Raw genomic sequence first — 40,602 nt, 5'->3', positions numbered from 1 at the left:
AGATCGTCGCGTGTCAGGCAAGCCGCACGGCACCTTTCCTGGCGAACATCCTGAAACCAGAGCGCTAAGTCCCCCCTAATCAACCCAACAACAAGTTTATGCGCTACCAAGTTAGTTTCTGGTAACCTTTCACCTAGTTTCATATTGGTCTTGCCGCTTCGGCGGTCCGACAGGATGGCCCACACCGCAATGGCGGACCGTGGGCGGCCCCGCCTTTTTGCAGTTAAGGCCCATGTCTGATAAACAAGTGGTTATGTAAAACTACTAGGAGGCAGTGACCCAAACAAGGGGTTGCCGCTATATTAGTGGCGTGCAATTTATCTCAAAATACCCTCGTTTGTGAGACAACGTAGTGTTGAAATGTTTCTACCGTCTTTGGCAGCTGTTGACTTACGAGCGGTGGTTTGTGAACGAACTTATTGAATTAAAATTAGACCGTTATCTTTAGTACCTATGAAAGGGTTGAGAAAGGTATAGATTTCTAATCGAGCTCGGTACGCTGTCTCGTCCTAAATTCCGTTGACCGTTTTGGTGATTGTTACTGCTTTTAATGACCTGTCTGATCCTGAAAATAAGTTGCCAGTTTGTCTCGTCCTAAATTCCGTTAACTTTTTTAATAAATGTTATTTTTTGTGGCCAATGACTTGAAAATGAAATGCTTAATCCTGATTAAGCCGTGATAATTATTACGGCTTTTAAAAATTGAGATTGTGAAACAGAAATAGCCGGATCGTGTGATTGTTGACAAAATTAGTGCCGCTAGTCTGCTGTTGAAACAAGTTCATATAGCCCAACTGCGCCGTAAACGTTTTGCTGAAGGGGTAGGCCAGTCCCACAAAAAACCGGTTTTGGTCAAAATAATTATAGGTAATGTGCCTGCCGGCATTGATGTGAATTTCATCCTGAACCACGAAGTTGGGAACACCGGGTTTGGGGGTATCACCTTTCAACGGCACCTGCACCGTAATCATGTACCGAAAACGGTAATTGAAAGAGTACCCATCGGCCAATTCGTTGCCCAGCGTTTTGCGGACGTTTCGTTCTTCGGCTCTGATCCATTGATTAAGGTGCAGGCGTTTGAAATGACCTTGCCAATTAATTTGTTGCCAGAAACGGTGTTCCGGTCTAACCAATGGATCGGCGCCATTCGTCGGCGGGAGCGCCGGGTAAAGACGGGCATGCGCATATCCGACCGTAAGTCTGACCTGATCGGACACGTAATATGTAAGGCCGGGACGCACGATCAGCGTACTCCAGCGGTCCAGAAAATCATCGGTACGGCGGGCGTGGAGATCCAGCCAGATTCCCCAGCGATTGCTCAAACGGGTTTGGTTAAAGTAACCCAGCCAGGCTTGCTGCTGGGTCCGAACTTGTTTGGTGGGTAAGATTTGCGCCGTAAGGTCATGCTGGGTGGCTAGGGCGAACAGCAGCAGGAAAGTAAAAGTACGGATCATAAAAGTGAAGAGAAAATTCCCGCCCGAAGCAACAGGCCCACGATGGCCGCGGCTGCAATCAGACCCAATTCCGATAGTTTCTTAAATCGATACAGTATTAGGGTGGCCGTTATGGCAATGACGATCGCTGGAAAATCCACCAGTTGCCGCCGGGCCAGAACCACCACAGCACCCGCGATAGCGCCAACAGCCGCGATGGTAATTCCATCGACAAAAGCCTTCAAACCGGGGTGTTTTCCATACCGTTTGAAGTAAGGGGCTGGCAGGATGGTCAGCAGGTAACAGGGTAAAAACGTGGCGGCTGCCGCTACACAGGCACCGGGGAACCCGGCTACCAGATAGCCGATAAAAGCGACGGTAATCACCACCGGTCCGGGTGTGATCATGGCCACAGCGACAGCATCCAAAAATTGCTGTTCCGTCAGCCAGCCGTATTCTTTGACAACACCACCATACAGAAAGGGCACGATGGCCAGCCCACTGCCAAAAACGAAGCTACCGGCTTTGGCAAAGAACAGCGCCAGCTTCCACAGAATGGAGTCGGTCGATATCGCCAAAACCTGGGTGAGAAACGGCCAGCCGGCCTGGTCTACTTTTGAATCCAACCGAACGGGTGGCGTTTTAATAAGCCAGTAGACGCCACCTGATCCGACGACCAGCCACAGTAATTCGGACTCCGTCAGGATTGTGGCAACTGCCGAGATGGCGAACAGCAGCCATCCCAGCCAGTCTTTCCCAATCGTTTTGGTGGTGAGCTTGTAAGTTCCAATCGTAATGATACCAATGACCGCGGCCCCAATGCCGTAGAAAATAGCCTGCATCCACGGCAATCCGTCAAACAGCACGTAAGCCCAGCCTAACCCTAAAACCATCAGGAAGGAAGGCAACACGAAGGTGAAACCGGCCAGGGTGGCCCCCCAAATGCCGTAATGAACATACCCCAGGTAAATTGCTAATTGAGCTGCCAGCGGCCCCGGAGCCAATTGAGCGAGTGCCATGCCTTCCCGGTAATCTTCTTCGGTGATCCATTGTCGATTTAACACCAGATCCCGGTGCATGGCACTGACTAAGGCGGGTGGACCGCCAAAGCCAAAGGTTCCCAGGCGCAGGAAGTAGCGCACCAAATCTGCTTTGGTGTAAGTTGGAGCAAGGTTTTGCATCACAAGATGATGGAATTACTTTTTAGGTTCCCAAGTATGTTTTTCCTTCTGTAGTTTGCTTACCCACGCGTAGAGGGCATCATACCACCGGGTTGGGGTTTGTGAAACCGTAACTGGCCGGGTGGATTGCGGACTGGAGGATGTGCTGATCATCCATAATAACCCGGTAATCCCCATGAACAGAAGGGTCCTCATGATCGTAAAGTTTAGGATTGAATCGAATTAGTGCCGCATCTCATCGGTCTTTTTTCCACCTTTCCCCAGTTGATCCAGAGCCGCTCGAAAACCTTTTGCCAATTCTGTGGCCGGACCGCGCCCGTAATAATGCAGGAAAATGGTCCGGGGCTGTTCCCCCAGCATGTGGTGATGCAAAGCAACCACTTCCAGTTTGTGTTGCCGCAGCGTTCGAACAACCGAATTAACCTCGCCCTCCAACATGGCAATGTCTCCGGCAATATGGGCGTTCGCGGCCTTTCCGGCAAAAGAAGCCCAGGAGTTCAGACCGATAGCTGCCGTCATTTCCGCACCCATTGCGATAATTTTTACATCATCACGCCCCACCGTGTATTTATAGGTGGGCCCATTGACGACTCCCGTATATTTCACAAGTGCATCGAGAGCGGGCAGATCGAAGAGGACTTTTCCGGTTAATGGCGTAGTACCATTTTGCGCTACGGGCGTAGGTTGATTCGCCGGAAACAATTTGGTGTTGCCAATCGCCTGTGCATATTTTTTGGCTAAATCCGCCACCGTTCCGACCCCGTGCAGGTGCATATAAAAGATGCGCGGTTGTTCGTAAAAAAAGTGGTTGTGAATGGCCGAAATTTCCAATCCGGCTGCGTGCGTGGCATCGATGAGTGGATTGACTTCGGTTTCCAGCAGAACCGTATCGCTCATCATGACCGTCTGCTGACCGTCCACCGTTTTCTTAAAGGATACCCAGCCGCCAAATCCAAAAGAGATGGGTACGGCTTCCCCTTTGACCGTGACTTTCAAATCATTGCGGGGCAAAGGCACAGTGTAAACCGCCTGCGCTTCGTTATACGTACCCTTCTTGCCCAACGCCGTTGCAATAGCTTCCTGTTCATTCACACTCAAAGGTTGGGTGTTTCCTAAAACTCCATTGGGGTTTAGATCCTGGGAACCGCACAAGGGCACAACCCCCGCGATAATGGTATTTTGAATAAACTGTCTCCGTTTCATAGCAGGGTTCGTGCAAACTGAAAGTATTTTTCTACCAATTGGTATTGAAAAAATAGATCGGACAGAGGTGGTAGCCGGGTGCAATTTTACGTCGTTCCCTGAACGAAAAATAGAACAGAACTAACCTTTTGTCTATTCTTTACTTTTTTGGCAAACTTATTCGAAAATCGGAAGGATTTTGCCTTGTATGTTTTTTAAAGATGCGGGTAAAATGACTTTGATCGGAAAACCCCGTCAGGTAGGCAATTTCCACCAGACTATGTTTGGAGGTTCGCAGCATGTCCATAGCTTTTTCATCGCGAAGCTTGCGGATGTATTCCCCGAAGGAATGATTGTCGAAGTATTTGCACCGGGCCACCCAAGCCAATCCGGCAGAGTGCTTTTCTTGCAGGGATCCAGCCAATTCCGCGCCCTGGGTCGCGCGTCTGTCATTTTCCTGGCTATCTCCGGCGTTACTACGTCGCTGTCCAGGATATTTTACTACCGGGCCATCAAGCTCGGCCCTGTCTCCCAAGTGGCCCTGATCGACAATGGAAGCATCGTGATTGCGCTGCTGCTTTCGGTATGGCTGCTGAAAGAACCCCTGACCCTGAAAACGATGGAAGGAGCCTTTCTTATTCGGCTAGGGCTGGGGTCATTGCCTGGAAATAAAAAACTGTTTCATAAGGCAGAGAAGTCACAAGCCTATGTCCGTATGATGTGATCAGAAAAATAGTTCGGCAAGATTTAGCTTTCGTGCTCCCATTCATAAAAAGCCCATTGAGGAGACGAAGATGCGGTATTTGTTGTCAGCTAAAGTACTGATTGATTCCAATTTTCTGAACCAATATCCTGACCATTGATGAAACCTTTTTTTCTGTTGAAAAATGATAGGTTCAGAAAAGTATGAATTGTTGATCAATTCCATTTTCTTATGTGTCTCGTTTTTGAATTGTGATATTTAAACTGCACAGCTATTCAAGGACGAGACACCAGATGGCTGCCTGAAAAAAATCTCCAGTATACTATTGCAAGTCCATTTCAGGTTGTATCATTCTGTCCGGATTGACGGACAACTTTGAATTACCGATTCATTGCATTTCGAGCAAACAAACTTGAGACTCGGTTTAACAAACCACCGTCTTTAAATCTAGCCTCCTAATCCAACCCGATCAGCGGTTGGTGTTTCCGGCAGTTCTCAGTAGCTTAGGCGGTAGAAAAAGCTCACCGTACATGAAAATCGTCTCGATTCAGAATCAGAACATCGTCACCGGTGATTTTGGCCGGGTTACCGGTAACTTGATCCTGCAATTGCTGCAACTCCACATCCACAACGAAACCGGTACTTCCTACAAGGAAGGCTGGCAGGATTACAGCATCCCGTTTGCTACATCCGGTTTTGACGGCCACCTGAATTTTAAGTTCGTCGAGGAAACCGATGACCGGCTGATCTTTCGCTACCGGGGTAGGGCCTAGGTCTGTTACGCTGGCCAGAAGGCAGCCCAGGCACCGGTACGGTGACCCCGGCGAAGAACGGCGGCAACACTTCGTTTAATTTCCAGTTATTCTACTGACTAAACCACTCATACGATGTGCTACACCGTTAACGCCAAAACTCCGCTCGCGGAACTGGTTGAGCAAGTCCGGGCCGCTCAGGCCCCCGACGACTACACCCCGCCCAGCCGCGTATCCGGTTTTGCGCATCCGCTGCTGCCGGTCATCACCGAAGACGATCCCAAAACCATCCAGCTCTTTAAGTGGGGTCTGATCCCGGCCTGGGCCAAAGAAGAAAAAGCCGCCGAACTGGCGAAAATGACACTAAACGCCCGCGAGGATACCATCTTTGAAAAACCGTCCTTCAAAGACAGCATCGTGAACCACCGCTGCCTGCTGCTCATCGACGGTTTCTACGAATGGCGGCACGAGGGTAAAGCGAAAATCCCGTACTACATCACCCTGACGGACCAAAAACCGTTGGCCTTGGGCTGTATCTATTCGGTCTGGAAAAATCAGCCCACGTTCTCGATTGTCACCACGGCGGCCAACCCGACCATGGAATACATCCACAACACCAAAAAACGCATGCCGCTGATGCTCAGTCACCAGGAGCAGCGTCGCTGGATCGACCCGGAGCTGACCAAAGCCGAGATCAAAGAGCTCATGCAGCCGCTCGACGAATCGCTGATGAATACGGAAGTCATCGAAAAATAATCCGTTCGTTCGTGTGACTTTTCGGGTCGTTCATCATCTCAATAGTAATGATGATGCTATTTTCGTCCACAGCTCCGTTTTTATCCAGTCGAAACGATCAACCCGCAGATTCACGCCAGCGTACCGATCCAGCCGGCCCCCCTCCGCTCCTTAAGGAATAAGAACCCGCGATACGGTAAACGGCAAAACGGGCGGTGTTGGCCCCATCCGCCGGTTGAGCTGGCCGTTGACAACCAGAAAATACGGCCCCGCTTTCGCCATCGTGGTATTGAACAGCAGCTTGTCGCCAAAACCCGTCCCGACGGTTCCCTGCAAATAATCGCTGCTGAGCGTGACCGGGAAAATCTGGTTCAAAGCGTTGCGGGAAACATAGAGCGTGTTTTGCTCCAGCCACAGCCCATCGCCCGCCGTTACCGGCGTGGATAACTGAATTTCCGCAATGCTTTGGTCGGCGATCCCGATCCGGTATAATTTGCCCACCGGCGAAATAACCAGAATCAGGTACCGGCCGTCCTCAGTCATCTCGATGCCGTTGGCGTTGACGCCGGTGGGGGCGTACGGAATCTGGGCGTTGGTGAACGTCAACCACCGCTCGATCTCGCCCGGCTGGCTGGCGGATACGCTGGTCCGGTAGACCTGCTGATTCCACGAATCGGTGAAATACACGTACTGGTCGTCCAGAATGCAGTCATTGATAAAACCGGTTGCCGAAAAAGCCGTCAAATCCCAGTTTTTGAGCAGGGAGCCATCCGGATTCAGCACCTGGATTTTGTTCTGGGTTCCCCCGCAGACCCACAGGCGGCCTTTGGCATCCAGTTTCAGGCCATTGCAGGTCGGGCGCCCCTGGGCAGAACCGGACGCAAACAGACTGGTGTTTCCGGTCTGGACGTCAACTTTCAGAATATCGCCGTTGCCAATGCTGCCGGTGTAAAAGACGCCCTGGTGGGCATCGTAGGCAATGCCTTCCGGGAAAAACGTATCGCCGGGAATGGGGTAGCTTTCCAGTTTAACAGCAATGGGGGCGATGATGTGATCATTCAGGCAGGCGCTACAGAGTACCAAAAGCAGAAGGACCAGCGTAAAGGAGCGATTCATAGGATGTTGGGTTAGCGATCAGACAGACTACCCCGCTAACTACCAAAAGGCGCGAACTGTTGCTGAAAAGTATCTGCCGGTCGGGGTCAGTTCAGAAACAAACCGCTTCCGCCACCGCGCGGATCGGGCTTGAAGGGCAGTTTCACCATCGTCCGCACTTCCAGCGAGGGACAGCCAAAATCAACCACCACTTTCCCTTCCATCCGGTACATCCCCCCACCCCGGTACGGGTATTTCTCCAGACTCTGGGGGAAATGCGTCGTGTCAAAATACTCGCCTTCCCGATCCAGAAAATACCCGAACACCATCCGCTGGCCGGTTTTGGTGCGAATGGCTTTCGCCGTCAGCAGGTAACCGGTGATGACGACGATGCGCCCCGCGTGTTCGCTCAGCGTCCGGGCGGTCACGCCATCAACCGCATCGGGCAACAGCTCAAACGGCGAGCGCAGCGGAAACCCCAGCAGTTCCAGTTCATCGTAGCGGTCTTCGGTCTCATCCTGCCAGAGGGGCGGCAACTGCCAGGTCATTTCCTCCAGCTCGAAAATCTCCGGCACCGCTTCGTGCTGCACGAAACTGTTCACCAGCGCGTGGGCGTGCCACAGCAGTTCCTTTTTGCTGCGGCCCAACGACCGAAAGACGCCGGTGCGGATCAGCAGGATCACTTGTTCTAGCCCGGCGGGAACGCGCCGGGTAAAATCCTCCAGGCTCTCGAAGGGCTGAATACTGCGCTGTTTCACCAGTTCCTGCACCACATTTTTCTCCAGGCCCTTGATCAGAATGAACCCCAGCCAGATCGTGTTGCCCTCGATGCGCGCCCGATACTGACTCTGGTGGAGATCGGGTGCTTCGATCAGGGCCCCGGACCGCCGGGCTTCGTGCACATAGAACTCGGTTCGGTAAAAACCGCCGAAATTGTTGAGCACCCCCGTCATGAACTCCAGCGGGAAATAGGTTTTCAAATACAGGCTCTGGTAGCTTTCCACGGCAAACGAAGCCGAGTGCGCTTTGCTGAAGCTGTAGCCTGCAAACGACGCAATCTGCCGCCAGACTTCGCCCGCGATGGCATCGGGATACCCCCGCTCCCGGCAGTTGGCAAAGAATTTCGCCTGGATGCGTTCAAACTCTTTTTTCGACCGCGACTTGCCACTCATCCCCCGGCGCAGCACATCGGCTTCCGCCAGATCCAGCCCGGCGAAGAAGTGGGCGACTTTCAGCACGTCCTCCTGGTAAATCATCACCCCGTAGGTGTCGGCCATGATCTGTTGCATCAGCGGGTGAACCGCCACGTAGTCCGACGGATTGTGGTGCCGCCGAATGAATTCCGCCATCATGCCACTGGAGGCCACCCCCGGCCGGATGATCGACGAAGCCGCCACCAGCGTCGGATAATCAGCGCACTGCAGCTTCCAGATCAGTTGCCGCATCGCCGGACTCTCGATGTAAAAACAGCCCATCGTCTCGTGGCGCAGGAGCTGCCTGCGGATTTTGGGGTCCTTCACAAACTCCTGCACCCGGTGAATATCGACGCTGATCTGCCGGTTTTCCCGTACCAGATCCACCGCGTCCTTGATGTGGCCCAGCCCGCGCTGTGACAACACGTCCCACTTGGCAAACCCGATGTCCTCGGCCACGTACATGTCCCACTGGCAGAGCGGGTAGCCCTTCGGCGGTAGCAGCAACGCCGTATAGTGGTAGAGGGGCAATTCCGAAATCAGAATGCCCCCCGCGTGAACCGATAAATAATTCGGAAAATCTTCCAGCAGGGGCGCGTACCGGACAATGTACTTCGTGTAGTCCCCGCCGACCACCGCCGTGGGATCTTTTACCAGCGCATCGATCTCCGCCTTGGGCAAGCCGAAGACTTTGCCCAGTTCCCGGTAGGCGGCCCGGTCGCGGAAGGTCACGTAGGTGGCCATCAGACAGACGTGCTCCCGACCCCACTTCTTGAAGATGTAATCCGTTGTCCTGATCCCATTAAAGTGAGCCAGTGAAAAGTAGGGTAAAAAACTTAACTTTCACTAGTCATCGAAAAGGGAATGAAGGCAACACGATTTACAGAATCGCAGATTGTGGCGATTCTCAATCGGACCGCCGACGCGGCAACAAGACAGCGGCCAGACGGTTACCCGGATCACCCGAGAGCATGGTATCAGTGAGGCTACCTTTTACAATTGGCGAGCCCAATACGGGGGTATGCAGGTCTCCGAAGTGAAGCGCCTTAAAGAGTTAGAGGACGAAAATCGTCGGCTCAAGAAGATGTTCGCGGAGCTAAGTTTGCAAAACGAAATCATCAAGGAAGCCCTCTCAAAAAAGTGACGGTCGGCCGCTGCCGTGAGGCCCGCCCAGCGTCGAGAGCTAGTCAGGTGGATGATCAATCAGAAACGGATTAGTCAACGCAAAGCCTGTTGCTGGGTGGGCCTCAGCCGCAACGCACTCGTTGAGCCAGCCGCCATTAAAGATAAGGACGAAGCCCTGGCCAGCCGGATTGAGCAATTGGCTCGACGGTATAAGCAGTGGGGCGTTTTGAAGATTTATCGGCGGTTACGTAAGCAAGGCGAGCTGGTAAATCATAAGAAAGTCAGACGCTTGTATAGAACGTTAGGCTTACGGCGAAAAACTAAAAAGCGCTTACCGGATGCAGTCCGTAAACCGCTGCCCAAAGCAACGGCTTGTAATCAGTGCTGGTCATTGGACTTTACGTCTGATAACTTAACCGGTGGGCGCAAGTTTCGCACCTTGAACGTGGTTGACGATTACAACAGAGAAGCCCTGGGTATTGAAATTGACTACTCCTTACCTGCGCGCCGAGTCATCCGCTTATTAGATCAACTAATAGAAAGATACGGCAACCCAGAGCGGTTACGAAGTGATAATGGGCCCGAGTTCATTAGTCAGTCCCTGCAGGATTGGTGTCGAGATAAGGCCATCGACTTATGTTGGATCGAACCGGGCAAACCAACCCAAAATGCGTATATTGAGCGCTTCAATGGGACGTTTCGCCGGGAGGTTTTAGACGCCCATATTTTTACGAGTATTCGACAGGTACGCCAAGTGGTGGATGAGTGGCTGGTGGAGTACAACACGGAGCGGCCCCATCAGGCTTTGCAGTTTATGACGCCACTTGAGTACCGACAGGCGGCATAAATTCCAGTCAAAACTGGCTCACAAAACGGGGTAAGGACATGATTGTTCCTAAAAGCATATGGTTAAAATTCACTGTTCAGGATTAAGTATCCGATTCATCAACCGTACAATTCTTACAGTCACTTTCATGCTGGCTCGACCGGCATGTGCATTACGCAACTTGAAACAGGAGTAATAGATGTATTAATAAAACCGCAAACGATGCAGATTTCACCATTGCTATTGAATGTAAAGATCATGCGAAAGCAATTGCTGGTTTAGAAGTAGGATCTTCAGTAATGATGGACAAAATGAAATTTCCACCAGCTATCCTAAGTGAAAGTGCATTTCTGGCTTCTGTTTAATTCAGATATTTATCAGACTTATGTTGATATAAAGCGAACTTGGTAGAATATGCTTAAGTAAATTTTGATTTATATTAAATGCAGGTTCCAACTTTTGATCATAAATTAGGGTCTTCACTTCATTCTATTATTAGCCATCTATTTACTAAATTTATTCCCTATGAAATTTCCATTTACCCGATTTGCAATTCCTGCAACATTGTTATTTCTGTTCGGTTCTTGTTCGGTGCAGGATCATTTGAAACCAGCATTTTCACCCAATCCCTACGATAACGTTCTGCTGACGAATGACGACGACCTTGCTATCGTTGCAGTTGAGGCCAATTCAACTTTAAAGGTAGGCGATGTTCATCCTGGGAAACTTGGTTTTGGAACTGTCTATGGCAAAGTAGCCGAAATTATTGAACTTGAGGGCAAAAAATACGCTTTGGCTCAGGGAGGAGATGGCTGGATAGATTACGGCTATGATGCACAGAGACGAGTTAACCTGTATCGAAGTAAGTATGCTTTTACGAAAGGAGCGGACCTGTATAAGTACGCTTATTCCCCCGGAAAAATCATTCAAACTTACGAAAATGAAGGCTTAATTGCTCCACATACATCCACGATTGACCTGAACGAATACGGTCTTATTCCAGAAAATAATGTAACGTATAATCAGGACGGATATGTAATCGAGCGTCGCGGTAACAACGATGACTACACAAAATACACGATTTTGGATGGAAATGTGGTTAAAACGGAAACGAAGGACGGCACTGGAGAATACATCACTACGAATGAATTTGATTTGACGAAACTCAGCGTTCCTTATCCGCTTTCATTCAAAGGAAAAAAGGATCGGAACTTATTACTAAAGTCAACGATGACCTATACCAAGATAGAGTCTCAATTTTCAGACTATAGAACCCTCTCGAAAGAATACCGCTACGTATTTGATCAAGCCGGCAAAGTGGCCCTCCAACTTACAATCACGACCCAGGCAAACGGAAAAATTATGCTGGATGGACAGGTTTATAAATACAAGTGAGCGCCAAAATAGTTCATTTTCTACTATCCAGAGCCTTTTACGAAACGTGTAAAAGGCTCTGGACTTTTTTGTAAGCTTCCCTCTAATGAAGACATTGTAGGATTAATCTCGGAACTTCAGCGCTTAGCGGCACTGACTTCCTCAAAAAGCCGCATCGCCATCAGCCCGTTTCCAACCGCACCACCGGCACGGATCGCGGCTGCAATGAACACGGTTTCGGCAATTTCTTCGCGCGTGGCACCGGCTTCAACGGCATTTTGAATGTGGGATTCAATGCAATACGCACACTGGGTGGTCAGCGCAACGGCAACCGACATCAGTTCCCGGTACTTGACGGGAATGACGCCATCGCTGCGTTCCGCCGTGTATTTCAGGTTTAAAAAGGCGGCAGACTCTTTGGGAGCAGACGAAAGAAGCATGTTCGTATAGGCACGGTCTTTCGGGGTTTGGTATTCGGCCATAGGGGTTTAGGGAATAGTAGTATTCACAGTAAAAAGGACAAAAATAGCTTGATTGCGTGAAGACAAGGTAAATAAAACAAACGAATTCTCATATAAATTACCTATACTTCCAGCTACCCGGTGATTCTTACCGCGATCGTCCCCGGACCAATCCAACGGCGAGCAACATGACCAGTGATACCACCACTCCTTTCATCACCGACTTGCCTCGGTCTGACGGTTTAGAAACAGTCGCCTTTTCCTCACGGCCGCGTTCGGCCGGCGTGTGCAGGTAAACATCGGTATGAGCAGGTGAAGCAGTTATTGTTACCGAATACGGCTTGGAATCTAACTCCATCGAATGCACATAGGCATAGTCCAGTACTTTAAGTCCCGGTATCAGCAAAATGAGTAACATGAGTATTTTCATACCCATAAGACGGAACGCTTCTCAGAAAGTCACACCAACCGGCTGATTTTCATTCGGGTAGCTCAGTGCATGCACTCATTCCGTCAGCGGGGCGGTGCGAATCGTGTCCCGAAACCGCTCAATCCGGCCGAGGTCGATCTGGTTCAGTCCCCATTTCGCCAGGACATCGGGCTTGCCTTTCAGCTCGTTTATAAGCCGGGTTAGCGTCGTCTGAATAATCTCGATTTCTTTAGGAGTTGTTTCAATCGTTACTTTCATCGTTTCGTTGATTAGTCGATCAAAAATGGTCAAAAATATTGCCAGTATACGCAGAAAACCGCCCTGGAATTTTCCGTTTCCGTAGATTGTTACCGAACATTAGTTTACGGTATGACTCCCACACATGTCGAGGCAGTATGAAAACCGGCATCTCGTCTTTTGTAGATGTCTTGTAGGAAGATATAGCCCCCCATTACCTAGCTCCTGAATCCTAAAACCCGGCACCGTGAAAAAACGAACCTTTCTCAAACTCTCTTCCTCTTTATTGGCAACACCCTCACTTTCAACCCTGGCAAACTGGATGGCCGATGAAAAACTTAAGAACTGGGCGGGTAATTTGCACTACAGCACCACCCGGCTCGATCAGGCTAAATCGCTGCAGCAGGTGCAGAAACTGGTCAAAAGCTTCGAGAAAATGAAGGTGCTGGGCACGCGCCACTGCTTCAACGGCATCGCCGACAGCACCACCCAGTTTGTCTCGCTGGTGGAAATGAGCCAGGTGCTTTCGCTCGATGCAAAAGCCAAAACCGTCACCGTCGATGCCAACATGAAATACGGCGATCTGGCTACCTATCTGGATGCCAAAGGATTTGCTTTGCATAACCTCGCTTCGCTGCCGCATATCTCCATTGCCGGAGCCTGCGCCACGGCAACGCACGGTTCGGGAATCAAGAATGGCAATTTGTCGACGGCGGTGGCAGCCATGGAACTGGTCCTGGCGAATGGCGAGGTTCGAACGTTATCTCGGGCGAAAGACGGCGAAGCATTTCGGGCGGCCGTGGTGCATCTGGGCGGGCTGGGGGTGGTCACCAAAATCACCCTCGACATCCAGCCGACGTTCCAGATGCGACAATACGTTTACGAGAATTTGCCGATGACGCAGTTAAAAGATCATTTTGACACCATCGAAGCGAGTGCTTACAGCGTGAGTCTGTTTACGGACTGGCAAAAAAACCGGGTCAACGAAGTCTGGCTGAAAGAGTGCGTCGAAAAAGGAAAACCAGCAGCCGCCAAACCGGAGTTTTACGGAGCCACACTGGCGACGAAAAACCTCCACCCCATTGCCGAATTATCCGCCGTCAACTGCACTGCACAGATGGGCGTGGCCGGTCCCTGGTATGAGCGACTCCCCCACTTCCGGATGGGATTCACCCCCAGCAGCGGCAAGGAGTTGCAATCGGAATATTTTGTTCCCGCCCGGAATGCTGTCGAAGCCATTCTGGCGGTCGAGCGGCTGCGCGACCACATCAGCCCGCACCTGATGATTTCGGAAATCCGCACCATCGACGCGGATTCGTTCTGGATGAGTCCGTGTTATAAACAGGCTTCCGTAGCCATTCACTTTACCTGGAAGCAGGATTGGGCATCGGTCAAAAAAGTATTACCGATAATTGAAAAAGAGCTGTCTCCTTTCAAAGCGCGTCCCCATTGGGGAAAACTCTTCACCCTCGCTCCTGCCACCCTGCAATCCCGGTACGAAAAGCTCCCCGAATTTAAAAAACTCATGGCCGACTACGACCCGAAAGGAAAATTCCGCAATGCGTTTCTGGATATGAATCTGTTTGGGAGATGAATGTATGGTTTACGATGGCTGACGCATTGGCCCCTAAATCCCCTAAAGGGGACTTGGACGTAGCTTAATCCAGATGCGAAAAGTCCGGCAGCGGCCGACCGTCCTTTAGGGGATTTAGGGGCCAATGCGTCAGCCACCGTAAACCGAATACCGTAAACCGTATACCGATCACGCTGCGGCCGGATCATTCACGGTCCATTTCCGCGAAACCGCCCAGAGGCCGAGGAAGGTAATTAAGCCGTTGAGAACCAGTCGTTCGAAGCCGAATTTGTAGCCATTGAACCACTCGACTGAATGGTTGTTGATGAACAACGTCAACAGTGGAGACGCAACACAGATCAGAGGGACCAGCCCATCGCGCACGGGGCGGTTGGTGAATAATCCGAAGGCATACAACCCCAGCAAAGGGCCGTAGGTGTAGCCCGCCAGATCGAAAACCGCCGTCACCACATCCTGGCTGTTCAGGCGGTTGAAGATGATGATAACCACAAAAAACAGCACGGAAAAACCGATGTGAACCCAGTGCTTGATGCGCGCCCGCTCGATTTCCGGACGGCCTTCCACGTTCATGAAGTCGATGCAAAACGATGTGGTCAGGGCGGTCAGGGCGGAGTCAGAACTGGCGTAGGTGGCGGCTGTAATGCCCAGTAGAAACGTAATGCCAACCACCATTCCGAAATGATTGAGGGCCAGCAACGGGTAGAGGTCATCGGTTTTGGCCGGAATGGCAATGCCTTTGGTTGTGGCATAAATGTACAGCAACGCACCCAACGACAGGAACAGAAAAACGACGACGGAGAACGTTCCGGTAAACCAGTACATGTTTTTCTGAGCCTCTCCGATGTTCTTGCAGGTCAGGTTTTTCTGCATCAGGTCCTGGTCCAGCCCGGTCATGACAATGGCGATGAAAATTCCGGAAATAAATTGCTTGAAGAAGTTTTTCGGATCGTTGGCGTCCCAGAAAAAGATTTGGGAATAATCACTCTTCGCAATTGTCGACACCATTTCGCCGAAGCCCATCCCCAGATCGCTCGAAATCAGGATGATCGTCAGAATCACCGCCGTGACCAGAAACGTGGTCTGGAGCGTGTCCGTGACGATGATGGTTTTTACGCCCCCTTTGAACGTGTAGAGCCAGATCAGCAAAATGGTGATGGCCACCGACACTTCGAACGGAATCCCGAAGCTGTCGAAGATGGCAATCTGCAACACCCCGGCCGCAATGTAGAGCCGGATGGCCGACCCAACCGTCCGGGCCAGCAGAAAGAAACCCGCCCCGGTTTTGTACGACCAGAAACCAAACCGTTTTTCCAGGTACCCGTAAATCGAAATCAGGTTCATCCGGTAATACAACGGCATCAACACCGTCGCGATGATGTAGTATCCGACAACGTTCCCCAGGATTACCTGAAAGTACGAAAACGCCTTGCTGCCAACCGCGCCCGGCACCGAAATGAAGGTGACCCCGGAGAGGGATGTACCGATCATGGCGAAGGCGACTAAATACCAGGGGGTCTGGCGGTTAGCGGTAAAGAAGGTATTGGTATCGGCTCCTCGGGAAGTATACCAGGAAACCGTGATCAACATGGCAAAATAAGCAATCAGAATCGTTAACGCGATGTTGGGATTCATACCGTGTGGGGCAACTTTTTAAGTAAACAATGGGTTATTATTCTGGAGGTTTTGTTATTCCACGGATGAATAAAGCGTGGCAAAAGCGGCCAAATTTTCGTAAATTTGCTAAACAAACAAGAAAATTCGTGTAATGCAACCGTTCGAAGAAAATGACGTCGAGGTATTGGAAGAAGTTGTTGATACCGACCTGTATAATCTGGTGGTCTTCAATGACGATGTGAATACATTCGATCACGTCATTGACACGCTGATCGATGTCTGCGACCACACGGCCGAACAGGCTGAGCAGTGCACCATCATCATCCATCACAAAGGAAAATGCCGGGTCAAAAATGGCTCGTGGGAAGAACTGGTCCCCAAACGAAACGAAATCTGCCGGAGAGGCATTTCCGCTGAAGTCCTTAAATAGTTAAGAGTTAAGAATTATGAGTGAAGAGTTTGGGCGCCCGCACTGGCGCCCAAAATTCCTCCCTCCTAACTCTTAACTCCTCACTCATAACTCTTAACTAACCTTGGAGTTTCCTTCCAAATTAATAGAAGACGCGGTCAACGAAGTGTCCAAATTGCCGGGAATTGGTAAAAAAACTGCACTCCGGCTGGTTTTGCACTTGTTGAAGCGGGATGAAGAACAAACGAAAAGTCTGGCGGAAACCCTGATCGCCATGCGGTCGAAGGTGAAGCACTGCCGAAAGTGCCACAACCTCTCGGACCACGACCTGTGCGGTATTTGCGCCAGCCACAAACGCGACCGTTCGCTGATCTGCGTTGTGGAAGATACCCGCGATGTGCTCGCCATCGAAAACACGGCGCAATACAAAGGCATGTACCACGTGCTGGGCGGCATCATCTCGCCCGTCGAGGGCGTTGGCCCCAGCGACTTAAAAATCGAATCGCTGATCGACCGGCTCCGGCATCCCGACAGCGACGCGGTCAAAGAAATCATTCTGGCCCTCAGCCCAACGATGGAGGGCGACACGACGGCTTTTTACCTCCAGAAAAAACTCAAAGGATTTTCCGTTAAAATCTCCACGATTGCCCGCGGAGTTCCGATTGGCGGTGACCTCGAGTACGCCGATGAAGTAACCCTGGGCCGGAGTATTCTGAGCCGGATTACGTACGAGTAAAAACGGCCACTTTTTTCTTTACCGGTTTTACGGTTTTCAGGTAATCATAAATTGCCCCCAAATCCTGCTCCGACATCCCGGCATACATCGACCACGGCATAACGCTGGCATACCCATCCCCCACGTCGGGTGCTTTGAAGGTAGCCGGGTCGTAGGTTTTAAACCGGGCGATGAAAGCGGCTTTCGTCCAGGTTCCGATGCCGGTTTCCGGATCAGGGGTGATGTTGGCCGTCCGAAGAACACCATTCGTCAGTTTGATTTCTGTCCCCCCCGCAAAAGCGGCTTTTTTCGTTACCCCGCCCATCCCCCGGCGCGTGTGGCAGTCGGCACAGCCCGCCATCGTAACCAGATATTTTCCGTATTCCACCCCGGTTTTTTCTACGGGCATTGTCTGAAACCGGGCTTTGTGGGGCATCATTCTCATCGCCAGTTTGATCGGTGCAGCCGGTTTTGATTCGGGTACGGTATTTTGCACCGGCTCCAGCGTCCGCAAATAAGCCAGAATTGACCGGGCATCGCTTTCGTCCATTTTCCCGTAATTGGTGTAGGGCATCAACGGAAACAGCGGTTTTCCGTTTTTCGAAACGCCCGCCGTCATCGCCAGCAACAGTTCCATATCGCTCCAGTTTTTCAGCGCAAACGGCGTGATGTTTTTGGCATAATATGTCCCCGGCAATCCGTAATTTTTGCCAAATTCGGCTCCCCCGCCCCCGAGCGTTCCCGGCACAACCGGCCCCGTTAGCCGGGCATAATCCCGTTTGGAATGGCAATCCAGACAAACGGCCACGTGATTGGTGAGATAACGACCACGCTCGATCTGGGCGGATGAAGTGGGAAGTGCGACAGTACGAAGGCGACCGGTGGCCGGCGAATAGGCTTTGGGCTTCACGCAGCAACTAATGGCAACCGAAAAGGCCGCCAGGAGCAGGAACGAAAAACGATTCATCTCAGGAGTTGTTTACTGGAACGCAATACTACGAAACTTCCCCTTTTTCATTGGCATCGGATTCTGACTCTTGAGCGAACGGAAACCGAATTCCGTGCCGTTTGTTACAAAAAAGTCGCTTTCTTTGCGAATCATGAAAACATTGCCGTTTCGGGCGTGTTTTCCAACAAACCGGGTATCTCACCTCAAACCATTTGGATATGAATCGCAGTGAGTTTTTGAAAGTAGCATTTGGAAGCGTCCTTACCCTGAAAGCCCTCCAGTCGTCGGCCTTTGCCGGCTCGTTCCAGGCCGAAGGGCCCTTCAAACTGGCTCCGCTCCCCTTCGACTCGGGTGCGCTGGAACCGCACATCGACAAGCAAACGATGGAAATACACCACGGCAAACACCATAAAGCGTATGTCGATAACCTGAACAAAGCCGTCGCTGGCTCCCCGATGGCATCTATGTCCATTGACGAACTGGTAAAAAAAGTGGACAGCAGCACCCCTGCGGCCATCCGGAACAACGGGGGAGGTCACTGGAATCACACGTTTTTCTGGAACATTCTCGGTGCTACTGGCGGCAAACAGCCTTCCGGCAATCTGTCCGAAGCCATCACCAAAAAGTATGGTTCCTTCGATAAGCTCAAGGAAGAGTGGGGCAAAGCCGCAACGGGCCGCTTCGGTTCCGGCTGGGTGTGGCTGATCGTCAACGGTCAAAGCATCGACATCGTTTCTACTCCCAATCAGGACAATCCGCTGATGGCCCTGGCCGAGAAAAAAGGCACACCCATTCTGGCCCTCGACGTCTGGGAACATGCCTACTACCTGAAATACCAAAACCGCCGTCCCGATTACGTTGCCGCGTTCTGGAACGTGGTTAACTGGGCGAAAGTCAACGAGTTGTATAATGCAGCCATGAAAGCTTAAGGTAGTAAAAAAGACATCTGAGCCTACCGGTTTTTAGCGTGTGTACAGTATACATTCCTAAAAACCGGTAGGCTCAAATGCCTTTTTTACTACCTTTGCGCCTTGACTAAACGGAGGACATCAACAACATGAGCGACATTCTGTATGACCAAATTCCGTCGTTGGATCTGGCCGATTTCAAGGCCGGAGATCCGGAACGGAAGGCCAAATTTGTCCGGGATTTGGGAGCGGCTTTTAACAACATCGGTTTTGTTTCCATCCGAAACCACGGATTGACCGACGATCTGACGGACAATCTGTACAGTTCGGTCAAAGCGTTTTTTTCGGCCGACGAGGAGACCAAGAAGAAATATGAATTTCCGGAGCTGCACGGCCAGCGCGGATACGTAGGGAAGAATAAAGAAACGGCGAAAGGCTTTAAAGTAGCCGATCTGAAGGAATTCTACCACGTCGGACAACCGGAGCCGATCAACGGGATGCCGGAAAATGTCTTTCCGGACGAATTTCCCGATTTCAAAAAAAATACCGTCGTCACCTATCAAACCCTCGAAAATGCAGGCCGAACGCTGCTGCGGGCCATTGCCCTGTATCTCGAACTACCGGAAGACTATTTCGAGGATAAAGTGGACCACGGCGACAGCATTCTGCGCGCCATTCATTATTTCCCGCTGAACCCCGATCTCGTGCAGGAAGGTGCCGTTCGGGCCGCTGCGCACGGCGACATCAACCTCATTACGCTCCTGATGGGAGCCAGCGCCGAGGGCCTGGAAGTGTTGCGTCGCGACGGCAAATGGATTCCGATCACCGCCCTCCCCGATCAGGTCATTGTCAACGTCGGCGACATGCTCGACCGGCTGACGAACCACAAACTGAAATCGACCATCCACCGCGTGGTGAATCCGCCCCGCGAAAAAATGAACAGCCCCCGGTATTCGATTCCGTTTTTCATGCACCCCCGGGGCGACATGGATCTAAGCTCGCTGGAAAGCTGCATTTCGACCGAAAACCCCAGGATTTACGAAGACATGACCGCCGGTGCTTTCCTGGATGAGCGTTTACGCGAACTAGGTTTGAAGAAGAGTTAAATTCTGGTATCTTTCGTTCAAGTTACCCGCTTGTTTTTGTCGTACCGTGACCAGCTCTTTGCCGGTGTTCTTCCGGATCACGGTACGACAGAATAACGATCTTCCCGTATGGCCTCTTACCTTTCAACCCTTTCTCCCATCGCTCCGGTAAGGCGCATCCGGTACATTATATTTCTGAAAGACGTTCTGATTCTGGCCTGTACGACCTTTGGTGGCCCCCAGATCCACCTGGCCATGATGCTCGACCGGTTTGTGGCGAAACGTCGCTACCTCACCGAAGCCGAACTGATGGAGCTGAATGCGCTCTGCCAGGTGTTGCCCGGCCCGACGTCCACGCAAACTGTTACGGCCCTCGGGTTCAAAATTGGCGGCCCCAACCTGGCGTACCTGACCCTGATCGTCTGGGCATTTCCGGGTGTGATGATCATGACGCTGGTGGCCATTGGCATTTATTACGTTCAACAAAACTCCATCTCACTGAATTTTACCCGGTTTATTCAGCCCATGGCTGTCGGTTTTCTGATCGTGGCTGGCTACCGGATTGCCAAAAAGGTGATTCTCAATCAGATGGGTATGGTTTTAGCCATTATCTCGGCTCTCACGGCCTATGCCTTTCCGTCGCCCTATATTACACCCATTGTTCTGGTAGCCGGCGGTTTTGCCACGGCTTTTGCCTACAAAAAGCACGAGAAGATGGAAAAAGCGCCGTTTAAAATCCAGTGGGCCAACTTCTTCCTCTGGATCGGGGTTCTGCTGGCTGCGGCTACGCTGGGGGCCATCACCAAATCACTCCCCCTGCGGCTGTTCGAAAACTTTTACCGCAACGGCAGTCTGGTATTTGGCGGAGGGCAGGTCCTGACGCCCATGCTCTACAATGAGTTCGTCGAGTTCAAGCACTACCTGAGTCGGCAGGAATTTCTGTCGGGTTTGGCGATTGTCCAGGTTACACCGGGGCCGGTTTTTTCGTTTGCTTCCTACATCGGAGTGCTGTCCATGCGGGATGCCGGACTGAGCGGTCAACTGCTGGGCGGTTTTGCGGCCACCGCCGGTATTTTCCTGCCCGGCACGTTCCTGATCTTCTTCGTTTACCGGTTCTGGAATCAATTGAAACGCTACCGCGCCGTCCGGGCTTCGCTGGAAGGAATCAATGCCGCCAGCACGGGACTCACGGCATCGGCGGCCATCTCCCTTTTTCAACCCATGGCCGAAAACGGACTGTCGGTTGTCGTGGTGGTGGTCACGATTTTGTTGCTCGAATACACCAGGATACCACCCTACGTGCTGATCATTGCGGGTCTATTCATGGGTTTTCTGGTTTAGACCACCGGCTTCCGGCCACCTTGTACCCATCTCCGGTCTCTTTCTCAAAAGTAGCAGCCATTGACCCATTTGTGACAGCCTTTTCGGGCATTGAAGCCGACCTTTGATCTATCCGAACCGGATAACCAAACCAAAACTTCACACGCCATGAAAACGCTTATCAAATCCCTGCTCGTCGCCTTTACCCTGACGTTGATTACCGTCTCTGCTTCTCTGGCTGAAGCCCACAAGCCCATCGGTCGGCCCAAAAACGTAGCCTCTTTTAAAAGTAGTATTTATACCACCCGTGAAGGAAAAGTTCAAATTGCTTTAAACAAAGAAAGCGGTGGCTCCGTGATGGTTCGGCTCACCAACAAGGCCGGTGCCGAATTTTTCGTCCAGCAATTTGGCAAACGCCACCAGGCTTCCCGGCTGCGGCTGGACGTCAGTGCCCTGCCCGACGGAATCTACCAGATCGCCATCACCAATGGTGTCGAAACCACGACCTACGGAATGACCCTCGGCACCCAACAACAAGCGGGTCCGGTTTCCCGCCTGGTGGCTTTTAACTAAAGCGCATCGCCCCAACCGACACTACGAATGACTGATTATATCCACCCGGAACGGCTGACTCTGTATAGGGTTGGCCGTTTTTCTGCATTGTTAATCCCATACATCCAATTTGAAAAGTGGAAACGACACGTTGCATCCGAAACCGACAGACTGTTGGCCCAGTCGTGATTGAGTTCCGAGAAAAAACAACTCCTACAGGACCATCACTTCCAGTTGTCATACTGCATATACCGGGCCGTCTCCTCGGCGACGGCTTTACCCAATAACCGCCCGACGACGTACAGCGACATATCAATACCGGCTGAAATTCCCGCCGAGGTAATGATTTTTCCGTTGTCGACATACCGTTCAGAAAGGCGCAGTTCAGTGCTTGGAGCGGCTTTTTGCATGCCATCAACTGCCAGGAAATGCGTCGTCGCGGCCAAACCGTCGAGTAGCCCAGCTTTGCCGAGGATGAAAGATCCGGTACAAACCGACAGAACGAGCTCGGCGTTTGCAGCCGCCCGACGAACCCAGTTCAGCACCGCCGGGTTGTCCATTTCCCGCCTGGAGCCGTAAGGTGTACCGTCTGCGTGCTGACCACCTCCGCCCGGCACAATAATGATATCGGCTTTCGGATGATCATTGAGCAGATAGGTTGGATTTAGGCTGAGACCATTGCGGGCATACACCGGTCCGCGTTCAGCCACCGTAACGACCCGGAAGGGTTTGGGATTGTCGTGCCGACCGGCCACCCCGAAGACTTCGAAGGGCCCGGCAAAATCAAGCACCTCAATTTCGTTGAAAAGAAGAATAGCAACCGTGCGCATGAGCAGAAAAAAGCGTTCAGGTAAAATTAGAGTTCCGGCAGGATGGTTCCAAATGTCCGAAAGCGATACATCCCTGCATTTACCGGCTGATCCTGACATCTGGCTAGTATACAGGTTACTAATCCAATCCGGCAAAACCCTTCCAGGAACAAACCGGTTACTTACAAAAGAGCGCAACAACCCCGGCTATTGAGTACATTACGGGGACTCGCTTCTGAAACATAAAAACAAGCGGTTATGAACGAGATAAATGGAAGGAAAGCAGCCCGAATATTATTAGGCAGTAGTTTGCTCTTTGCCGGCATCAGCCATCTCACCTTTGCCCGGAAAGAGTTTAAGGCACAGGTTCCGGATTGGGTACCCTTAAAAAAAGACGATACGGTGCTGTATTCCGGTCTGGCCGAAATCGCGTTGGGAAGCAGCCTGGTATTCACGGGCGAAAAGCACGAACAAACTGTCGGAAAAGCAGCGGCTACTTTTTTTACGGCAATTTTCCCCGGCAACATTTCGCAGTACGCCAATAAACGCAGTGCTTTTGGTCTGGATACGGATAAAAAGCGGTTTTTACGGTTATTTTTCCAGCCTGTACTGGTTTATTGGGCTTTGAAAAGCACCAATAACCTTTAATTTCAAATGATAAATGCAAAATGAGGAATGTTAAATGTAAAAGTGCCGGGTTAGCGATACTTTTACATTTTATATTCCTCATTTTACATTTATCATTACCCACTATAGCCCCCCTTATTCTCACGGATCAATGAAGACCAAAATACTTCTGGTGGATGATGAAGCCGATCTGGAAACCCTCTTTCGGCAACGTTTTCGCCAGACCATACAGAATGGAACCTACGAGTTTGTGTTTGCCCGGGACGGCCGTCAGGCACTGCTGATTTTGGAACAGCAACCCGACATCGACCTGATTCTGACCGATCTCAATATGCCCGGCATGGACGGTCTAACACTGTTAACCCGTCTCCAGGAGATCAATACGCTGGTGCCCGCGGTCATCCTCACGGCCTACGGCGACATGACCAAAATCCGAACTGCCATGAACCGGGGCGCCTTCGACTTTCTAACCAAACCCATTGATTTCGAAGACCTTACAACGACCATCGAAAAGAGTAGCCGGTACATTCATCAGTTGCGCGAGACCCACGAATCGAAGGCTGTGGACGCGATGAAAACGCGGTTTTTTACCAATATCACCCACGAATTGCGCACCCCGCTTTCGTTGATCATTTCTCCGGTCGACAAACTGCTGGAAACCGGTGATTTGCCGGATCACCTTCACCCGCCCCTGGTCACCGTCCGCCGGAACGCCCGGCAAATTCTGCGGCTCATCAACCAGTTGATGACGCTCAACCAGCTCGAAGCCCGGCAAATGGACCTGGTCGAACAAGTAGGAGATTTACCCGGTTTCGTGAGCCAACTAGTGGACTTGTTTCGCCCCTCGACGGACGTCAAGAACCTGACGCTGGTCTATGAAACGGATTTGCCCGCTGGTAATTACCGCTTCGATGCGGGCAAGTGGGAAACGATTCTGTTCAACCTTCTGACCAATGCCATTCGGTTTACGTCCGTTGGTGGCATCACGGTTTCACTCCACCAAACGCCAGCCGGAGCGCGTCTGGCCGTACGGGATACCGGCATTGGCATAACCGCCCATAAATTGCCGCACGTCTTTGACCGGTATTATCAGGGTGACAACCAGCGCATTCGGGCCAACGACACCACCGGAGTTAGTCTGGCATTAGTCCGCGAACTCACCTTGCGGCTAGGCGGCACCATCCAGGTCGAGAGCCAGATTGAAGGGGGGGCTGACCCGTCAGGAACGGTTTTTAAGCTCGAATTGCCCATTCACCGTACGAATGGCGAGGAGGGAATTCCACCGGTGGAAGCTCCCTCCGTAGCGATCGACCTGCCCGCCCGCGCCGGAGAGTCAGTCAGTAAAAATCCAACCGGCATCGCCGATCTTCCTCCCCTGGTCTTAGTAGTCGAGGACAATGCCGAACTGCGGGAATTTATGGTGGCCGAACTGGCTACGACCTACCGGGTTCGGTCGGCAGCCAATGGCTACGAAGGCTGGATTCTAGCAAAGGAAGAGCTCCCCGCCATCATTATCACGGATTTGATGATGCCCCGCCTGGACGGCCACGGCTTGATTGAGAAATTAAAGGCTGATCCGGCGACTGACCACATTGCCATTGTATTGCTCTCGTCTAGTGCCGATGAAACGCACCGCCTTCGGGGGCTGACGCTGGGTGCGAACGACTACCTCACCAAGCCTTTTCACCTGGGCGAACTCCGGCTGCGGCTGCGTAATTTGCTCATTCACCAGCAGCGGTTGCAGGAATATTACCGCCAGCAACTCGCCCAACCCGACAGCGCCACCCCACTCCTGAGCGTTGGGGACGAGTTTTTGCGCCGGTTATACACCCTCATCGAACAGCATCTGGATGATTCGACGCTGAGTGTTGAATGGTTGGCCGACGAACTGGCGATGAGTCGAAAAGCCCTGTATTTGAAGGTTCACAACCTGACCCATCTGTCGCCGGTGGAGCTGATCCGGCAATACCGCCTTCGCAAAGCCATTGATTTGCTGCGTCTGGGACACAGTGCGGCCGAAACCGCTTATCTGGTGGGTTTTGAAACACCCTCTTATTTTACCAAAGTCTTTCGGGAGTTTTACCACCAGACCCCAACTTCGTACCGCAAAGGCTGACGGTTTTCAATGCAGTTAAATATACTGAAACTTTAGTTATTGATACCCACGTGCCTGTAAGTGAAACAGTTCAGCATACCGACCCGCTTTCGCCAATAGCTCCGTGTGGCTACCGATTTCCAGCAACTGGCCGTTTTCCAGCACCAGAATTCGGTCGGCCATTCGGACGGTCGAAAAACGGTGGGAGATGATCACTGCCGTCTTGCCTTCCGTCAGACGGGCAAACCGCTGAAAGACTTCGTACTCGGCGCGGGCATCCAATGCTGCCGTGGGTTCATCCAGAATCAAGACCTCGGCATCCCGCATATAGGCCCGACCCAATGCGACTTTTTGCCACTCGCCCCCCGACAGTTCCACGCCTTTTCCGAAACTGCGGCCCAGTTGTTGTTCATAACCGCCTGGTAATTTGGCAATCACGGTGTCAGCCAGGCTGCGTTGCGCGGAGTTTTCGATCCGGGGCTGGTTGGTTCGTTCGTCAATATCGCCCACGGCAATGTTGACACCCGCCGACATTTTGAAGCGGACGTAATCCTGAAAAATCACGCTGATGTTCCGGCGAAGGTCGAGCAGATCATAGTCACGCAGGTCGTGCCCGTCGAGCAGAATCCGCCCCTCGGCCGGATCGTAAAGCCGCGCCAGGAGTTTCACCAGTGTCGTTTTCCCGGCGCCATTTTCGCCCACCAGTGCCAGTTTTTCGCCGGGTGTCAAGGTAAAACTCAGGTTGCGAAGTGCCCAGCGATCCGAATTAGTATACTTAAAACCAACGTTCTCAAACACAAACCCTTTCTGAATTTTCGACGGAAACGCCAGCGGTTTTTCCGTGGAATGAATGAGCGGTTTTATTTCAAAAAAATCAAAGAGATCCTGCAAATACACGGCTTCCTGCGTCAAACTACTGAATTGCAACAAGATACCCTCCATCGACCCACGAAGCTGCCGGAACGAACCCGCCAGAAACGTCAGGTCACCAATGGAAATACCGCCATTCACCGCACGCGCCACAATCCAGATGTAGGCACTGTAATACCCTACGGTTCCGATGATGGTTAGCCCCGTTCCCCAGCCCGCCCGCCGTATGGACAGATCCCGGTTTTTCAGGTAATACTGTCCCGAAAGACTCCGAAACCGGTCGATCAGGAAGTTCGACAAACCAAAGATTTTGACCTCTTTCGCCGTTTCGTCACTCGCTCCCACAAAACGCAGGTAGTCGAGCTCGCGCCGTTCGGGCGTCCAGCTTCGTGAGAGCGAGTAGCTTTTCTGGTTAAAATAATTGTCGCCAATAAAAGCCGGAATAACCGCCAGGAGCAGCAAAACCAACAGCCACGGATTATAAACTGCCAGGCCTGCCGCCAGAAAACCCACCGAAATCAGTTCCTGCACCTGCCCAAAAACGCCGGAAAGCAGGAAAGAACGACCCGTGGTTTGTCGCCGGGCGCGTTCGAGTTTATCGTAAAAAGTAGCATCTTCAAACTGTTCCAGATCGAGCGTTGCCGCGTGTTCCATGAGCCGGACAGACGTTCGGTTGGTGACCAGATCGCCCAGCAAACCGTCGAGCAGGCTGGTCAGCCGCCCCAATGCCGTCGAAAGAACGGCCAGACCAAACTCAGCTCCGACCAACGTCCAGAGCCATTCAGCATCGTCACCGGTTTGGCCCGACAACCGAATCACTTCGTCAATAATGAGTTTTCCAATGTATAATGTCAAAGCGGGCATAGCCGCCCGAACCAGTCGAACGGCCGCGTTGCCCAAAAACAGGGCGGGTGACGCCTGCCAGATCATGCGAAAAAAGGCCGGCAAATTACGGAGTGCCGCAAAACGGTCTTTCCAGGAAAGTTCAGCCTGTCCCTTTTCGCTCTGAATGCGACCGGGAAAGTCTGGAGTGGGTGTTTTTGCCATAGTAAACATACATTACCCGAACCAAATTGGTTCTTCATACAGCCGGAGTGAGTACCTTACGTTTTTTTTCGGCCTTCTGGCAGTCCGTATCACTAAAACGCATGTCAAACTACCCCAGCTAACGATGAACAGAAAAGGATTTGTAGCCGTATTTGAACACTTCGCAACCGCAGTCACGAAAGCTACGGGCAGTTCAACCGCCTTTCTTCTCGCCTTATTAACCATTATTGTCTGGCTCATTACCGGGCCACTTTTTGATTATTCCGATACCTGGCAACTGGTGATCAATACCGGCACTACGATCATTACCTTTCTGATGGTATTTCTGATCCAGAAGTCGCAGAACAAGGATTCGATGGCCATACAACTCAAATTGAATGAACTGATTGCCTCACACCACAAAGCCAGCAACCGGCTGCTCAATATTGAAGATTTGTCGGAAGATGAACTGGTTACCCTGCATCGTTTTTACGGAGTTCTGGTTGAAAAAGCGAAAAAAGAGAACAAGGTAACGGAATCGCATTCGGTGGAAGAAGCGGAGGAATTACACCAGGAAAAAATGCAGAATCAGGGAAAGAACAAGACTGGAAAGAAAAACACGTAGCCTTGACTTACAACAACTTATAATTTCGATATTCGCCTATTCGCCAACCGGTCAGGTTTTCGACGGTTTTCAGGAAGCGGTTTTTAAACGAGAGTTTCTTTTGCCGAATGTCGAAATCGAACTGCCAGTTCATTCGCTCGATCCGAGCCTGCATGACTGCCGGGTGCGTGCCATCAAACAAGGCCAGGGAGTCTACCCCCCGGTAGTCAAATCCTTTGAGTTCTTTGCGGGATTGGGCCATGTGCTCGTCATTGTGCCAGTATCGCCCGAAGTTGCTAAGCTTGTCAGCTTGCCGGTCTGGCGGTTTTACCCAGCCGTAGTGATACACCGTGGCATCCAGAAGTTTTACGTTGAGCTTCCGGTTGTCGCGGGTCCGAAAACCCTGCGCATCCCGGTAAGCCACCACGTTGCCGTTGTTGCGAATGATGCGCACCTCCCGGCGATACCACCGGCGCGAGTCCCCCACATACCGATACGAACCGTAGAAATGCTGGTAGTTGAGCAATAACCCTTCCACCTGCGCATCCTCTTTGTACGTTTTCATCGCTTCCCGGATGGCTGGCAGGTATTTTTCATGCACCACTTCGTCGCCCTGAATGTAAAATGCCCAGTCAGCATCCGGGGCAATCGCGGCCAGTGCCTTGTCGGTTTCGACGGCCAGCACACGTCCGCCTTCACGCAGCGAATCGTCCCACACGGTTTCAATGATCCGAATTTTATCCGATTGGATTGATTGAATCAGGCGCAGCGTCTGGTCCTCGGAACGACCGACTGCAATCACAAACTCGTCGCACAGCGGGAGAATGGACTGAATGGCTTCCACAATCGGATAATCATATTGCAGGGCGTTGCGGATGAAACTAAAACCGGAAACCTTCATAGCCATCCGCTTACTGGTATCTGAATTTAGTTGGACTTGGTGTAAACCGGAAGAGCACTTCGTGAACGCTTTTCTGAATGTAAAAGGGGTTTTCAACCTGCTTGCTGCTCAGCGAATAGCCAACCCGAATGCTCTTCGATAGTTCATATTCGGCCAGAGCCACAAAATAGTTCATGGTCGTGATCAGAGTGCTGTTGTTAGCCCGGTAGGAAACGCCCAATCCCAGTTTTTCTTCAATCCAGACTCTGGCATTGAGGTCAATTCCGAGGGGATAGCCGGTTTGTTGGGTAAGTAGAATGGAAGGCAGAAAATCGACGCCTTCGCTAGCAGCGATGCGTCCACCGAAGTTAATGAACAAGGGGCGCTGATAGCGAATGGACGCATTCTGACCTGTACCCAACGTAATGGGTCGGTTCACCAGCTCGGGCATCGACACGCCGGCCCAAAACCGTTCGGCTTCGTAATACACCCCAACACCAACGCTCGGCATGGCTTTGTTGATTCCGGTGCTGCTGGCCGGATCGTAAATGGGAATGACGTTGATTCCGCCCGAAGCGCCAAAAGACAGTTTCGCCATGGACGGCAACGTGATTCGATAGGCCAGACTACCATAAAAACCGGTGGCTGAATAAAGCCCCATCCGATCATTCAACGCCTGAAACCCAATGGCCACTTTGCCACCCGACAGCGCGCCGTCGGCTCCGAACGACTGCGTAATTCGGTTGAAACCCTGTCCCTGGAGTCCAAACCACTTCCGACGAAAAATGGCCGACATGGTCAGACTTTCCCGGCTCCCGGCATAGGCGGGGTTGATCGTCAACGGGTTACTCAGGTATTGCGCGTAAAGAACTTCGCGTTGTGCCAGAACCGCCTGGCTTCCGGCCGTGACAAAGGCGATGAGGGTGGCTATTTTCCAGACGAGCGGTCGAATCATTCACAGGGCGTGTTGGGTGTACGAAAGTACAAAGTAAAGCTATTCAACCTGAAGTATCTTAATTTCTGTTCGCCGATTGCGCTGATGTTCGGCTTCCGTACACTTCACGCCGTCTTTGCAAGTGTTCAATAACAAGCCTTCTCCGTATCCGGTCACTTTCATTCGGCGGGAGGCAATACCGTTTTTCCGCAAATAGGTCACCGCCCCCATCGCCCGGTTCATCGACAACGTGATGTTATATACTGCCGACCCCCGGCTATCGGTATGTGACCGCATCTCGATTCGCATCGCCGGGTATTTTTTCATCAAAGCGACCAGTTTATCCATTTCGAGCGCAGCATCCGGTCGAATATCCCATTTATCGAGGTCGTAGTAGATGTTATCGATTTCAATAATATCGCCCTGACGAAACATCGTCAGTTCCGTGGTGGCATTGGCCGCGGGTGAAATGCGGGCTCCGGTGGTGCCCATGCAATCTTTCAGGGCCTCGACGATGTATTCACAACCGGGATCGACCAAAAATTCATAACTACCATCCGGCCCGGTTACCATTTCCAAAACCGTGCTATCGCACAGGTTACGTAAAATCACTTCAACGCCATCGATGGGCAACCGTTCCGTATGGGTCAAAATCCGCCCCCGCACCTTGGATTTCAACGGTTGTTTAGGCTGTACCTGAACGGTGTCCAGCGGTATTTCCAATCGCAGGGGCTGATCGTCGGATAATCCTTTGGTCGAAAACCCCAACAGGCTGGACTGATAACCCGTCATGGCCGCAGTGATCCTAAAATCACTTTCCGGGTCCAGGCAAATCCGGATATTGCCTTCGCCGTCGGTCTGGGTTTGCCGCTTCCCATCCTGAACGTCTTTCTGATCCAGGTCAAGCCGGGCATTTCCGAGGGGCTGTTTGGTCTGATTGTCAAACACGTGGATGGTCAGTTCACGGCAGGCATACAGGGAGCCTTCCCGCTTAAAACGGTAAATATCGTCGTCACTTCCGCCCCGCAACCGGTTGCTGCTGAGATACCCCAACATTCGGGCGCCATCGGTGACGATACCGAAGTCGTCTTTCGAAGAATTGAGTGGTTCACCAATATTCTGCACCGATTTCACCGCCGTTTGGTCGGTCAGTTGGGCATAAAAAATATCCAGATCGCCCAAACCGGGATGACCGTCGGACGAGAAGTACAGGTTGCCCCGGTCGTCGACAAACGGGAACATTTCGTTTCCTTTGGTGTTGATGTCTTTGCCTAAATTGAGCGGTTCCGACCATTTTCCGTCCTTAAGGCTAGAGACGTACAAATCCGTTCCCCCAAAACCGCCGGGACGGTCCGACGCAAAAAACAACATTTTATCGTTCGGGCTCAAAGCCGGATGCCCGGTTGAATAGTCGTCGTTGTTAAAGGGTAATTCCTGCGCTTCTCCCCACGAACCTTTCTGTTCTTCAGCCACATACAGCTTTAGTTTGTTGATCCCGTCGGCGCTCTCCCGGTATTTCCCCTTGTTGAAGTTGTTGCGGGTAAAGAATACTTTCGACCCATCTTTCGTAAACGCCACGGGGCCTTCGTGGTATTTGGTGTTCAGCGCTCCTCCAAACCGTTTGGTTTCCGATGAACTTTCCGTTGCGTATTGCCCTGCGGCTCCCGTACTGAAACCCACCGTCCGGCTGTCATTGGCCGTGGGGTCGGTGTAATCATCTTCGCCCAGCGTTCTCGGATTCTTCGCCCGCTTTTTTCGCTGACTGGCCGATGCCCCGCCCAAACTGGCCACGGTTTCGCCCTTGAAAGCCGCTTCCGGCATATAATAAAGATCCAGAAAAGCTGATTGATCCCAGCTAAAAACGCGCTTTAAAGCATTGCCGGGCCTTTTGGACGTCACAAAAACCAGCCCTTCCTTGTAATACATCGGGCTGAATTCTGCCTGGGTGGTGTTGATTTCCAGAAATTCGATTTTGTAATTTCCGGGATTACGGGACAAAATACTAACGTCTTTGTATAGTTTAGAGAATTGTTTTCCCCGCTGGTCATCCTGCTGGAGTTTGCTGTAGCGGTCATACATTTCCTGCGACTCTTTGTATTTGCCATTACTGGCCAATGCCTGGGCGTAGTAGAGGTAACAGGGTACGTACTCGCTCTGGTATTGCTTCAGTTGACCAATCAGAATCCGGTACACCCGTTCGGCGTTTTGCGTATCCCGAACTTGCCGATAGCTGTAGCCCAGTTTCGACAGCGTAGCCAGTCGCACCTCTTCCGATAATTCGGAACGGTTCAGCGTTTGCTCATACAGGTCAATCGCCGTATTGTAAGACAGATTATCGAATTGGCGATCCGCCTGCCTGAGCAACGCCTGCGCCCTCACTGACCCGGTAACGCAAGCGACCAGACAACATAGCAGGAAAAAACAGCGCATGGTTTGGGTTAATTTGGCAGCGGTTCCGGTCGGTCCTAGAAATACCGGGGCGTTAAAATTTTGTTTTTACCAAAGCCGAGTTCATACCGAATCATGATTTCGTGGGAAGGCAGCTTGAAGGTTTTCAGTTTATTCAGCATCTGATCATACGCATAACCCAGGCGCAACTGGTCCGACAATTGCACTTCGACAATGCCAACAATCGCATCCTGATTATAGACTTCGCCATTATCAAGGGCACTTTCGTAGCTGTTAAACTGATTCCGGCGGTAGGACGTACCGATGGAAATACGATCTGCAATCCAGAGGTTCAAGTTTCCGTCAATGCCCAGCGGAGCGCCTTCCACGTATTTCACCAGCGTAGAAGGCTTCAATTTCAATACCGGACTTAACCGAACGACAAAACCGGCCACGGCATAGGCATGACGGCGCTGTGTGGATTTTTGTAAGCCATAACTATAATCTGTTAGGCGATTTTTAATCAACTGCGGTACCGAAACGCCAATGTACGACCGGTCGTTGCTCAAATAAATACCGGTACCAAAGTTGGGTAGAATTTTAGAGATGTTCTGCGCAAAAGCCGGATCGCTCCCTTGATCGGTTTTGACTTTGGAGAGGTCGGCCTGAAAGCTGCTAGCGCCCGCCTGAATTCCCAGTCCCAGGGTCGAGCGGCTCCCCACTTTGATCCGAAATGCGTACGAGGCATACGCACCGGTGGTGCTGTATTCGCCAATCCGGTCGTTGAACAATTGCAAACCGATGCCAATCCGTTCCCGGTTGACGGGCATATCGATCGTGAAGGTGGTGGTCTGCGGGGCACCTTCAATGCCCCCCCACTGGTTCCGATACAACGCGGTCATACTCAGCACATCGCGACTTCCGGCATAGGCGGGATTCATGGCCATCATGTTGAACATATACTGCGAAAACATGTGGTCCTGCTGCGCCTGAACCTGGCTACCCCCGGCTATCCCAACCAGCAGTAGTGCTACTTTTCCGAGCTTTCTGGTAAAATTGCGTATCATTGTTTTTAGCGATTAATCGTCATGTATCGTATAAACTTGCGGCCATCGCTCAACTCAACGATGTAGAAATAAGTACCATCCGGTAATCCTTTCGAACTCGAGCCAATCCGCACCCCGGTATTGGTCGATCCGTCCCAGTCGTTCTTGTAATCGTGGTTCCGGTACACCGTGTTGCCCCAACGGTTGAACACTTCCAGAATGACGGTGGCCCCACCCGTATTTCGAATGACAAACAAATCATTGATATTATCCCCGTTGGGTGAGAATCCTTCCGGAATCATCACCTCGTTGGTATTCGGATTGAACCTCAAGGGGGTTGCCACGCGTTCATCGGCTTCCGTCGGATCATTGTTCCCATTCAGATCCGGTTCAAAACCATCGGTCGAGGTATCGCTGACAGTATCGGCACCCGCTATGGCTTTCGCATACACGGTATTCAGATACGGTGTCGTCCGGCCGTCGGTTTTCACATTCAGGGTCAGCAACAGGGTGTCGCTCTTCCCGGCTGCCAGGTTGCTTCCTGTTGCCAAAAGGGCCGCACTGGAATTGCCGTTGAAACTGCTGTTGCTTTGCAAACCGCTTCCCGCTGCAATAACCGGTGTTCCAACCACGCTGTAGGTAGCTCCGGTGGTGGTATTGAACACCTCCGACAGTTGATCGCTCACCTGTACGTTCGTGAAGTCCATCGATCCGTAGTTCTTCACAATAATCTGATACGTCACGTTGTAGCTGCCATCGGTTTGCCGCGTCGTGTCCTTCACGGCCATCGCTACCCCAATTTTTGGTATCACCGGCAAGCCGAGAAGGGTCACTGCGGTTGGCGTGTTGTTGTTTCTGGGATCAAGGTCATTGTCCGGATCAACATTGGAACCAGCCGTCGAGGTGTCGGTCAGCATCGTATTACCTACCAGCGTTACCGCATTGGCAATGGCACTGTTGTGGTAGACATTTTTGGGGCTGTTGCGGACATCGACCCGTACGGTCAGGTTGACACTGCGGGAAGCTCCTCTCGGCAAGGTACTCAGGGAGTCGACCAGAAGATGAGTCAACATTCCTTGACCGGTATACGTCGTGTCCACCGTCAAACCGGCCTCCGCCGACAGGGCTGGTTTGCCGGGGCCAATCAGCACATCATTGCCGAAGGTTTCGGTCAGGTTATCAACGACCTGAACATTCTTCAGATCATCCGAGCCAAGGTTTGTCAGCTTAATGGTATAGGTGACGTTATAGACTCCCGATCCCAGGTCTTCGAGTTTGCTGACCGATTTGGCTACGCCCAAGAGAGAAGGCGGCAGATCGAACCGGAATCCGGTAGGCACGCTCCCAATGGGTGCCGGGTTAAACCCATTGTTTGACAAATCCTTCACGAGAGAATCCGCATGAACCCCTGACCCAACGACCTGCGTGTAGAACGGCCCCATCTCACCGGTGGGTTTGACATTGATCGTCACCAAAACGGTGTCGGACGCACCAGCCGCCAGGCTGCTGTTGGCCCCATCCAGCAGCGATGACAGATCACTGCCGTTGTAATTGGCGTTCGGTTTCAGCGTGCTTCCGGCACCCACTATCGGCGGACTCACCACACTATAGGAAACCGGAGCCGTAAAGCCTGACACCAGACTATCGGACAATTGCACCTGCTTCAGGTCAGCCGTACCGTAATTTTTAACGGTTACTTTCAGCGTTACGTTGTAACTGCTGTCAGCTTGCTGAACAATGTTCGTTACGGCCAGGGCAACGCCAATCGGCGACGGTGGTGCCGAATCAAATTTGCCCGGAGTCGATTCGCTGTTGTTATTCGGGTTGCCATCATGGTCCGGATCGGCACTGGCTCCGTTTGTCGAAGCGTCGTTGACCTCCAGTTCGTTGAGCTTCGCCAGCAAGTAGGCCTTGTTCAGGAACGTTTTCGTCAGGCTGCCATCCGGGTGAAGCCGGACATTAACTTTCAACAGAATGTGCTCCGTTGCGCCGGCCTTGACGACACTTCCGCTGTTCAGAAGCTGCGTATTTCCAACCCAGCCCGAATAGCCTAAGTTCAATTTGAGCGATGAGGCCGGATCGACGGAGGCAGCGACGGATTCGATGACATGAGGATCGAAGACCGACTGAACGTCGTCCGTCACCTGAACCTGCGTAGCATCCTGGTCACTGTAATTGGTGATGGCCAGATCGTAGGTAAACTCAAATAAGCTTTCTTCTTTCTGTTGAACCCCTTTAAGTGCTTTCGCCAGCCCCACTTTCATCGCCAGCGTTGGCGTATAGTCCTCGATAATAATGGAGGCTTTGTTATTGGTCAAAATCGGATCCACCTGGTCGAGGTACGTAATTTCTACCAGATTGGCAATCGGCCCTTTGGTTAGAACGCGAACGGAATAGTAGTAAGTGATTTCTTCATTCGCCGAAAGAACCGGAATCCAGGCCCCAAGGTGGCCGTGGGCATCGACCACCAGATTACCCGGTGATACCAGTTCCAAGCCGGTCGGCAGAATAATCCGGATGTCGCTGTGCGTGGCCGGGCATGCTCCCTTGTTGCCCAGCTTGACGGCAAACGTCACCACCTCTCCCACTTTCGGATGCTCCTTGTCGACCGTGTACGTGACGTATAGATCAGACCGGCAAGTGTCTGTCTTGCAGTCAAAGATGGCCACATCGATCATGGTCGACGCACTGTAGCAACCCGTGTTGCTGCGCTCGAAGGCATAGAATACCCCGCGACCGACCGAATCCGGGCGCATCACAACCGGTGAGGCCGGGTTGTCCGAGATGTGGAATTCAAATTTACCACCAGGTGTAACCGGATCGTTTTCAACCAGTTTAATTAGATCCACGGTGGATCCCGGACACGCATTCCGGGCCATCATCGGCGCAATCGGTGATTCGATCGGCGCTTTAACTGTTACAACCACCCCTTCGGAGGGTATGGATGTGCACCCCTTGCTATCGACCAACTGGACGGAGTAGGTACCGCTGGTTTTTACAAGAATACTCTGCGTTGTGGCCTTCGTATTCCAAAGGTATTTATAACCGTCGGGCAAAGCCTGCAACAAGACGGAATCTCCGTTGCATACGACCGCGTTCACAGGCTCAATGGTTGGCTGAATTTTAAGGCCTTCAATCGTCAGTTTCAGGGATGACTGAGCCGCCTGACAGGGACCGGTTCCATCGGGGTCATTCGTAGTGAACGTCAGGTTAACAAACCCGGCATTGACATCCGCCAGGGACGGTTTATAGGTTGCGTCCAGTAAAGATGCGTTGTCAAACGTACCTGACCCGCTGGTCGTCCAAACCGCGCTGGTGGCAGCCCCGCCAATAACGCCATTCAGCTTGTATTCTTTTGCGGAACAAATGGTGGCATTCAAACCCGCCGATGCTGTTGCCGGACTGGTCTTACAAAGATCAACGTCGTTGCAATTGATAATGACCACCATAACCGGACTTGCCACACTGTAGCACCCGGTTGCCGTTTTCTCGACAACATAATAGGCGCCAGCCTCAACCGACTTCGGATTCGGTACCTTACTGGCCGGATCGGGTGTGGCACTGGTATAGAACTCAAACACACTGCCGCTCTGCGACACCGGACTGCTGGTTGCTTTCGTTAAATCGGCCGTAGCAAAGGGGCATTGGTTCGTCAGGTTAACAACCTGCGGTTTTGCCACTTTCGGATAAACCGATATCGTCAGCTCATTCGATTTTCCGCTTTTACAGGCATTCGATGTCGTACAGATGGCCGAGTAGGTAGCCGTTGCGTCGGGAGAAAGGAGCAGTACAGAACCGACCTGATTGTTTGACCAGATCACCGTTCCATCCGGGCAACCGGCAGCGGTCAACGTTACAGCCTCTCCGAAGCATACATTTGTTGTATTGGCCGTAATGGTTGGCGAAACCGGGGCACCTACTTTTACCCTACTCAGCGGTGATTTCTCACTGACACAACTGCCCAACGAACACGTGGCCCAGTAATCGGTTGTACTTCCTGGCTGAATCTCGATGCTGGTTCCCGTTCCACCCGTCGACCAGGTTACGGTACCCAGACATCCAACAGCAGTCAGTTTCGCCGTTTCGCCCGGGCAAAGTGTCTGCTTATCGGTTGCAATTGTTGGCGGATTGAGCGTGACGACTGATATGCTAATGGCATTTGATGCGACACTTTTGCATTCCTCATTCACCTGACAGATGGCGGTGAAGGGGCGGTTTCCGGTAATGTTGTTGATGGTTATACTGTTCCCCGTTTCACCATTCGACCAGATGATTGTACCGTTCGTACACCCGGTAGCCGTCAGCGTAACGGAACCGCCGTAGCAAACTGCTGGCGTCGTTGCGGAAACCTGCGGGGCCGGAACGTCGCACTCTCCCTTGATTTTGACAATGATCGGTGTCGGTTCGCCCAAACAACTCTTGATCTTGCAGTGCGCATAATAACTGGTCGTTGTCGTTGGATTCACTTCGATGCTGCTGCCCGTTGCTCCTGTCGACCAAATTATCTGACCGCCGACGCAACCCGTAGCGGATAATACAACCGTTTCGCCTGGTTCGATTTCCGTTTTAGAAGCCCATACGACCGGAGAAGCGGGCGTGTTAACGACCACGGTGTACGCTTCGGAAGGAGCACTCGTGCAGGGAAGGTTTTGGCAAACTACCGTATAAACCGTGGTCTCAATCGGAGAGACCAGAATACTGGTGGTCGTTGCGCCATTTGACCAAAGGGGTACTCCACTGCAACCTTCTACCGTCAGACGAATTTCGTCACCGGGACAAATGTGTCCATCCGTACATTTACAAACCCGGATCGTTGGTTTGGCAGGAGTATTAACCTGCACTGTAACTTTCGCGGGGGTTCCATTACACCCTGTACTCATTTTACAGGCCGCGTAATATTCAGTCGTCTGCGTTGGATTTACCACCAGGCTGTTACCTGTCGCATTCGTCGACCAGATTACCGTTCCGCCATCGCAACCCATTGCCGTCAATGTTACTGGCTGACCCTGGCAGATGAGCGTTGCGGATGCCGTAACCGTTGGCGTTGGCGCGTTGCTGTTGGTAACATTGATCGTGATCGCATTTGACGCGACACTGCTGCAATTGTATTCTTTACATTGAGCGGTGTAGTTGGTGGTTGCTCCCGGCATAACCGTGAGGTTATTGCCTGTCGAACCATTCGACCAAACAACCTGTCCGCCCCGACAACCTTCTGCCGTCAGGGTAACGACTTCTCCCGCACAGATCAGCGTCTTGTCCGACTTGATAATGGGAGCCGCCGGATTAACTACCGTCACTGAAAGGGGCTGAGACGGATCGCTCGAACAATTTCCTACTTTGCAGGTAGCCCGATACGTTACGTTACTGGTTGGAATGACGCTGACACTGGAACCGGTCGCATTGTGAGACCAGATTACCGTTCCGGAGCATCCCATGGCGGTCAACTGTACCGAACCGCCCAGACAAACTACGTCAGCGCTGATGTCGACCTGCGGAGGCTGTGGCTTCACAACTGTAATGGTATAGACATCCGACACCTGACTGATACAGGAACCCTGCTTACAGACTACCGTGTAGGAAGTGGTTTCGTTTGGTGCCACAACAATCGTTGCCGTTGTCTCACCCGTCGACCACATCGGAATGCCAGTGCAATTTGAAACTGTCAGAACGGCATTCTCTCCTGGACATACAGTATTGGTACTGCTGCTTATGTGCGGTCTCGGGATTGGACCTGTTCGGATCGTTATTCCCTGCGACGGTCCACTGATGCAATTGTGAATGCGGCAATTGGCGTAATAGGTAGTAGGCCCATCCGGCGTAACGGTTAGCACCGACCCGGTTGCTCCTGTTGACCAGATTACTTTCCCTTCACAGCCAGTGGCAGTCAAACTAACCGTTCCTCCGACACAAACATCAACCGCATTGGCCGTAATCGTTGGTGGTTTGGGGTCAGAAACACGGATCACAATCGCTTTCGAAGGTGCACTGATGCAGTTCGGCAATTGACAGTGGGCGGTGTAGGTCGTTGATGTAAAAGGTGATACGATGAGACTTTGTCCCGTAGCGCCTGTCGACCAAACAATAACTCCCGCACAATCAGATGCGTGCAATTCAACGGCATCGCCCGGACAAATGTCAGTGGTCGTACACGTTAGGGTCGGAGTTGGTGCTACGCAGGTTGTACACTCAACTCCAGTGATGGTCACACTTTCCGATGCTGGACTTTGGCAGCCATTTACGGTTTGTGTTACGGAATAAACCAAACTCCCGACAACCGACGGGGTAACGGTTACTACAGAACCCGTTGGCGACGACAAGCCGGAGCCTGTCCACTGGAAGCTAGCCCCGTTAACACCGGTGGCCGTTAGGGTTACAGTTCCGCCCAAACAACTGGTTACAGAAGGCAAAACTGTTATCTGCGGTTTTTCCGGTAGGCCTGGGTTCACTAACGTTGTCGTCAGCGGCTCACCGCTACAACCACCTACTGAAACCGTGAGACTGTACGATCCGGCGGTGAGATCGTTTAAAGTAAGTTGTCCATTACCACCCGCATTCATGGTTTGGGTTACCACCTCGCCATTGTCCCGTTTGTAATTGACTACATAGGTTTGATTGGCAGTCAAATTTCCTATCGTAATACTTCCATCATGGTTACCCGTACAAGAAGTTGGATTGGTAGTTGTCACCAAGGTTACCACCGGGACCGGATTCACTGTTACCGTGACAGTTTTGGTTACACTGCAACCCGCTCCGTCGGTAATCACCACCGTATAGGTGCTCGTCGTCGTCAGGTTCGATACCGTCACACTGCTGCCGCTGCCCAAACCACCACTCCATTGATAAGTCACATTCCCTACCGCATTGCTCGCACTGGCCGTCAACACCACACTACCCCCCGAACACACCGCCGTCTGAGACGCCGTCAGGGTGCCCGACAGACTGCAGGGTGGATTGGGACACGTGCCCACCACCACCGATGTGCTACCCACCGCCGTACACCCGCTGCCGCTGGTCACCGTCACACTGTACGTGCCATTGTTAGCACTCGTCGCATTATTGATCACCGGATTCTGCTGCGTGCTGCTGTAGCCGTTGGGGCCTTTCCAAACGTAGGAAACACCGCCCGAAGCACTCAGGTTGAGTGAGATCTGCACCGCCGTGCCTACGCAGGTGGTGGAAGAAGACACCTGACTCACCACCGGAACCGGATTCACCGTTACCGTGACGGTTTTGGTTACACTGCAACCCGCCCCGTCGGTAATCACCACCGTATAGGTGCTCGTCGTCGTCAGGTTCGATACCGTCACACTGCTGCCGCTGCCCAAACCACCACTCCATTGATAAGTCACATTCCCTACCGCATTGCTCGCACTGGCCGTCAACACCACACTACCCCCCGAACACACCGCCGTCTGAGACGCCGTCAGGGTGCCCGACAGACTGCAGGGTG

At 51.9% G+C, this 40,602-nt stretch carries 32 protein-coding genes and 1 pseudogene; 15 read left to right on the top strand and 18 right to left on the bottom strand.

Going from position 1 to position 40,602, the window contains the following annotated elements:
* Positions 1-695 precede the first annotated feature (695 nt).
* From F0P93_RS31020 to F0P93_RS31890, 4 genes are all read right to left on the bottom strand, one after another.
* Positions 696-1,454, bottom strand: coding sequence for a DUF2490 domain-containing protein (locus tag F0P93_RS31020; RefSeq protein ID WP_150881682.1), 759 nt, complete (start codon positions 1,452-1,454; stop codon positions 696-698).
* On the bottom strand, positions 1,451-2,614 hold the full coding sequence (locus F0P93_RS31015; protein WP_150881681.1) for a chromate transporter: 1,164 nt from the start codon (positions 2,612-2,614) through the stop codon (positions 1,451-1,453). Before F0P93_RS31015 ends, F0P93_RS31020 begins: the two co-directional genes overlap by 4 nt.
* A 222-nt stretch (positions 2,615-2,836) precedes the next feature.
* The gene (locus tag F0P93_RS31010) at positions 2,837-3,817 is read right to left on the bottom strand and encodes a DUF1259 domain-containing protein (RefSeq protein WP_150881680.1); all 981 of its coding nucleotides are present in this window, start codon (positions 3,815-3,817) and stop codon (positions 2,837-2,839) included.
* A gap of 139 nt (positions 3,818-3,956) precedes the next feature.
* Positions 3,957-4,097 carry a helix-turn-helix domain-containing protein gene (locus F0P93_RS31890; RefSeq protein ID WP_229315790.1) on the bottom strand — a complete coding sequence of 47 codons (141 nt, stop codon included), beginning with the start codon at positions 4,095-4,097 and terminating at the stop codon, positions 3,957-3,959.
* On the opposite strand from F0P93_RS31890, the gene F0P93_RS31000 reads away from it, so the two are divergent.
* From F0P93_RS31000 to F0P93_RS30990, 3 genes are all read left to right on the top strand, one after another.
* Complete coding sequence (locus F0P93_RS31000; RefSeq protein WP_225309730.1) at positions 4,077-4,520, top strand: EamA family transporter; 444 nt, start codon at positions 4,077-4,079, stop codon at positions 4,518-4,520. The genes F0P93_RS31890 and F0P93_RS31000 overlap by 21 nt on opposite strands.
* 509 nt (positions 4,521-5,029) lie before the next feature.
* On the top strand, positions 5,030-5,272 hold the full coding sequence (locus F0P93_RS30995; protein WP_150881679.1) for a hypothetical protein: 243 nt from the start codon (positions 5,030-5,032) through the stop codon (positions 5,270-5,272).
* Positions 5,273-5,386: 114 nt separating this feature from the next.
* On the top strand, positions 5,387-6,007 hold the full coding sequence (locus tag F0P93_RS30990) for an SOS response-associated peptidase (RefSeq protein WP_150881678.1): 621 nt from the start codon (positions 5,387-5,389) through the stop codon (positions 6,005-6,007).
* A gap of 150 nt (positions 6,008-6,157) precedes the next feature.
* Here the strand turns inward: F0P93_RS30990 and F0P93_RS30985 are convergent, their stop codons facing one another.
* Both F0P93_RS30985 and F0P93_RS30980 read right to left on the bottom strand, forming a co-directional pair.
* The gene (locus tag F0P93_RS30985) at positions 6,158-7,102 is read right to left on the bottom strand and encodes a Vgb family protein (RefSeq protein WP_150881677.1); all 945 of its coding nucleotides are present in this window, start codon (positions 7,100-7,102) and stop codon (positions 6,158-6,160) included.
* 86 nt (positions 7,103-7,188) lie between these two features.
* Entirely contained in the window at positions 7,189-9,054 is a 1,866-nt protein-coding gene (locus tag F0P93_RS30980) for a helix-hairpin-helix domain-containing protein (protein ID WP_225309733.1), read from the bottom strand.
* Positions 9,055-9,138: 84 nt separating this feature from the next.
* On the opposite strand from F0P93_RS30980, the pseudogene F0P93_RS30975 reads away from it, so the two are divergent.
* Together F0P93_RS30975 and F0P93_RS30970 are read left to right on the top strand one after the other, a co-directional pair.
* Positions 9,139-10,246, top strand: a pseudogene (locus F0P93_RS30975) (IS3 family transposase).
* Between the two features lie 504 nt (positions 10,247-10,750).
* Positions 10,751-11,620 (top strand): hypothetical protein, encoded by an 870-nt coding sequence (locus F0P93_RS30970; RefSeq protein ID WP_150881675.1) that lies wholly within the window; start codon positions 10,751-10,753, stop codon positions 11,618-11,620.
* Between the two features lie 116 nt (positions 11,621-11,736).
* On the opposite strand, the gene F0P93_RS30965 is transcribed toward F0P93_RS30970, so the two are convergent.
* The 3 genes from F0P93_RS30965 to F0P93_RS30955 form a co-directional block, all read right to left on the bottom strand.
* A complete protein-coding gene (locus F0P93_RS30965) occupies positions 11,737-12,081 on the bottom strand; it encodes a carboxymuconolactone decarboxylase family protein (protein ID WP_150881674.1) in 345 nt (114 codons plus the stop codon).
* A gap of 127 nt (positions 12,082-12,208) precedes the next feature.
* Entirely contained in the window at positions 12,209-12,490 is a 282-nt protein-coding gene (locus F0P93_RS30960) for a hypothetical protein (RefSeq protein ID WP_150881673.1), read from the bottom strand.
* Between the two features lie 75 nt (positions 12,491-12,565).
* A complete protein-coding gene (locus F0P93_RS30955) occupies positions 12,566-12,748 on the bottom strand; it encodes a hypothetical protein (RefSeq protein WP_150881672.1) in 183 nt (60 codons plus the stop codon).
* A gap of 226 nt (positions 12,749-12,974) precedes the next feature.
* Between F0P93_RS30955 and F0P93_RS30950 the strand changes: the two genes are divergently transcribed.
* Positions 12,975-14,321 (top strand): D-arabinono-1,4-lactone oxidase, encoded by a 1,347-nt coding sequence (locus F0P93_RS30950; protein ID WP_225309729.1) that lies wholly within the window; start codon positions 12,975-12,977, stop codon positions 14,319-14,321.
* Between the two features lie 168 nt (positions 14,322-14,489).
* Here F0P93_RS30950 and F0P93_RS30945 read toward each other — a convergent pair whose 3' ends face one another.
* A complete protein-coding gene (locus F0P93_RS30945) occupies positions 14,490-15,953 on the bottom strand; it encodes a sodium:solute symporter (RefSeq protein ID WP_150881671.1) in 1,464 nt (487 codons plus the stop codon).
* 133 nt (positions 15,954-16,086) lie between these two features.
* Between F0P93_RS30945 and F0P93_RS30940 the strand changes: the two genes are divergently transcribed.
* Positions 16,087-16,365 carry an ATP-dependent Clp protease adaptor ClpS gene (locus F0P93_RS30940; RefSeq protein ID WP_138993930.1) on the top strand — a complete coding sequence of 93 codons (279 nt, stop codon included), beginning with the start codon at positions 16,087-16,089 and terminating at the stop codon, positions 16,363-16,365.
* Between the two features lie 103 nt (positions 16,366-16,468).
* Complete coding sequence (gene recR / locus F0P93_RS30935) at positions 16,469-17,080, top strand: recombination mediator RecR (protein WP_150881670.1); 612 nt, start codon at positions 16,469-16,471, stop codon at positions 17,078-17,080.
* Here recR and F0P93_RS30930 read toward each other — a convergent pair.
* Positions 17,067-18,026 (bottom strand): c-type cytochrome, encoded by a 960-nt coding sequence (locus F0P93_RS30930; RefSeq protein WP_150881669.1) that lies wholly within the window; start codon positions 18,024-18,026, stop codon positions 17,067-17,069. The two genes, recR and F0P93_RS30930, sit on opposite strands and share 14 nt — an antisense overlap.
* A 200-nt stretch (positions 18,027-18,226) precedes the next feature.
* Between F0P93_RS30930 and F0P93_RS30925 the strand changes: the two genes are divergently transcribed.
* The 4 genes from F0P93_RS30925 to F0P93_RS30910 all read left to right on the top strand — a co-directional run bounded on the left by F0P93_RS30925 (position 18,227) and on the right by F0P93_RS30910 (position 21,894).
* Positions 18,227-18,937, top strand: a complete 711-nt coding sequence (locus F0P93_RS30925; RefSeq protein ID WP_150881668.1) for a superoxide dismutase — start codon at positions 18,227-18,229, stop codon at positions 18,935-18,937.
* Positions 18,938-19,065: 128 nt separating this feature from the next.
* Positions 19,066-20,022 (top strand): isopenicillin N synthase family dioxygenase, encoded by a 957-nt coding sequence (locus F0P93_RS30920; protein ID WP_150881667.1) that lies wholly within the window; start codon positions 19,066-19,068, stop codon positions 20,020-20,022.
* 108 nt (positions 20,023-20,130) lie between these two features.
* A complete protein-coding gene (gene chrA, locus F0P93_RS30915) occupies positions 20,131-21,342 on the top strand; it encodes a chromate efflux transporter (protein WP_150881666.1) in 1,212 nt (403 codons plus the stop codon).
* Positions 21,343-21,489: 147 nt separating this feature from the next.
* Entirely contained in the window at positions 21,490-21,894 is a 405-nt protein-coding gene (locus F0P93_RS30910) for a T9SS type A sorting domain-containing protein (protein ID WP_150881665.1), read from the top strand.
* Between the two features lie 203 nt (positions 21,895-22,097).
* Here the strand turns inward: F0P93_RS30910 and F0P93_RS30905 are convergent, their stop codons facing one another.
* A complete protein-coding gene (locus tag F0P93_RS30905; protein WP_150881664.1) occupies positions 22,098-22,703 on the bottom strand; it encodes a DJ-1/PfpI family protein in 606 nt (201 codons plus the stop codon).
* A 237-nt stretch (positions 22,704-22,940) separates the two neighbouring features.
* Between F0P93_RS30905 and F0P93_RS30900 the strand changes: the two genes are divergently transcribed.
* Both F0P93_RS30900 and F0P93_RS30895 read left to right on the top strand, forming a co-directional pair.
* Positions 22,941-23,330, top strand: coding sequence for a DoxX family protein (locus F0P93_RS30900; protein ID WP_150881663.1), 390 nt, complete (start codon positions 22,941-22,943; stop codon positions 23,328-23,330).
* A gap of 130 nt (positions 23,331-23,460) precedes the next feature.
* Positions 23,461-25,425: a hybrid sensor histidine kinase/response regulator transcription factor gene (locus F0P93_RS30895; RefSeq protein ID WP_150881662.1), complete on the top strand. Its 1,965-nt coding sequence runs from the start codon at positions 23,461-23,463 to the stop codon at positions 25,423-25,425.
* A 36-nt stretch (positions 25,426-25,461) separates the two neighbouring features.
* Here F0P93_RS30895 and F0P93_RS30890 read toward each other — a convergent pair whose 3' ends face one another.
* The gene (locus tag F0P93_RS30890) at positions 25,462-27,321 is read right to left on the bottom strand and encodes an ABC transporter ATP-binding protein (RefSeq protein WP_150881661.1); all 1,860 of its coding nucleotides are present in this window, start codon (positions 27,319-27,321) and stop codon (positions 25,462-25,464) included.
* Between the two features lie 124 nt (positions 27,322-27,445).
* On the opposite strand from F0P93_RS30890, the gene F0P93_RS30885 reads away from it, so the two are divergent.
* Complete coding sequence (locus tag F0P93_RS30885) at positions 27,446-27,925, top strand: low affinity iron permease family protein (RefSeq protein WP_150881660.1); 480 nt, start codon at positions 27,446-27,448, stop codon at positions 27,923-27,925.
* 7 nt (positions 27,926-27,932) lie between these two features.
* Here the strand turns inward: F0P93_RS30885 and F0P93_RS30880 are convergent, their stop codons facing one another.
* The 5 genes from F0P93_RS30880 to F0P93_RS30860 are packed head-to-tail and all read right to left on the bottom strand — an operon-like array spanning position 27,933 to position 40,579.
* Positions 27,933-28,805, bottom strand: coding sequence for a glycosyltransferase family protein (locus F0P93_RS30880; RefSeq protein WP_150881683.1), 873 nt, complete (start codon positions 28,803-28,805; stop codon positions 27,933-27,935).
* A gap of 10 nt (positions 28,806-28,815) precedes the next feature.
* Complete coding sequence (locus tag F0P93_RS30875; protein ID WP_150881659.1) at positions 28,816-29,739, bottom strand: PorP/SprF family type IX secretion system membrane protein; 924 nt, start codon at positions 29,737-29,739, stop codon at positions 28,816-28,818.
* Between the two features lie 39 nt (positions 29,740-29,778).
* Positions 29,779-32,148 (bottom strand): OmpA family protein, encoded by a 2,370-nt coding sequence (locus F0P93_RS30870; RefSeq protein WP_150881658.1) that lies wholly within the window; start codon positions 32,146-32,148, stop codon positions 29,779-29,781.
* A gap of 35 nt (positions 32,149-32,183) precedes the next feature.
* Positions 32,184-33,173 carry a PorP/SprF family type IX secretion system membrane protein gene (locus F0P93_RS30865; protein ID WP_150881657.1) on the bottom strand — a complete coding sequence of 330 codons (990 nt, stop codon included), beginning with the start codon at positions 33,171-33,173 and terminating at the stop codon, positions 32,184-32,186.
* 5 nt (positions 33,174-33,178) lie between these two features.
* A complete protein-coding gene (locus tag F0P93_RS30860; protein WP_374756800.1) occupies positions 33,179-40,579 on the bottom strand; it encodes an Ig-like domain-containing protein in 7,401 nt (2,466 codons plus the stop codon).
* Between the last annotated feature and the right edge of the window lie 23 nt (positions 40,580-40,602).

It is taken from the genome of Larkinella humicola (assembly GCF_008727875.1).
Taxonomy (GTDB): Bacteria; Bacteroidota; Bacteroidia; order Cytophagales; family Spirosomataceae; genus Larkinella; species Larkinella humicola.
This window is presented reverse-complemented; position numbering and strand designations above follow the sequence as displayed.

Coding starts and splice junctions, on each gene's coding strand:
- F0P93_RS30910 (WP_150881665.1), top strand. CDS start 21,490: ATGAAAACGCTTATCAAATCCCTGCTCGTCGCCTTTACCCTGACGTTG.
- F0P93_RS30965 (WP_150881674.1), bottom strand. CDS start 12,081: ATGGCCGAATACCAAACCCCGAAAGACCGTGCCTATACGAACATGCTT.
- F0P93_RS31890 (WP_229315790.1), bottom strand. CDS start 4,097: ATGCTGCGAACCTCCAAACATAGTCTGGTGGAAATTGCCTACCTGACG.
- F0P93_RS30970 (WP_150881675.1), top strand. CDS start 10,751: ATGAAATTTCCATTTACCCGATTTGCAATTCCTGCAACATTGTTATTT.
- F0P93_RS30960 (WP_150881673.1), bottom strand. CDS start 12,490: ATGAAAATACTCATGTTACTCATTTTGCTGATACCGGGACTTAAAGTA.
- F0P93_RS30995 (WP_150881679.1), top strand. CDS start 5,030: ATGAAAATCGTCTCGATTCAGAATCAGAACATCGTCACCGGTGATTTT.
- F0P93_RS30945 (WP_150881671.1), bottom strand. CDS start 15,953: ATGAATCCCAACATCGCGTTAACGATTCTGATTGCTTATTTTGCCATG.
- F0P93_RS30955 (WP_150881672.1), bottom strand. CDS start 12,748: ATGAAAGTAACGATTGAAACAACTCCTAAAGAAATCGAGATTATTCAG.
- F0P93_RS30990 (WP_150881678.1), top strand. CDS start 5,387: ATGTGCTACACCGTTAACGCCAAAACTCCGCTCGCGGAACTGGTTGAG.
- F0P93_RS31020 (WP_150881682.1), bottom strand. CDS start 1,454: ATGATCCGTACTTTTACTTTCCTGCTGCTGTTCGCCCTAGCCACCCAG.
- F0P93_RS30885 (WP_150881660.1), top strand. CDS start 27,446: ATGAACAGAAAAGGATTTGTAGCCGTATTTGAACACTTCGCAACCGCA.
- F0P93_RS30880 (WP_150881683.1), bottom strand. CDS start 28,805: ATGAAGGTTTCCGGTTTTAGTTTCATCCGCAACGCCCTGCAATATGAT.
- F0P93_RS30985 (WP_150881677.1), bottom strand. CDS start 7,102: ATGAATCGCTCCTTTACGCTGGTCCTTCTGCTTTTGGTACTCTGTAGC.
- F0P93_RS31000 (WP_225309730.1), top strand. CDS start 4,077: ATGTTTGGAGGTTCGCAGCATGTCCATAGCTTTTTCATCGCGAAGCTT.
- F0P93_RS30920 (WP_150881667.1), top strand. CDS start 19,066: ATGAGCGACATTCTGTATGACCAAATTCCGTCGTTGGATCTGGCCGAT.
- F0P93_RS31015 (WP_150881681.1), bottom strand. CDS start 2,614: ATGCAAAACCTTGCTCCAACTTACACCAAAGCAGATTTGGTGCGCTAC.
- F0P93_RS31010 (WP_150881680.1), bottom strand. CDS start 3,817: ATGAAACGGAGACAGTTTATTCAAAATACCATTATCGCGGGGGTTGTG.
- F0P93_RS30895 (WP_150881662.1), top strand. CDS start 23,461: ATGAAGACCAAAATACTTCTGGTGGATGATGAAGCCGATCTGGAAACC.
- F0P93_RS30905 (WP_150881664.1), bottom strand. CDS start 22,703: ATGCGCACGGTTGCTATTCTTCTTTTCAACGAAATTGAGGTGCTTGAT.
- F0P93_RS30870 (WP_150881658.1), bottom strand. CDS start 32,148: ATGCGCTGTTTTTTCCTGCTATGTTGTCTGGTCGCTTGCGTTACCGGG.
- chrA (WP_150881666.1), top strand. CDS start 20,131: ATGGCCTCTTACCTTTCAACCCTTTCTCCCATCGCTCCGGTAAGGCGC.
- F0P93_RS30875 (WP_150881659.1), bottom strand. CDS start 29,739: ATGATTCGACCGCTCGTCTGGAAAATAGCCACCCTCATCGCCTTTGTC.
- F0P93_RS30940 (WP_138993930.1), top strand. CDS start 16,087: ATGCAACCGTTCGAAGAAAATGACGTCGAGGTATTGGAAGAAGTTGTT.
- F0P93_RS30925 (WP_150881668.1), top strand. CDS start 18,227: ATGAATCGCAGTGAGTTTTTGAAAGTAGCATTTGGAAGCGTCCTTACC.
- F0P93_RS30930 (WP_150881669.1), bottom strand. CDS start 18,026: ATGAATCGTTTTTCGTTCCTGCTCCTGGCGGCCTTTTCGGTTGCCATT.
- F0P93_RS30900 (WP_150881663.1), top strand. CDS start 22,941: ATGAACGAGATAAATGGAAGGAAAGCAGCCCGAATATTATTAGGCAGT.
- F0P93_RS30890 (WP_150881661.1), bottom strand. CDS start 27,321: ATGGCAAAAACACCCACTCCAGACTTTCCCGGTCGCATTCAGAGCGAA.
- F0P93_RS30865 (WP_150881657.1), bottom strand. CDS start 33,173: ATGATACGCAATTTTACCAGAAAGCTCGGAAAAGTAGCACTACTGCTG.